Origin of the sequence: Paenibacillus konkukensis (genome assembly GCF_023523925.1) — a bacterium.
GTDB lineage: Bacteria > Bacillota > Bacilli > Paenibacillales > NBRC-103111 > Paenibacillus_S > Paenibacillus_S doosanensis.
Genome location: NZ_CP027059.1, coordinates 7,291,342 through 7,349,012 on the forward strand (window position 1 = coordinate 7,291,342; position 57,671 = coordinate 7,349,012).

53 protein-coding genes and 1 other annotated feature (2 of these 54 only partly in view) are annotated in these 57,671 nt (G+C 54.3%); of the genes, 44 read left to right on the plus strand and 9 right to left on the minus strand.

What is annotated here, in order from left to right; translation table 11 throughout:
- The 32 genes from SK3146_RS31695 to SK3146_RS31850 all read left to right on the plus strand — a co-directional run.
- Window positions 1-1,214: the 3' portion of an adenosylhomocysteinase gene (locus SK3146_RS31695; protein WP_249862540.1), read on the plus strand. The gene continues 49 nt to the left of window position 1, outside the view; 1,214 of the gene's 1,263 nt are visible here — the last part of the coding sequence; its start codon lies off the left edge, out of view; its stop codon occupies window positions 1,212-1,214.
- Window positions 1,215-1,406: 192 nt separating this feature from the next.
- On the plus strand, window positions 1,407-1,877 hold the full coding sequence (tnpA, locus tag SK3146_RS31700) for an IS200/IS605 family transposase (protein WP_249860177.1): 471 nt from the start codon (window positions 1,407-1,409) through the stop codon (window positions 1,875-1,877).
- A 415-nt stretch (window positions 1,878-2,292) separates the two neighbouring features.
- A complete protein-coding gene (locus SK3146_RS31705) occupies window positions 2,293-3,384 on the plus strand; it encodes a DUF4349 domain-containing protein (RefSeq protein WP_249862541.1) in 1,092 nt (363 codons plus the stop codon).
- Between the two features lie 112 nt (window positions 3,385-3,496).
- Entirely contained in the window at window positions 3,497-3,934 is a 438-nt protein-coding gene (mraZ, locus tag SK3146_RS31710) for a division/cell wall cluster transcriptional repressor MraZ (RefSeq protein WP_249866502.1), read from the plus strand.
- A 33-nt stretch (window positions 3,935-3,967) separates the two neighbouring features.
- Window positions 3,968-4,918 carry a 16S rRNA (cytosine(1402)-N(4))-methyltransferase RsmH gene (gene rsmH, locus SK3146_RS31715; RefSeq protein WP_249862542.1) on the plus strand — a complete coding sequence of 317 codons (951 nt, stop codon included), beginning with the start codon at window positions 3,968-3,970 and terminating at the stop codon, window positions 4,916-4,918.
- A gap of 63 nt (window positions 4,919-4,981) precedes the next feature.
- On the plus strand, window positions 4,982-5,404 hold the full coding sequence (gene ftsL / locus SK3146_RS31720) for a cell division protein FtsL (protein ID WP_249862543.1): 423 nt from the start codon (window positions 4,982-4,984) through the stop codon (window positions 5,402-5,404).
- 99 nt (window positions 5,405-5,503) lie between these two features.
- Window positions 5,504-7,726, plus strand: coding sequence for a penicillin-binding transpeptidase domain-containing protein (locus SK3146_RS31725; RefSeq protein ID WP_249862544.1), 2,223 nt, complete (start codon window positions 5,504-5,506; stop codon window positions 7,724-7,726).
- 82 nt (window positions 7,727-7,808) lie between these two features.
- Window positions 7,809-9,749 (plus strand): stage V sporulation protein D, encoded by a 1,941-nt coding sequence (locus tag SK3146_RS31730; RefSeq protein WP_249862545.1) that lies wholly within the window; start codon window positions 7,809-7,811, stop codon window positions 9,747-9,749.
- Between the two features lie 88 nt (window positions 9,750-9,837).
- On the plus strand, window positions 9,838-11,328 hold the full coding sequence (locus tag SK3146_RS31735) for a UDP-N-acetylmuramoyl-L-alanyl-D-glutamate--2,6-diaminopimelate ligase (RefSeq protein WP_249862546.1): 1,491 nt from the start codon (window positions 9,838-9,840) through the stop codon (window positions 11,326-11,328).
- Entirely contained in the window at window positions 11,321-12,718 is a 1,398-nt protein-coding gene (locus SK3146_RS31740; protein WP_249862547.1) for a UDP-N-acetylmuramoyl-tripeptide--D-alanyl-D-alanine ligase, read from the plus strand. The genes SK3146_RS31735 and SK3146_RS31740 overlap by 8 nt, the downstream gene beginning before the upstream one ends.
- A 150-nt stretch (window positions 12,719-12,868) precedes the next feature.
- Window positions 12,869-13,831, plus strand: coding sequence for a phospho-N-acetylmuramoyl-pentapeptide-transferase (mraY, locus tag SK3146_RS31745; RefSeq protein ID WP_249862548.1), 963 nt, complete (start codon window positions 12,869-12,871; stop codon window positions 13,829-13,831).
- 3 nt (window positions 13,832-13,834) lie between these two features.
- The gene (gene murD, locus SK3146_RS31750) at window positions 13,835-15,253 is read left to right on the plus strand and encodes a UDP-N-acetylmuramoyl-L-alanine--D-glutamate ligase (RefSeq protein ID WP_249862549.1); all 1,419 of its coding nucleotides are present in this window, start codon (window positions 13,835-13,837) and stop codon (window positions 15,251-15,253) included.
- A 53-nt stretch (window positions 15,254-15,306) separates the two neighbouring features.
- Window positions 15,307-16,404 (plus strand): stage V sporulation protein E, encoded by a 1,098-nt coding sequence (gene spoVE, locus SK3146_RS31755; protein WP_249862550.1) that lies wholly within the window; start codon window positions 15,307-15,309, stop codon window positions 16,402-16,404.
- Between the two features lie 5 nt (window positions 16,405-16,409).
- A complete protein-coding gene (locus SK3146_RS31760) occupies window positions 16,410-17,477 on the plus strand; it encodes an undecaprenyldiphospho-muramoylpentapeptide beta-N-acetylglucosaminyltransferase (protein ID WP_249866503.1) in 1,068 nt (355 codons plus the stop codon).
- Window positions 17,478-17,695: 218 nt separating this feature from the next.
- A complete protein-coding gene (murB, locus tag SK3146_RS31765; RefSeq protein WP_249862551.1) occupies window positions 17,696-18,601 on the plus strand; it encodes a UDP-N-acetylmuramate dehydrogenase in 906 nt (301 codons plus the stop codon).
- A gap of 15 nt (window positions 18,602-18,616) precedes the next feature.
- Window positions 18,617-19,885: a UDP-N-acetylglucosamine 1-carboxyvinyltransferase gene (gene murA, locus SK3146_RS31770; protein WP_249862552.1), complete on the plus strand. Its 1,269-nt coding sequence runs from the start codon at window positions 18,617-18,619 to the stop codon at window positions 19,883-19,885.
- A 272-nt stretch (window positions 19,886-20,157) separates the two neighbouring features.
- On the plus strand, window positions 20,158-21,111 hold the full coding sequence (locus SK3146_RS31775; RefSeq protein WP_249862553.1) for a cell division protein FtsQ/DivIB: 954 nt from the start codon (window positions 20,158-20,160) through the stop codon (window positions 21,109-21,111).
- Window positions 21,112-21,295: 184 nt separating this feature from the next.
- On the plus strand, window positions 21,296-22,546 hold the full coding sequence (gene ftsA / locus SK3146_RS31780) for a cell division protein FtsA (protein ID WP_249862554.1): 1,251 nt from the start codon (window positions 21,296-21,298) through the stop codon (window positions 22,544-22,546).
- Between the two features lie 46 nt (window positions 22,547-22,592).
- A complete protein-coding gene (ftsZ, locus tag SK3146_RS31785) occupies window positions 22,593-23,726 on the plus strand; it encodes a cell division protein FtsZ (RefSeq protein ID WP_249862555.1) in 1,134 nt (377 codons plus the stop codon).
- Between the two features lie 190 nt (window positions 23,727-23,916).
- Window positions 23,917-24,363 (plus strand): flavodoxin, encoded by a 447-nt coding sequence (locus SK3146_RS31790; protein ID WP_249862556.1) that lies wholly within the window; start codon window positions 23,917-23,919, stop codon window positions 24,361-24,363.
- A gap of 233 nt (window positions 24,364-24,596) precedes the next feature.
- Entirely contained in the window at window positions 24,597-25,517 is a 921-nt protein-coding gene (gene spoIIGA, locus SK3146_RS31795) for a sigma-E processing peptidase SpoIIGA (RefSeq protein ID WP_249862557.1), read from the plus strand.
- A gap of 84 nt (window positions 25,518-25,601) precedes the next feature.
- Window positions 25,602-26,324, plus strand: a complete 723-nt coding sequence (gene sigE / locus SK3146_RS31800) for an RNA polymerase sporulation sigma factor SigE (protein WP_249862558.1) — start codon at window positions 25,602-25,604, stop codon at window positions 26,322-26,324.
- 170 nt (window positions 26,325-26,494) lie between these two features.
- Window positions 26,495-27,277, plus strand: coding sequence for an RNA polymerase sporulation sigma factor SigG (gene sigG / locus SK3146_RS31805; protein ID WP_249862559.1), 783 nt, complete (start codon window positions 26,495-26,497; stop codon window positions 27,275-27,277).
- Window positions 27,278-27,492: 215 nt separating this feature from the next.
- A complete protein-coding gene (locus SK3146_RS31810) occupies window positions 27,493-27,792 on the plus strand; it encodes a YlmC/YmxH family sporulation protein (protein WP_249862560.1) in 300 nt (99 codons plus the stop codon).
- A 228-nt stretch (window positions 27,793-28,020) separates the two neighbouring features.
- The gene (gene pgeF / locus SK3146_RS31815; protein ID WP_249862561.1) at window positions 28,021-28,878 is read left to right on the plus strand and encodes a peptidoglycan editing factor PgeF; all 858 of its coding nucleotides are present in this window, start codon (window positions 28,021-28,023) and stop codon (window positions 28,876-28,878) included.
- A 56-nt stretch (window positions 28,879-28,934) separates the two neighbouring features.
- Entirely contained in the window at window positions 28,935-29,618 is a 684-nt protein-coding gene (locus SK3146_RS31820) for a YggS family pyridoxal phosphate-dependent enzyme (RefSeq protein ID WP_259617014.1), read from the plus strand.
- Window positions 29,619-29,737: 119 nt separating this feature from the next.
- Complete coding sequence (locus SK3146_RS31825) at window positions 29,738-30,172, plus strand: cell division protein SepF (RefSeq protein WP_249862563.1); 435 nt, start codon at window positions 29,738-29,740, stop codon at window positions 30,170-30,172.
- Window positions 30,173-30,246: 74 nt separating this feature from the next.
- Window positions 30,247-30,462, plus strand: a complete 216-nt coding sequence (locus SK3146_RS31830) for a YggT family protein (RefSeq protein WP_434006921.1) — start codon at window positions 30,247-30,249, stop codon at window positions 30,460-30,462.
- Between the two features lie 9 nt (window positions 30,463-30,471).
- Window positions 30,472-31,254: a YlmH family RNA-binding protein gene (locus SK3146_RS31835; RefSeq protein ID WP_249862565.1), complete on the plus strand. Its 783-nt coding sequence runs from the start codon at window positions 30,472-30,474 to the stop codon at window positions 31,252-31,254.
- 117 nt (window positions 31,255-31,371) lie between these two features.
- The gene (locus tag SK3146_RS31840; RefSeq protein ID WP_249862566.1) at window positions 31,372-31,851 is read left to right on the plus strand and encodes a DivIVA domain-containing protein; all 480 of its coding nucleotides are present in this window, start codon (window positions 31,372-31,374) and stop codon (window positions 31,849-31,851) included.
- A 79-nt stretch (window positions 31,852-31,930) separates the two neighbouring features.
- Window positions 31,931-32,190 (plus strand) — a binding site (T-box leader).
- A 101-nt stretch (window positions 32,191-32,291) separates the two neighbouring features.
- On the plus strand, window positions 32,292-35,057 hold the full coding sequence (gene ileS / locus SK3146_RS31845) for an isoleucine--tRNA ligase (RefSeq protein WP_249862567.1): 2,766 nt from the start codon (window positions 32,292-32,294) through the stop codon (window positions 35,055-35,057).
- 178 nt (window positions 35,058-35,235) lie between these two features.
- Window positions 35,236-35,511 carry a DUF5665 domain-containing protein gene (locus tag SK3146_RS31850; RefSeq protein ID WP_249866504.1) on the plus strand — a complete coding sequence of 92 codons (276 nt, stop codon included), beginning with the start codon at window positions 35,236-35,238 and terminating at the stop codon, window positions 35,509-35,511.
- On the opposite strand, the gene SK3146_RS31855 is transcribed toward SK3146_RS31850, so the two are convergent.
- Complete coding sequence (locus SK3146_RS31855; protein WP_249862568.1) at window positions 35,508-36,266, minus strand: TraR/DksA C4-type zinc finger protein; 759 nt, start codon at window positions 36,264-36,266, stop codon at window positions 35,508-35,510. The genes SK3146_RS31850 and SK3146_RS31855 overlap by 4 nt on opposite strands.
- Window positions 36,267-36,375: 109 nt before the next feature.
- On the opposite strand from SK3146_RS31855, the gene lspA reads away from it, so the two are divergent.
- The 4 genes from lspA to SK3146_RS31875 all read left to right on the plus strand — a co-directional run bounded on the left by lspA (window position 36,376) and on the right by SK3146_RS31875 (window position 39,578).
- Entirely contained in the window at window positions 36,376-36,867 is a 492-nt protein-coding gene (lspA, locus tag SK3146_RS31860; RefSeq protein ID WP_249862569.1) for a signal peptidase II, read from the plus strand.
- A 3-nt stretch (window positions 36,868-36,870) separates the two neighbouring features.
- On the plus strand, window positions 36,871-37,821 hold the full coding sequence (locus SK3146_RS31865) for an RluA family pseudouridine synthase (protein WP_249862570.1): 951 nt from the start codon (window positions 36,871-36,873) through the stop codon (window positions 37,819-37,821).
- A 12-nt stretch (window positions 37,822-37,833) separates the two neighbouring features.
- Complete coding sequence (locus SK3146_RS31870; RefSeq protein WP_249862571.1) at window positions 37,834-38,991, plus strand: aminotransferase A; 1,158 nt, start codon at window positions 37,834-37,836, stop codon at window positions 38,989-38,991.
- A 215-nt stretch (window positions 38,992-39,206) separates the two neighbouring features.
- Window positions 39,207-39,578 (plus strand): VOC family protein, encoded by a 372-nt coding sequence (locus SK3146_RS31875; RefSeq protein ID WP_249862572.1) that lies wholly within the window; start codon window positions 39,207-39,209, stop codon window positions 39,576-39,578.
- Window positions 39,579-39,657: 79 nt separating this feature from the next.
- Here the strand turns inward: SK3146_RS31875 and SK3146_RS31880 are convergent, their stop codons facing one another.
- Entirely contained in the window at window positions 39,658-40,818 is a 1,161-nt protein-coding gene (locus SK3146_RS31880) for an N-acetyldiaminopimelate deacetylase (protein WP_249862573.1), read from the minus strand.
- A 95-nt stretch (window positions 40,819-40,913) separates the two neighbouring features.
- Window positions 40,914-41,624, minus strand: a complete 711-nt coding sequence (gene dapD, locus SK3146_RS31885) for a 2,3,4,5-tetrahydropyridine-2,6-dicarboxylate N-acetyltransferase (RefSeq protein WP_249862574.1) — start codon at window positions 41,622-41,624, stop codon at window positions 40,914-40,916.
- Between the two features lie 377 nt (window positions 41,625-42,001).
- On the opposite strand from dapD, the gene pyrR reads away from it, so the two are divergent.
- The 8 genes from pyrR (at window position 42,002) to SK3146_RS31925 (ending at window position 51,869) form a co-directional block, all read left to right on the plus strand.
- Window positions 42,002-42,559: a bifunctional pyr operon transcriptional regulator/uracil phosphoribosyltransferase PyrR gene (gene pyrR / locus SK3146_RS31890; protein WP_259617110.1), complete on the plus strand. Its 558-nt coding sequence runs from the start codon at window positions 42,002-42,004 to the stop codon at window positions 42,557-42,559.
- Window positions 42,556-43,464 carry an aspartate carbamoyltransferase catalytic subunit gene (locus tag SK3146_RS31895; protein ID WP_249862575.1) on the plus strand — a complete coding sequence of 303 codons (909 nt, stop codon included), beginning with the start codon at window positions 42,556-42,558 and terminating at the stop codon, window positions 43,462-43,464. The genes pyrR and SK3146_RS31895 overlap by 4 nt, the downstream gene beginning before the upstream one ends.
- Window positions 43,465-43,558: 94 nt before the next feature.
- On the plus strand, window positions 43,559-44,845 hold the full coding sequence (locus tag SK3146_RS31900; RefSeq protein ID WP_249862576.1) for a dihydroorotase: 1,287 nt from the start codon (window positions 43,559-43,561) through the stop codon (window positions 44,843-44,845).
- Window positions 44,846-44,945: 100 nt separating this feature from the next.
- Entirely contained in the window at window positions 44,946-46,133 is a 1,188-nt protein-coding gene (locus SK3146_RS31905; RefSeq protein WP_249862577.1) for a carbamoyl phosphate synthase small subunit, read from the plus strand.
- Window positions 46,120-49,335, plus strand: a complete 3,216-nt coding sequence (gene carB / locus SK3146_RS31910; protein WP_249862578.1) for a carbamoyl-phosphate synthase large subunit — start codon at window positions 46,120-46,122, stop codon at window positions 49,333-49,335. The genes SK3146_RS31905 and carB overlap by 14 nt, the downstream gene beginning before the upstream one ends.
- 143 nt (window positions 49,336-49,478) lie before the next feature.
- Complete coding sequence (gene pyrF / locus SK3146_RS31915; protein ID WP_249862579.1) at window positions 49,479-50,210, plus strand: orotidine-5'-phosphate decarboxylase; 732 nt, start codon at window positions 49,479-49,481, stop codon at window positions 50,208-50,210.
- 12 nt (window positions 50,211-50,222) lie between these two features.
- Window positions 50,223-50,879 (plus strand): orotate phosphoribosyltransferase, encoded by a 657-nt coding sequence (gene pyrE / locus SK3146_RS31920; RefSeq protein ID WP_249862580.1) that lies wholly within the window; start codon window positions 50,223-50,225, stop codon window positions 50,877-50,879.
- Window positions 50,880-51,071: 192 nt separating this feature from the next.
- Window positions 51,072-51,869 carry a DL-endopeptidase inhibitor IseA family protein gene (locus tag SK3146_RS31925; RefSeq protein ID WP_249862581.1) on the plus strand — a complete coding sequence of 266 codons (798 nt, stop codon included), beginning with the start codon at window positions 51,072-51,074 and terminating at the stop codon, window positions 51,867-51,869.
- A gap of 231 nt (window positions 51,870-52,100) precedes the next feature.
- On the opposite strand, the gene mtnB is transcribed toward SK3146_RS31925, so the two are convergent.
- The 6 genes in view from mtnB to proB are tightly spaced (at most 58 nt apart) and all read right to left on the minus strand, a layout consistent with a single transcriptional unit that may run on beyond the window.
- The gene (gene mtnB, locus SK3146_RS31930) at window positions 52,101-52,739 is read right to left on the minus strand and encodes a methylthioribulose 1-phosphate dehydratase (RefSeq protein WP_249862582.1); all 639 of its coding nucleotides are present in this window, start codon (window positions 52,737-52,739) and stop codon (window positions 52,101-52,103) included.
- Window positions 52,736-53,398 (minus strand): 2-hydroxy-3-keto-5-methylthiopentenyl-1-phosphate phosphatase, encoded by a 663-nt coding sequence (locus SK3146_RS31935; protein ID WP_249862583.1) that lies wholly within the window; start codon window positions 53,396-53,398, stop codon window positions 52,736-52,738. Before SK3146_RS31935 ends, mtnB begins: the two co-directional genes overlap by 4 nt.
- A complete protein-coding gene (locus SK3146_RS31940) occupies window positions 53,395-54,669 on the minus strand; it encodes a 2,3-diketo-5-methylthiopentyl-1-phosphate enolase (protein ID WP_249862584.1) in 1,275 nt (424 codons plus the stop codon). Before SK3146_RS31940 ends, SK3146_RS31935 begins: the two co-directional genes overlap by 4 nt.
- Before the next feature lie 14 nt (window positions 54,670-54,683).
- On the minus strand, window positions 54,684-55,559 hold the full coding sequence (gene proC / locus SK3146_RS31945; protein ID WP_249862585.1) for a pyrroline-5-carboxylate reductase: 876 nt from the start codon (window positions 55,557-55,559) through the stop codon (window positions 54,684-54,686).
- Window positions 55,560-55,617: 58 nt separating this feature from the next.
- Window positions 55,618-56,892: a glutamate-5-semialdehyde dehydrogenase gene (locus tag SK3146_RS31950; RefSeq protein ID WP_249862586.1), complete on the minus strand. Its 1,275-nt coding sequence runs from the start codon at window positions 56,890-56,892 to the stop codon at window positions 55,618-55,620.
- Between the two features lie 51 nt (window positions 56,893-56,943).
- Window positions 56,944-57,671, minus strand: partial view of a glutamate 5-kinase gene (gene proB / locus SK3146_RS31955; protein ID WP_249862587.1) — the 3' portion only. It continues 388 nt past the right edge of the window; the window shows 728 of its 1,116 coding nt (coding positions 389-1,116); the start codon falls outside the window, past its right edge; the stop codon is at window positions 56,944-56,946.

Sequence of the window (57,671 nt, forward strand, 5' to 3'; positions counted from 1 at the left end):
AAGGCCATTTGAAGATCGATTGGGTTAACGCTCACATGCCCGTATTGAACCGCATCCGCGAGCAATTCGAGAAGGAGCAGCCGTTCAAAGGCTTGAAAGTGGCGATCTCGCTCCATTTGGAAGCGAAAACCGCATATCTTGCCAAGGTCGTTAAGGCCGGCGGTGCCGATGTAACGATTTGCGGCAGCAATCCGCTCTCGACCCAGGATGACGTGTGCGCGGCGCTTGTCGAGGACGGCATTACGGTATTCGCCAAGTACAATCCGGAGCCGAAGGAATATAAGGAATTGCTGCTCAAGACGCTGGAAACCGAGCCGGATCTAATTATCGACGACGGCGGCGATTTGGTATCCATCCTTCACTCCGAGCGCAAGGATTTGCTTAAAAACGTGCGCGGCGGCGCGGAAGAGACGACAACCGGGATTTTGCGCCTGAAAGCGATGGAGAAGGACGGGGAGCTGCAGTTCCCGATGGTCGCGGTCAATGACGCGTTCTGCAAATATTTGTTCGATAATCGTTACGGCACGGGCCAATCCGTATGGGACGGCATTAACCGGACGACGAACCTCGTCGTGGCGGGCAAGACAGTCGTCGTCGTCGGCTACGGCTGGTGCGGCAAAGGCGTGGCGATGCGGGCCAAAGGGCTCGGCGCCAACGTCGTCGTCACCGAAATCGACGCGATCAAAGCGGTGGAAGCTTATATGGACGGCTTTGCCGTCATGTCGATGGAAGAAGCGACCAAAATCGGCGATTTCTTCGTCACGGTAACCGGCAACCGCGACGTCATCCGCGGCGAGCACTACAAAGTAATGAAGGACGGAGCGATTTTGTCCAACGCCGGCCACTTCGACGTGGAAGTCAACAAGCCGGAGCTTGACGCGCTGTCCGTGTCCAAGCGCACGGTGCGCCGCAATATCGAAGAGTATACGCTGCAGGACGGCCGCAAGTTCTACCTGATCGCCGAAGGCCGCCTGGTGAATCTCGCCGCAGGCGACGGACACCCTGCGGAAATTATGGATATGACCTTTGCGCTGCAAGCGATGTCGCTTAAATATGTGAACGACAATTACAAGCAAATCGGCAAGAAGGTCGTAAACGTACCTTACGAGCTGGATGAGCAGGTAGCCCGCTTCAAGCTGGCTTCGATGAACATCTCGATCGATTCGCTCACCGAAGAGCAAAAAACGTACCTGGACAGCTGGGCCGAGCATTAATCGCCGGCCGGCGCCGCCGAATAGATGCAGTCTCTCCCGAATGGCGGAGAGGCTGTATTTTTGTCTAAGAAAACCCCCAGTTCGACTGGGGGTTCGGGAAAGCTTATAGCTATGAGTAAAAATCCCTTGACCTTTATGATAAGATGATAGCCGGTCTGCCAACCGCAACATCAAATCAAGGAGGACAAGGGAATGGATAAGAGCAGTCTAGCACATACCCGCTGGAACTGCAAATACCATATTGTATTTGCACCGAAATATAGACGGCAAGTCATCTATGGGAAATTAAAAAGAGAGATCGGAAAGATCATCCGGGAGTTGTGTGAGCGCAAAGGGGTGGAGATTCACGAAGCGGAAGCGTGCCCGGATCACATCCATATGTTGGTGAGTATTCCACCGAAACTGAGTGTATCGGAGTTTATGGGGTACTTAAAGGGAAAAAGTTCGCTGATGATCTTCGATAAATTTGCGAACCTGAAGTATCGATACGGAAATCGGCAATTTTGGTGCAGAGGCTATTTTGTGGATACGGTAGGGCGAAACAGGAAAGCGATAGCCGAATACATTCGAAATCAACTAACAGAGGATAAGAACTACGAACAAATCACGATGAAAGAATTGTTCGACCCGTTTACGGGTGAGTCGGTAGGAAAGGGCAAATAAAAGAGCCCCTTTGAGGGGCAAGCCCGGGACCGCTCGCGGTTGGCAGACTTTCAGTGCGCCTTCTTAGGCGCGTGCTAGTACCATGCCCTTATAGGGCTGATGGAAGCCACCGGCTAAGCCGGTGGTTATGACTTGTTGTTTAGGAAATGATGCGCAGCCATATCCTGTGGAAATCCGTGGTCTCCCTCGAAAGGAAAGTCTACCCATAGAACGATCCCGGAGGAATGATTAGACGCCGATCCAGCTTAGGCTGGATGCGGACGGAATAAGCTTCAGAGCATCACGTCACTTTTGTGGGATTGGTTCTTGCCGGGAACCATGCAACATTTCCAGATTCATCCACGTTATGGAAGATAGCGCCGCGTTCGGAGAAACCGTTCGGCAGCGCAATCGGAAATTTACAGGGGGAATGGGAATGCAATGGAACGGAAGCGGGGCGAAGAGGAGCAGCAAAAAGGGGACGGCATGGCGGCTGCGGCTGCCGTGCTGGGCGGCGGCGCTGGTGCTGGCTGCGGCCGTCAGCGGCTGCGGCGCGGCGGATTCGAACAAAAGCGCCGCGAGCACGGAATCGTTGGCTGTGCGGCAGTCCAGCGCCGCCGACGCCAAAAGCGCCGCGCCCGCAGCGGGAGCGACGTCTATGGCATCAGCCGATCAGGCGGGGGCTGCGCAGACAGAGAGCGGCGCCCGCCCGGCCGACAGCTTTGACGGCAATGCGGCTGCTGCGGATGTCAATGCGCTCGACCGCAAAATTATTTATCAGGCGAGCTTGACCATGCAGGTGGAGCAGTACGAAGAAGCGAGCGGCAAAATCGAAGAGGCGGTCAAGCAAGCGGGGGGCTATGTGCTGCAGTTCGATCAGAATGAAACGGCTTACGAGAAATACGGCAATTTCGTCATCAAGGTTCCGGCAGGAGGATTCACTTCCCTGTTGACCCAGTTAGAGAAAATCCATTCCACTTCGCAGAAAAACGTCCGCGGCCAAGACGTCTCCGAGGAGTATGTGGACCTTGCCGCGAGACTAAAGGCGAAGCAGGTCGTGGAGAGCCGGCTGATCGCCTTTATGGAAAAGGCCACGAAAACCGACGAGCTGCTGGCGTTTTCCAATGAGCTGGGCAAAGTCCAGGAAGAAATCGAACGGATCAAGGGCAGAATGAGGTATTTGGACCAGAATGTGTCCTATTCGACCGTGGAACTTCGGCTGTCGCAGAAAATCGGCTCCCCCGCGGTCATAGGGGCGCAGGATGGAGGGCCCTTAACGAAGAGAGCCGCAGAGGCTCTTCACGGCAGCGCCGCCATTTTGTCGGTAATCTTTCAGTGGATCGTCGTTGCCGCCGCCGCGCTGCTCCCGGTTCTGCTCGTTTTGGCGGTCATTGCCGTGCCCGTGTTTGCGGTCAGGCGCCGAAGACGCAAGAAACTGCTCGAAATCCGCGGCAAACTGTCGGAGGATAACGGGAAACTGGCGCGAACCAAGTCGGAACTGGAAGAACCGGATGAAAACCGAGAATGAAAATATTTTGAGAAATCCTGCGCTGTTGCAGGATTTTTTGTTTTGGTGGAGAAATGTAACTATACAAGTGGTGGAAAGTGGGGTAAAGTGGTGGAAAGGGGTGAGGGTAGGCATGTTCATGGGAGAATACCAGCACACCGTCGACGATAAGGGTCGCATGATCGTGCCGGCGAAATTTCGTGAATCCCTCGGGCCTTCCTTCATCATAACCCGCGGCTTGGACCAATGCTTGTTCGTTTACCCTAAGGAAGAGTGGAGCGTGCTGGAGCAGAAGCTGAAGGCGCTGCCCCTAATGAAATCGGATGCCCGCGCCTTTACCCGGTTTTTCTTTTCTGGGGCGACGGAATGCGAGCTGGACAAGCAGGGCAGAGTCAACTTGCCGAACAACCTCATCGAGCACGCCAAATTGGAAAAGGACTGCGTCGTCATCGGAGTTTCCAATCGGGTCGAGATTTGGAGCAAGCAAATGTGGGAATCCTATTCCCAACAATCGGAAGAGTCGTTTAACGAAATCGCCGAGAAGCTTGTTGACTTTAACTTTGATTTGTAAACCCCGAATGAACAACACAGGAGGCTATGCAGCATGTTTCATCACATCACCGTATTGAAAGAAGAGGCCGTAGAAGGCTTGCAAATAAAGCCGGATGGCGTTTACGTCGACTGTACGCTCGGAGGAGCAGGACATAGCTCTGAGATCGCTTCCCGTTTAGGTCCGAACGGCTTGCTCATCGCGTTCGACCAGGACGACGCGGCGCTTGCCAACGCCAAGATCAGGCTGGAACCATATCAAGACAAGGTGCGGCTGATCCGCAGCAATTTCCGCGAGATCGAGGCGCAGCTGGGGGCGGTCGAGCGGGCTGTCCGGGACGGGAAGCCGCAGGTAGACGGCATTTTATTCGACCTTGGCGTGTCGTCGCCGCAGCTGGATGAAGCCGATCGCGGCTTCAGCTACAATCATGACGCCGAGCTGGACATGCGGATGGATCGAACGGCCGACCTCACCGCCAAGGAGATTGTGAACGAATGGCCGGAGCAGGAGATCGCCCGCATTTTGTTCGAGTACGGCGAAGAGAAGTTCGCCCGCCGCATTGCGGCGAATATCGCAGCGGCACGCGCCAAAGGGCCGATCGAGACGACCGGCCAGCTTGTGGAGCTGATCAAGGAAGGCATCCCTGCGGCGGCGCGCCGCACCGGGCCGCATCCGGCGAAGCGAAGCTTTCAGGCGCTGCGCATCGCAGTCAACGATGAGCTGGGCGCGTTTGAGGAAGCGCTGGAACAGTCGATCCGCAGTCTTGCTCCGGGAGGGCGGGTAGCGGTCATTACGTTCCACTCGCTGGAGGATCGCATCTGTAAGCAGACGTTCGCCAAATATGTTGAGCGCTGCACGTGCCCGCCGGATTTTCCGCTGTGCGTCTGCGGCAACAAAGGCATCGTGAAGCTGGTCAACCGCAAGCCTCTCGAAGCGGGCGCCGAGGAGCTCGAAGCGAACCCTCGCGCGCGTTCGGCGAAGCTGAGGATAGCCGAAAAGCTGTAATGTTACCGTTCGTTAGAAGTGCAACCATTTAGCTGCGTGCTGCAAAGGAGGAGAATCATACATATGCCTGCATACATTCATGGGAATTTGGCCGTCGAGCAAAAATCGGGTCAAAAGGTTAGCGTCAAGGAGACGAAAAAGGTCGTCTACCGCAATAAAACGCTTCCGGTTCAAGAGAAGCTGCTGTACCTGTTTACCGTTGTCGTCTGCGTTGTCGTTGCCAGCCTGATCATTTGGCGTTACGCCCAAATCTATGAAATGAATACGAAAATATTAAAGCTCGAGACGGAGATTCAAAAGCTGCAGGCCGAAAATAGCATTTTAAAGCATAAGATGGACGGATTGTCCAGTCCTGACCGGCTGAGACAGGAAGCGACCAAGATGGGTATGGTTCCGGCGAAGGACAATCAAATCAGCAAGGTAGCCAGACCGAATTCCGCAAGCCCGTCCGGCGCGACGGCCGCCAACCAGAGTAAACCGGAGTAATTCCGTAATATCTGACTGGGAGAGTGAACTATGAACAAAAGGGCGAAGCTGAGATCACTGCTTATCGGGGGGGTATTTACCCTCCTTTTTGTTGCTTTAGTGGGGAGATTGTATTGGGTTCAAATTATAGAGGGCAAGTGGCTGTTGGCCGAGGCCCAGAAAAAATGGGAGACGGAGGAAGTGCTCCGCCCGGTTCGCGGTACGATAACCGACCGTAACGACAAGGTGCTGGCGGAAGATGCCCCGGCTTATACCATCGCTTTAAATCCGGATATGATCCGCAAATACCATCTGGACTCGGCGGTAACTACAGGGCTTGCGTCCGTGCTGAACACATCCGACGATCCTGCGGATTTGGCGGCGCTGCAGGAGAAAATTCGTTCCAAAATTGTGAAAACCTATTCCGTACCTAATCCGCAGGTCGAAATTCGCAACGAAGGCTGGAAGATCGACGCCGAGGTTGCCGAGCAGATCAAGCAGATGGTGGAGGAATGGAAAAAACAGGCAGACGCGAGCAATATCGGCGTCTACCTGCTCAAGGATACGAAGCGCTTTTATCCCGGCGGCAAGATGGCGGCGCAGCTGCTGGGCTATAGCGATAAAGAAAACAAAGCGGTCATGGGGCTGGAGGCGATGCTGGACAGCGATCTGAAAGGCGTCCCCGGTTCATTGACCTACGAGAAGGATTTGAACGGTGTCGAACTGCCGGATTCCAAAGTATCCTTTGTCCCGGCCATCGACGGGAACAACGTTAGGCTGACGATCGATAAGAACATTCAATATTACATAGAAAGCGCGCTGGAGAAGGCGTACAACCAATGGCATCCGAAAAGCATGACGGCCATCGCCGCCGATCCGAATACGATGGAAATTCTCGGCATGGCAAGCTATCCCAACTTCAACCCGAACCAGTATTGGAATTCGAAGCCGCAGGACTTCCAGAACAATGCCGTGGCCTCGCAATACGAGCCGGGATCGACTTTCAAGCTGGTCACTTTGGCGGGAGCCGTGGAGGAAGGTATTTTTAATCCCAACGACTCGTACATGTCGGGCAGCATTAAAGTGCCGGGGAACATTTTGCACGACTATAATACGAGCTGGGGGCCGATTACTTACCTGGAGGGCTTGAAGCGTTCCAGTAACGTAGCCTTCGTTAAGCTCGGCTATGAGAAGCTCGGTAAAGACAAGCTTAAATCATATATCGACAAGTTCGGCTTCGGCGCGAAAACCGGCATCGACGTTCCGGGAGAAGTCGCCGGCATGGTCGCTATGAAAAATCCCGTCGAGTTTGCGACGGCGACCTACGGTCAAGGCTTGACGGCGACATCGATCCAGCAGACGGCGGCCTATGCGGCGATCGCCAACGGAGGCAAGCTGATGCAGCCCCATGTTGTAAAAGAAGTGTACAATCCGAAAACCAAGGAAGTGGTCCGCACGATCGAGCCGAAGGTCATCCGTCAAGTGGTGTCGGAAGCGACGGCCAAGCAGGTCAGCGAGTACTTGGAGACGGTCGTCAGCGACCAGAAAATCGGAACGGGGAAAAAAGCGGCGATCGAAGGCTACCGCGTCGCAGGAAAGACGGGAACGGCGAATAAAGTCGAGCCCGGTAAAAAAGGTTATGCCCCGGATAAATGGGTTATGTCTTTTATCGGCTACGCGCCGGTTGAAGCTCCGAAAATTCTCGTCACCATTATTGCCGACGAGCCTGACGTAGGCGGGGACTTCCATCTAGGCAGCGACGTCACGCTCCCAGCCTTCAAGGAAATCGTTTCGCAAACGCTGCGGTATATGGGAATTCCGTCTTCGGCGCAGCAGATGAAATCGGCGGAGAAGGAAATCAAGGTAATGATGCCCGATTTGGCGGGCATGACGATGGAGCAGGCCAAAATCGCGATGAACAAGTACGGCGTCTCGATTGAAGCGATCGGCAAAGGGACGAAGATTGTCGAGCAATCTCCCGCGCCAGGTACTGAAATCGGAGCGGCCGAACGAATCTATGTAACGATGCAGGGAAGCGATGACCTTACGATTCCCAATTTAACGGGCAAATCGCTCCGGGATGCGCTGGAAGTGTGTTCGTTCCTGAATGCGAAATGTCAGTCGACGGGTGAAGGTTATGTCGCTTCGCAGACCGTAGAGAGCGAAGGCGACGTCAAAATCGTCACGCTTCAGCTCAAGCCGTACAACGAGCTCTTGCAGACGCCGCCTCCGGCGGATTCGTCCGACGGCAAGAAGGATAAAGCGTCCGGCACCGCCAAATCGGGCGACTCGTCCAAGGCTCAGGATACGCCCGACAAAAAAGTTGTCCAACAAAACCGATAAGCTTGTTCTATCCCCCGGTTGTCCCGAATAGTCTGGATATGAAACAGTCTAGACTTACCTTCCGGGAGGGGATAGAACGGTCATGAGGGCATCGAACGTAACCGTACGTCGACGGCTATTCGCCGCTTTAATTGTAGGAACTATACTTTTTGTCGCTTTGATCGTGAGGCTCGGATATGTGCAAATTTGGCTCGGTCCCGAGCTGTCCGAAATGGCGGAAGATTCATGGCGCCGCAATATTCCTTTTGAGGCCAAAAGGGGAGAAATTTGGGACCGCAACGGCGTGCAGCTCGCCTACAATATCAGCTCCCCTACCATCTACGCGATTCCGGCGCAGATCAAGGATGCCAAGGCGACCGCAGCGCAGCTTGCTTCGGCGCTGCAAATTACGGAAGAATCCGTGCTGAAGCAAATTACGACGCGTCAATCCAGCGTCCGCATTCAGCCGGGAGGCCGCAAAATTACGCTGGAAAAAGCCCAAGAAATTCAGTCGCTCAACCTTCCGGGAATTGTCGTGGCCGAGGACAATAAACGATATTACCCGTTCGGAGGGCTGGCGGCTCATATTCTTGGGTTTACTGATATTTATAATAAGGGATTGACGGGCATAGAATTGATGTATAACAAATTGCTGACCGGCATGAGAGGCAGTATCTCTTATCTTGCAGACGCGGCCGGCCGGCAGATGCCGAACTCTTCGGACGAATACGTCAAGCCGAAAGACGGCATGAACTTGCAGCTGACGATCGACAATCATCTGCAGTCCGTGCTTGAGCGGGAGCTGGACCAGGCGATGGTCAAGTATCAAGCCAACGACGCCATTGCGATCATGATGGACCCGAACAACGGCGAGATCTTGGCGATGGGCTCTAGACCGGGGTTCGATCCCGGCAATTTCCGCCAGTATCCGAAGGAAAGCTACGACAGGAATTTGCCGATCTGGATGACCTACGAGCCCGGTTCCACCTTCAAAATCATTACGTTGGCCGCTGCGCTGGAGGAGAAGAAGGTATCGCTCACCGAACCGTTCTTCGATCCGGGTGCGATCGAAGTTGCGGGAGCCCGGCTGCGCTGCTGGAAGCGGGGCGGGCACGGCAGCGAGACATTCCTGCAAGTCGTCGAAAATTCCTGCAACCCGGGCTTCGTCGTGATGGGACAGCGGCTCGGCAAGGATACATTGTTCAACTATATTAACAATTTCGGCTTCGGCAAAAAAACGGGCATTGATCTGAACGGGGAGGAAAACGGGATTTTATTCAAACCGTCCAAGGTCGGTCCGGTGGAGCTGGCGACGACCTCCTTCGGTCAAGGCGTGTCGGTGACGCCGATTCAGCAAATTACCGCCGTATCGGCGGCGATCAACGGCGGCAAGCTGTTCAAGCCGCATGTCGCCAAAGCGTGGTACAGCCCGGAAACCGGGCAGCTTGTCGAGACCGAGAAGCCGGAGATGGTCCGCCAAGTCATTTCGGAGGCGACCTCCAAGCAGGTCAGAGAAACGCTGGAGAGCGTCGTGGCGAACGGCACGGGGCGCAACGCCTTCATCGAGGGCTACCGCGTAGGCGGCAAAACCGGTACGGCGCAGAAGGTCATTAACGGCAGATACTCGGCGAGCGAGCATATCGTTTCCTTCATCGGCTTCGCACCGGCGGATGACCCGAAAATCGTCGTTTACGCCGCTGTCGATAACCCGCAAGGCATTCAATTCGGGGGAGTGATCGCAGCTCCTTTGGTCAAGAACATCATGGCGGATGCGCTGCAGTATATGAACGTGCCTCAGCGCAAAGACCAGCTTGAGCGCAAGTACGTCTACGGCGATACGAAGACGGTCGTCGTGCCGAGCTTGGTCGGTATGAGCGTAACCGACATTTACGAGGATTTGAATTCCGATTTCCTTTTGGCGAAGTCGGGAGCAGGCAATTACGTCGTCAATCAGGTGCCCAAAGCGGGCGCGAAAGTGGAGCAAGGATCGACGATCCGGATCTATTTGTCCGACACCGCTCCGAATCCGGATTCTCAGAAATAACAATTTGCTGAAAATGAAAATTTGGGCTTTTCATCGGCGCTTTTTTTGTCCATAATAGATACCATGTGTAAAAAACGGAGGGGGACTCATGCAGCTTAAGGAACTGGCTTCTCAGCTAGCGGTCAGCCATATTTTGGGTGACGGGGAAACGGTGGTTACCGGTATTCAAACCGACTCGCGCAAAGTTCGGCCCGGCGATCTGTTCCTGTGCATTTCCGGCCTTGTCACGGACGGTCATCAATATGCGGCCAAAGCGGTGCAGGCGGGGGCCGCAGCATTGGTGGTCGAGCATGATGTCGATGTGGAAGTTCCGAAACTTGTAGTGAAGGATAGCCGGTATGCGATGGCGGTCATCGCCTGTCACTTCTACGGTTATCCGAGTCGAGAGATGAAAATGATCGGTGTGACCGGGACTAACGGCAAAACGACCAGCACGTACTTGATCGACGCTATTTTATCGGGTCAAGGCTTTCGCACCGGCTTGATGGGCACGATTCAGATGAAAATCGGTTCGCAAGTGACCGATATGGAACGAACGACGCTTGAAGCGGTCGACCTGCAGCGCCATCTTAGACAGATGGCGGATGTCGGAACGGATTATTGCATTATGGAAGTGTCGAGCCATGCGCTGGATTTGGGAAGAGTGAAGGGCTGCCGCTTCCGGACGGGGGTTTTTACCAATTTAACCCAGGATCATCTGGATTATCACGGAACGATGGAACGGTACCAGGCGGCCAAAGGCTTGCTGTTTTCGCGGCTCGGCAACGAATTCACCGGCCGCTCCGACGAGCGCCAGTTCGCGCTGCTGAACGCGGACGATCCGGCTTCGGCCGAATATGCCAAACAGACGGCGGCGCAGGTCGTTACCTATGGGATCGACTCGGAAGCGGATGTGAGGGCGGAGCGGATTGAAATTTCGTCCAAAGGAACGCGGTTTCGCTGCGTGACGTTCAAAGGAACCGCCGATTTTCAGACGAAGCTGGTCGGCAAGTTTAATGTGTACAATTCGCTTGCTGCGATTGCGGCAGCATTGCTGGAAGGAATCGAGCTGGACGCCGTTAAGTCGAGCCTGGAGGCCGTTCATGCGGTAGACGGACGGCTGGAGGTCGTCGATGCGGGTCAGCCGTTCCTCGTTCTTGTCGATTACGCCCATACGCCGGACGGCTTGGACAACGCTCTGTCTACCGTCAAGCAATTTACCAAGGGACGCGTCTTATGCGTGTTCGGCTGCGGCGGAGACCGCGACCGCACGAAGCGTCCGCTCATGGGCAAGGTGACGGCGAAATACAGCGATTATTTGTACGTCACATCGGATAATCCGCGGACGGAAGATCCCGGACAAATTTTGCTCGATATCGTGCCGGGGATCGAGCAGTCCGGAATGCCGGCCGAGCGCTACGAGCTGATTGCCGACCGCAGGGAAGCGATCGAAAAAGCCATTGCTCGGGCAACCCCTGACGATGTAGTATTGATTGCGGGGAAAGGGCATGAAGCGTATCAGGAGATCATGGGTGTGAAGCATGATTTTGACGATCGTCAGGTTGCCAAAGAAGCGATAAGGGGACGATTCCGTGATTAAACGAACTTTAGAACAAATAGCGGCTATGGCTGGAGGCGCCTTGACGGCCGGAGCGGAGAGCCTTACGGTCCACGGGGTTTCCAAAGATACGCGGACGCTGCAGGAAGGCAATCTGTACGTGCCGCTCATCGGCGAATCGTTCGACGGGCATCAGTTTGTGAAGGACGCCGCAGCCAAAGGAGCGGTCGCTTCCCTGTGGCAGAAGGATCGTCATCCGCGACCAGCGGACATTCCGCTCATTGTGGTCGACGACACGCTTGAGGCGCTGCAGCGGCTTGCCAAAGCGTACCGCTTGGAGCTGCCCGTGCGAATTGTAGGTATTACGGGCAGCAACGGGAAGACGACGACGAAGGATATGACGGCCTCGGTACTAGGCTCTTCCTTTCAAGTGCACAAAACGTTAGGCAACTACAATAATCATATCGGCCTTCCGCTGACGCTGCTGCAGCTTGACGAGAATACGGAAATCGCCGTTTTGGAGATGGGCATGAGCGGGCGCGGCGAAATCCGTTTTCTATCCGAGCTTGCCGAGCCTGAGCTGGTGATCATTACCAATATCGGCGAAGCCCATCTCTTGCAGCTCGGCAGCCGGGAAGAAATCGCCCGGGCGAAGACGGAAATACTGGCCGGGCTGCAAGAGGACGGCACCTTGATCTACAACGGCGACGAGCCGCTGATCGAGCAGGTGCTCCCGGAGCTTGCGCAGGGCGGCATGAAGGCGAGCCGCTACCATCGCGTGCGATTCGGAGCAAAGGAAGATAATGATTTGTACCCGATCGACGTTCGTATGGATCAGTCGGGAACTCATTTCGGCATCCGGCGGTTTGACGGTGTTTCCTTTTATATTCCGCTGCTTGGCTTTCACAATGTCGTTAACGCTTTGGCGGCGGTTGCAGCCGGCATTCATTTCGGCATACCGGCGGTAGTTATCGCCGAAGGGCTGAAGCAAAGCGTGATGACGGGCATGCGCATCGAAATGCTGAAGGCTCCCTCGGGCCTGACGATTCTTAACGATGCGTACAACGCAAGCCCTACGTCGATGAATGCGGCCTTATCGCTGCTGCAGGAGCTGCAGGGCTATAAGCGGAAAGCCGTCGTTCTGGGCGATATGCTGGAGCTTGGGGAGCAGGAAGCGGAGTTTCACCGTGAGATCGGACGATTGCTGGACCCTAAACGGATTGATCGCGTGTACGTGTTCGGGACGCTGGCGCGGCATATTGCCGAGGAAGCGGCGCGGACATATTCGCCCGGACATGTGGTCGTCTTCAACGACAAAAGCAGGCTTGCCCAGGCGGTCGCTTCCTTCGTCGGACCCGAGGACGTCGTTCTGGTCAAAGGCTCAAGAGGCATGAAGCTGGAGCAGGTCGTCTCGCTGCTGCAGCAGTTATAGCGGCAATACAATCAAATAGGCTTATGAAGTAACTTTCCTTCGGAAAGTTTTAAAGCGGATGCTTACGAAGTCAACTTTCCTTCGGAAAGTTCTAAAGCGGATGCTTACGAAGTCAACTTTCCTTCGGAAAGTTCTTAGGGGGACTTAATCGTGGATTTTAAAGTGGTCATGATCACATTGGGGGCGGCGTTTCTGCTCGCCGTCATAATGGGGCCATTATGCATACCTATACTTAGAAGACTTAAATTCGGCCAACAAATCCGCACGGACGGACCGCAAGGGCATCTCAAGAAGGCGGGCACGCCGACGATGGGCGGAACGATCATTCTTCTGGCGCTGGCGCTGGCGGTGCTGCGCTTTGCCGATAAGAGCATGGAGATGGTCATCCTGCTGATCGCGTCTTTAGGTTACGGTCTGGTAGGCTTCCTGGACGATTATATCAAAATTTTCCTGAAACGCTCGCTCGGTCTGACAGCCAAACAAAAGCTGCTCGGTCAGCTGATCGTTTCGGTCATCGTCTGTATTTTGCTGGCCAAAATCGGGCACAGCACCGACGTGCGCATTCCTTTTATCGATTATACGATTCCCATGGGATGGCTTTATTATCCATTTGTTATCGTCATGATGCTCGGCACGTCCAATGCGGTTAATTTCACCGACGGCCTCGACGGTTTGCTGGCCGGAACGAGCGCGGTCGCGTTCGGCGCCTACGCCATCATCGCGTTGAACAACACGCAGCCGGATGTGGCCGTATTCTCGGCTGCGATGGTCGGAGCCGTGCTGGGATTTCTCGTCTTTAACGCACACCCGGCCAAAGTGTTTATGGGGGATACCGGTTCGCTCGGCATTGGCGGCGGGCTGGCGGTCGTGGCGATACTGACCAAGGCCGAAATTTTGCTGGTGCTGATCGGAGGCGTTTTCGTAGTGGAAGTGCTGTCCGTCATCATTCAAGTCGTTTCATTTAAAACAAGAGGCAAACGGGTATTTAAAATGAGCCCGATCCATCACCATTTTGAGCTGGTCGGCTGGTCCGAATGGCGCGTCGTCATTACGTTCTGGGCGACAGGCATCGTGCTTGCGGGAATCGGACTTTATCTGAATGAGGTGTTGTAGCATATGAACCATCCGCGATCGTATCGAAACGAACAAGTAGTCATTCTCGGCTTGGCCCGCAGCGGAGTCGCTGTAGCCAAGCTCTTTCACGAACTGGGCGCTATTGTCACGGTAAATGATAAAAAAGAACGGAACCTATGCCCCGAGGCCGATGAACTTACGGCTCTGGGTATTTCTGTTATTTGCGGCAGTCATCCGTCCGGGCTCATTCACGAAGGCGTGAAGCTGGTTGTCAAAAATCCCGGCATCCCTTATACTATTGAACCTATCGTTCGTGCGCTCGAGCTTGGCATCGAGATCGTTACGGAGGTGGAGGTAGCTTATCACGTATGTCAGGCGCCGATGATTTGCATTACCGGCTCCAACGGCAAAACGACGACGACGACATGGATCGGCCTAATGCTGGAAGAAGCGGGAATGAAGCCGATCGTAGCCGGCAATATCGGGCGCGCGCTGACCGAGGCCGCTCTGGAGGCGGGAGAGGACAACACCATGGTCGTTGAATTAAGCAGCTTCCAGCTAAAAGGTACATGCGATTTCAAACCGCAGATCGCCTGCCTGCTCAATGTATACGAAACGCATTTGGACTACCATGGCACGATGGACGATTATATCGCCTCCAAGGCCAAGCTGTTAGCTAATCAGGGCCCGGAAGACACCGCTGTGTTGAACTGGGACAAACCTGTCTGCCGCCAAATCGCCGAGACCGCGAAGGCGCAGGTGCTGCCCTTCTCGATTATGGAGGAGCTCGATTACGGCGTTTTCGTGCGGCCGTCTTTTGCCGCCGACGTTCCCTCTGAGCAGAGACAGATCGTGTACCGCGACAAATCCGGGGAAGATCATCTGATCGTTCCGGTGAAGGAGCTCGGCATCCCGGCTTCGTTCAATGTGGAGAACGCGCTGGCCGCCGTATGCGCCGCCTTGACGGCGGGAGCGCCGATCGAAGCGATCGTCCGCGCGCTCAAGCAATTTCACGGGGTGGAGCATCGGCTCGAACATGTCGCCACCAAAGACGGTGTCATATTCTATAACAATTCCAAGGCGACCAATGCGGCCGCTACCATCAAAACGATAGAGTCGTTCGAGCAGAACGTTGTGCTGATCGCCGGCGGTCTGGACCGCGGTTCGGATTACATGGAGCTGCTGCCCGTATTTAAAGACAGAGTCAAGGGGCTCGTCGCCATCGGTCAAACGAAAGAGAAAATAACTAATGTTGCCAAGCTCGCAGGCATGAGTCTCGTGAAAACGGTCGATACTGCTAACAATGTGCAGGATACGGTAAGCGAGGCGGTTCGCGAAGCCTTCCGCATGGCCGAGGCGGGAGACGTCGTTCTTCTGTCGCCGGCGTGCGCCAGCTGGGACATGTTTCCTTCCTATGAGGAAAGGGGAAGCATGTTTAGGCAGTCCGTGCATAACCTTTAAGAGGGGGGCATACAAGCCTACCCTACCATTTTGCGAGGTAAGAGGTGGCGCGTATGGCAAAAGCACGTTCTGCTCCAGATGTGACAATGTTGGTTTGTACCTTGATGCTGCTAGTCATCGGCGTAGTGATGGTTTACAGTGCCAGCGCCGTACTGGCGTTTCATGAATTTGGGGACTGGTACTATTATTTGAAGCGGCAGTTCCTGTTCGCCGTACTCGGCGTCGTGGCGATGGTTTTTACGATGAACGTAGATTATTGGGTTTGGAAAAAATACGCCAAGATCGGCCTCATCGTCTGCTTTGTCCTGCTATTGATCGTGCTGATTCCCGGCATCGGCGTCGTGCGGGGCGGGGCCCGGAGCTGGCTCGGCATCGGATCGTTCGGCATTCAGCCGTCGGAGTTCATGAAGATGGGAATGATCTTGTTCCTCTCCAAGCTGCTGTCCGAACGGCAAAAGCAAATTACGCTGTTTACCCAAGGGCTGATGCCGCCTCTGGGGCTTGTGGGCCTTGCCTTCGGCCTCATCATGCTGCAGCCCGATCTGGGAACCGGGGCTGTGCTGGTCGGGGCGTCGCTGTTGATCATTTATACGGCGGGGGCGCGCCTCATGCACTTGTCGTATCTTGGCATGGTTGGAGTCGCCGGCTTCGTCGGGCTCATCATTGCGGCGCCTTACCGGTTGAAGCGGATCACCGCTTTCCTGGACCCGTGGCAGGACCCGCTTGGAGCGGGCTACCAGTCGATCCAGTCGCTCTACGCGATCGGGCCGGGCGGCCTGGTCGGTCTCGGCCTCGGCATGAGCCGGCAAAAGTACAGCTATTTGCCGGAGCCGCAAACGGATTTTATTTTTTCCATTATCGCCGAGGAGCTCGGGTTTATCGGGGGCTCTTTCGTTCTTATTTTATTTATGCTGCTGGTATGGCGCGGAATGCGCACGGCGATTACGGCGCCGGATACGTTCGGGAGCCTGCTTGCGACCGGCATCGTCGGCATGATCGCCGTACAGGTCGTCATTAACATCGGCGTCGTCATAGGCATGTTTCCCGTCACCGGCATTACGCTGCCGCTCATTAGCGCGGGCGGGTCCTCGCTTACGTTAATGCTGACATCGATAGGAATTTTATTAAATATTTCCCGTTACGCGAGGTGAACGGCTTGAAAACCATCGTCTTTACAGGAGGCGGTTCGGCAGGGCACGTGACTCCTAACCTGGCTATCATAGCGAAATTGAAACAGCTCGGTTGGGATATTCAATATATCGGCTCCAAAGAAGGCATCGAAAAAGAAATTATCCAGCATGCAGGCATTCCTTTCCATCATATTTCCTCCGGCAAGCTGCGCAGATATTTTGATCTGAAAAACATCAAGGACCCGTTTAAGGTCGTTAAAGGAATCGGCGAAGCTTACTTGCTGCTTAGACGGCTGAAACCTTCCATCGTATTCTCCAAAGGCGGCTTCGTCTCGGTGCCCGTCATCATCGCCAGCTGGCTGAACCGGATTCCCGTCATCAGCCATGAATCCGACATGACGCCGGGGCTGGCCAATAAAATATCGATACCGTTCGTTCAGCGCATTTGCGTCAATTTTCCGGAATCGCTGCAGCATATCAAAGGCGGCAAAGGCATCTGCACGGGCCTGCCGATACGCGAGCAAATTCTCCGGGGAAAAGCTTCCAAAGGGCTTGAACTGTGCGATTTTCACAAGCAAAAGCCGGTTCTGCTCGTGATGGGCGGAAGTTTGGGCGCGCAGAAAATCAACGCCGCCGTCCGCGAATCGCTGGGTACGCTGCTCGAACGTTATCAAATCGTTCATATTTGCGGCAAAGGCCAATTGGACGAGTCGCTGACGAAGCGGAGAGGGTACCGTCAGTTCGAATATGTCAATGAAGAGCTGGCCGATTTGCTCGCCATGTCGGATCTTGTGGTGTCTCGCGCAGGAGCGACCTCGATTTTCGAGTTTTTGGCTCTGGGCAAGCCGATGCTGCTCATCCCGCTGACCCGGCAGGCAAGCCGAGGGGATCAGCTGCTCAATGCGGCTTCGTTCGAGAAAAAGGGCTACGCCCGCGTGCTGTTTGAAGAACAGCTCTCCGTCGATACGCTCGTTAGCGGCGTGAACGCCGTGTATGACGGGCGCAGCGAGATGGCGGCGAACATCCGCGCCAATGAGCAGGCCGGCGCCACAGCGGCGATTATCGAGCTGATCCAAGCTAGCAGCTTGAAGTGACGAGTCTCCTTTTGAAGAAACTGTCTGGGCTATTGTCACACTATTTCCGATCTTACATAAACTACACTATAACCGTGACAGACACCCGAGCTTATGAAGGTACACCGACAGCGCCTTAAGCTGTCCGCTTGAAAAGAAACGCATCGCGCGCATTCAGGCGAAAAGCAGCTGGCGTAACGGTACCGGAAGCCGGTCGTTCTGTGAAGGAGGTTTTCCCATTGCAACAGGTCATTGCGCAATTGCTTGGCGGGGCATACGGAACATGTCGTCCGGATGTGCCGCTCGCGCCTTATACCACTTGGAAGATCGGCGGTCCGGCCGATGCGCTGCTGATCCCGCAAAGCAAAGAGCAGCTTGTCGAAGCCGTCAAGCTACTGTATCGGCATCAGACGCCTTGGACCGTCATCGGGCGCGGCTCCAATATGCTGGTCACCGATAAAGGGATACGAGGCATCGTACTCAAGCTTGGCCCCGCGCTGGAAACGCTGAGGATAGAGGGCGAGGAGGTTCATGCCGGAGGCGCTTATTCATTTATGAAGCTGTCCCGCATGGCCAGCAAGGAAGGATTGACCGGATTGGAGTTCGCCGGAGGCATTCCGGGAACGGTGGGAGGCGCCGTCTACATGAACGCCGGAGCTCACGGGTCCGATGTGTCACGCATACTGTTAAGAGCTGAGGTGCTGCTCCCGACAGGAGAATTGGTGACGATGCAGCAGGCTGATTTGGAGTACGCCTACAGGCATTCCGTATTGCAGAAGCGGCCGGGAATCGTAACGGAGGCCGTATTCAAGCTGCAATTCGGCGACAGAAACGAGATAGCCGGAGCGATGGCCGCTTATCAGGACCGCCGCCAAAAGACCCAGCCGCTCCAACTGCCCTGCGCAGGAAGCGTCTTTCGCAATCCGGAAGGAGGCTTTGCCGCGAAGCTGGTGGAGGAAGCGGGCTTGAAAGGTTTCAAAGTCGGAGGAGCCGAGGTTTCAACTCTGCACGCCAATTTCATTGTCAACACCGGGCAAGCGACAGCTCAAGATGTGCTCACCCTCATTGAACAAGTACAGCGGATCATTTGGGAGAAAAAAGGGATCCGTCTTGTTCCCGAAGTATTGGTGGTGGGGGAGCGGTAAATCGGAGGTGGGACTTTGGAAAAGTTGGTTATCGAAGGTGGGAGACCTCTATCGGGAGCCATCAAAATTCACGGAGCGAAAAATGCCGCGCTGCCGATCATGGCGGCTTGTATGATGGCGGAAGGAACCGCCATGATTCGCAATGTGCCCGATCTATCGGATATCGAAGTCATGCTGGACATTCTGAAGGCTCTTGGCTGCCGGACCGATTATCATCAGGATACGGTAACGATCAATACGTCCACGGCTCATTCGCACCATATTCCGGAAAGCTTGATGAGCCAGATGAGATCCTCCATCTTCTTGATGGGGCCGTTATTGGCGCGCTTCGGCAAGGTTCAAGTCTACCAGCCGGGCGGATGCGCCATAGGAGAGAGAAAAATAGATTTACATCTCAGCGGACTTACCGCGCTCGGGGCGCAAATCGAAGAGGCCGGCAACACGATCGTTTGTACGGCTAAGGAACTGCGGGGCGCAGAGATTGTGCTTGATTTTCCAAGCGTGGGCGCAACGGAAAATATCATGATGGCCGCAACGATGGCCAAAGGTCTTACTACGATATCGAACGCCGCCAGAGAGCCGGAAATACAAGATTTGCAAAACTTCCTGAATGCGATGGGGGCTAACATTATTGGAGCGGGCACCGATACGATCACGATCGAGGGCGTAACGGAATTGACTCCATGTACTTATCGCATCATTCCGGACCGTATCGTCGCAGGAACGATGATGATCGCAGCGGCGGTCACAAGGGGCAACATCACGCTTGAAAACGTATGTCCCGCGCATTTGACATCGGCCATTCACGTGCTCAAGCGCGCAGGTGTTCAAATTGCGATTAACGGTGATATAATGAATGTGAGCTGTCTGACGAGGCCGAGGGCCGTCGAACGCATCGTCACCTCGCCGCATCCGTCGTTTCCTACCGATCTGCAATCGCAAATTATGGTACTGCTCTCTCTGGCCGACGGGCTCAGCATTTTGAAAGAAACGGTGTTTGAAGGCAGATTCAAGCACGTCGACGAGCTGTCCCGCATGGGAGCCGATATCCGCCTCGATTTGAATTCGGCCTTCGTCAAAGGGGTGCCGAGGCTGTACGGAGCGACCGTAGAAGCTACCGATCTGCGCGCCGGAGCTGCGCTGGTCATCGCGGGCCTGGCTGCCCAAGGAACGACCGTGATCGAGCAAATCCACCATATCGACCGGGGCTACGACCGAATAGAGCAGATGCTGTCGCGGCTCGGCGCAAGCATCCATCGCGTCACACCGGTTCCCAGCGAATAAGCACTTTTGAAATATTATACGAATTCCTTTTGACCATTGCCGCTGAATGATCCCCTCTTTTTTAGACGGGGATGTCGGCGGTTTACATAGTTTTCGCTTACGAAGTAGGCTTTCCTTCAGAAAGCCCTTAGCTCATGCTTACGAAGTAAGTTTTTGCTAATGCAAAAACTCAAAGCGGATGCTTACGAAGTAGGCTTTCCTTCGGAAAGCCCTTAGCTCAATGCTTACGAAGTAAGTTTTTGCTAACGCAAAAACTCTCAGGAGGGACAACCTTGCATACAGAAGAAAGATTGCCCGTCATCAAGAAGCCCAAAAAACGATCCCGAGGCAGCAAAAGGCTGCTGTTCCTGCTATTTCTTTTTTTCATCACGCTGCTGTGCATTCTATTCTTCCAATCGTCCTTAAGTAAAATATCCGAGATTCAGGTCGATGGGCAGGAATTGCTGACGGCCGAAGCGATACAGGGGGCTTCAGGCGTCAATGCGGGCGACCACTTTTTTTCCGTATCTTCCTCCGCCATCGAGCAGAAGGTTAAGTCGTTGAAAATGGTAGAATCGGTGGAAGCGACGAAGCATTTTCCGGGCGTCATTCACATTCAGGTCAAGGAATATCCGAGAGTGGCCTATCAATTCGGAGACGCCAACCAGCCCGAGGCGATCCTTGCGGACGGCAGCGTCGTTCCTGTCGGCGGCGACATCAATTTCGTGATGGACAAGCCCATTTTGACCGGCTGGGGGGCCAGTCCCGAGCTGAAGAACAAGCTGTGCCAGGCGCTCGCCTCGACCTCGCCGTCGGCGCTTACGGATATATCCGAGATCAAGCCCGATCCTTCGGAATCGTATCCCGACAAGATCAAAATGTATACGAGATCGCAGTTCGAAGTCATTACGACGATCGGATATTTGCCCGAAAAGCTCAAATACTTGGATACGTATATCGCCGATCTGAAGGAAAACAAGATCAGCACGGGCGTGCTGAAGCTGCTGGAGGCGGACACGCACGCTCCGTTCGACACGGATGCGGGCAAAACGGCCGGAAAAGACGGCAAAGATGCCAAAAGCAGCGCGGGCCAAGACGGCAAGACGGACAAAAAGACAACAACAACACCGACGCCAACGCCAACGCCGCCGGCTTCGGGCAATAACGCCGATTCGAAAAAAGAGTCCGACAATGCGCCGGCAGGCAAAGACACGAAAACATCTGATAAAGAAACGGGGCGAAATTGATACAAACACACTACTCAATCTTTGGAAATAATGATAGAATTGAGTTTATGGTATATTTGGCTACAAGTTTATTGAAAAAAGTTTGTGAAAAAAGAGGGAAAACCCTAACCGTGTGGAATAAGTACAGAAGCTTTCTTTTTCATCGAAGCTTATATCTAATACAAGACATAGGAGGTGCCACAGGTTGAGCAGCAATGACATCATTGTTAGTTTGGACATCGGTACATCCAAAGTTCGTGCTATTATTGGGGAAGTCGTTAACGGCGCCATTAATATAATAGGGGTTGGATCTGCCGACTCGGAAGGTATTCGCAAGGGAGCCATTGTCGATATCGATCAAACCGTACAGTCGATTCGCAACGCGATAGATCATGCGGAACGAATGGTCGGTATTCAAATAGCAGAGGTTTACGTTGGAATTTCCGGGAATCATATTGCTTTGCAATCTAGCCATGGCGTAGTAGCCGTTTCCAATGAGGATCGCGAAATCGGGGATGAAGATATCGAGCGGGTTATTCAAGCCGCTAAAGTGATACCTTTGGCTCCGGAGAGAGAAATCATTGGCGTGGTACCGAATCAATATTTAGTGGACGGTTTGGATGAAATTCACGATCCGCGCAGCATGATCGGCGTTCGGCTGGAAGTCGAAGCTACGATTATTACAGGAGCAAAAACGGCAATACATAACCTGCTGAGGGTAGTGGAGAAGGCGGGAGTGAAGGTGGGCGGCTTGATCTTGATGTCGCTTGCGGCCGGCCATTTATGTCTGTCCAAAGACGAGAAACAGGTCGGTACCGTACTGGTCGATATCGGGGCCGGGCAAACGACGATCGCCGTATTCGAGCAAAATAATCTGGTCGCCACTTCGACGATTCCGATCGGCGGAGAATACGTGACGAACGATATTTCCATCGGCCTTCGTACTCAGGTGGACATTGCCGAGAAGATCAAGCTGAAATTTGGATGTGCTGTTATCGAACATGCGGCTGAAGATCAAGTATTCAAGGTGAATCGGATCGGAAGCAATGTAGATAAGGAATTTTCGCAAGTGGATCTGGCCAATATCGTAGAACCCCGCGTGCAGGAAATTTTTCATTTGATTCATCTTGAGGTGCAGCGCCTAGGTTATTCGGGACTTCCGGGAGGATACGTCCTCACGGGTGGAACCGTTTCAATGCCTGGCATGCTGGCTGTCGCTCAAGCTGAGTTAGCTACATCTGTCAGAATTGCCGTGCCTGATTTCATCGGGGTACGTGACCCGTCTTATACTAGTGGGGTTGGGATTATTCAATACGCTTCTAAGTACTTGAAATCTGCGAAGCCAATGGGTGCCGTAAGAAAATCCGTTTCCAATCCCAAAAAATCAACCGTTGCCAGCGAGCAGAAGCCCTCGGCTATGGAACGATTCAAAAATTGGTTGAGCGAGTTTATTTAAAGGTGCGCCTGACTTATGAAGCTTAATGAGGGGGAAAATGAAGGCTATGTTTGAATTTGATATGGACATGGATAGTTTAGCTAAAATAAAAGTAATCGGTGCCGGCGGCGGCGGCAGCAATGCGGTCAACCGAATGATCGACAATGGAGTGAAGGGCGTAGAGTTTATTACCGTCAATACGGACGCCCAGGCGCTTCACTTGTCCAAATCGGACCAAAAAATGCAAATCGGCGATAAGCTGACCCGCGGATTAGGGGCGGGCGCGAATCCAGAGGTAGGCAAGAAAGCCGCCGAAGAATCCAGAGAACTGATTTTCAATACGCTTAAGGGCGCGGATATGGTGTTCGTCACTGCGGGCATGGGCGGCGGCACCGGTACCGGTGCCGCGCCGGTCATTGCAGAGATCGCCAAGGAATGCGGAGCGCTGACGGTCGGCGTCGTAACGAGACCCTTTACGTTCGAAGGACGGAAGCGCGCGATGCAGGCGGAGCAAGGGATTGCAGCGCTCAAGGAGAAGGTCGATACGCTGATCGTCATTCCGAACGACCGCTTGCTGGAAATCGTAGATAAGAAAACTCCGATGCTCGAAGCGTTCCGCGTAGCGGATAACGTGCTTCGCCAAGGCGTTCAAGGGATTTCCGACTTGATCGCCGTTCCCGGTCTCATTAACTTGGACTTCGCTGACGTGAAAACGATCATGACCGAGCGCGGCTCCGCATTGATGGGCATCGGTGTAGCGACAGGCGAGAACAGAGCGGCGGAAGCCGCCAAGAAGGCGATTCAAAGCCCCCTTCTCGAAACTTCCATCGACGGCGCGCGCGGCGTACTGATGAACATTACGGGAGGAGCGAATCTTTCCTTGTATGAGGTGAATGAAGCTGCAGATATCGTGGCGTCCGCTTCGGATTTGGAAGTGAACATGATCTTCGGCGCCGTCATCGACGAGAGATTTAAAGACGAAATTCAAGTAACGGTTATTGCGACCGGGTTTGAGAACAAGCCGGAAGCGCCGCCTCAATCGCGCAGACCGATGGGCGGAACGACGAGCTCCTCGGAAACGGCGTCGAGCGAAAGCCGCGTCAATAATCTGCGTCCGTTCGGAGGAGGCCAAACCTCCAACGATCAACTGGACATTCCGACCTTCCTGCGTAACCGCGGAAGAAGCAATTTCGATAAATAAGCCGTACGGCCTATAAACTCCTTGATCCTGAACCAGCGGATTCAAGGGGTTTTTTCGTTATGGGCGATAATGAAAATTTTTCATAGTAATGTATTGACATTTATCATGAGAATGATTATCATTTACATGTATTTGATACTGATAATCATTATCATAAAAAGATGAGCTTATATTTTCGGGAGGAATGGACATGTCGAAGATTATTATGGTTTTTGCCAGCATGACGGGAAATACGGAGGATATGGCCGACGCGATCGCCGAGGGCGTGCAAGAAGCCGGTGCAGAGCTTGACCAGAAAAATGTGATCGATGTCAATGCCGGCGTGCTTGAAGAATATGAAGGCATTTTGCTGGGTGCATATACATGGGGGGACGGGGATCTGCCGGACGAGTTTCTCGACTTCTACGAAGAGATGGACGATCTGGATCTGAGCGGCAAGAAGGCCGCCGTATTCGGTTCCTGCGATTCCTCTTATTCCGAGTACGGAGCTGCGGTCGATACGCTGATCGCCAAGCTGCAGGAACGCGGAGCCGAAGTCGTGCTGGACGGGCTGAAGGTCGAGCTGTCGCCGTCGCAGGACGAGAAGGAAACTTGCAAACAGTTCGGAGTCCAATTCGTTGGACATTTGGGATCATAATAAACATTCCGCATGGGGGGCTGAGGCCTCCCTTTTTTTCGTTACAGCCTCGCGCGTTGTCGGGCCATTTTCGTCTGCTGCAAAATTCCCGCCGCCGGCGCGCGCATGATATGACAAAAATAGTGACGTCTAATCGGCAAGTTTAGACAGACTTTGGAATAAGCTTACTATATACTTGTCTCATTCGCTGGAAACTGGCGGCGGGCAACGGCTGCATGCGGGAGGTCGGGAAGATGATTGTGTATATCGATATCATTTTCCTCGTGAACCTGCTTATCGACGCGGCGCTGCTGCTTGTCACGGCCAAATCCAGGCGGCTTTCCTTTCGGTGGTGGAGACTGCTCTTATCCGCTTGCATCGGAGCCGCATACGTTGTATTCCTGTTTTTTCCGCCGCTATCGTTTCTGTATACGTTCGCCGTTAAATTCATCTTATCTCTGATCATGCTTCTGACAGCGTTCGGATACGGAGGAGTGCAGCACTTTTGGCGGAATGTGGGCGCTTTTTACATTATTAATTTTGTGGCCGCCGGAGCGGTCGTAGGAGTGCATTATTTCTGGATGTCGTCCGGCGAGGTGATAAACGGCATTTTATTTACGCAATCGGGCGGAGTGGAGCACAGGCTGCAAATCGGGTTGTTGTTTCTCGCAGCCGTCCTGTGCTTCGCTTTCTGGCTGTACCGTCATGTGCAGCAAACTGCGAAAAAGAAAGAGGAAATGACCGCTTTCTTTGCCCAAGTAGACGTGCATATCGATCAGTTCGAGTCGAGCTGCACCGGACTTATCGATACGGGCAACCAGCTGTACGACCCTTTGACGAAAACTCCGGTTATGGTTATGGAGCTATCGCAATGGGGCGAGAAAATACCCGAGGCTTGGAGGAAGCGGATTGAACGGGCGGAGGTCGATCAGATCGTGACGGCGATCGGCACCGATGAGTTCGAGTGGCAGGACCGGCTGCGGCTCGTCCCTTACCGCGGAGTGAACCGCAGCACGCAATTTATGCTGGCGATTAAACCGGACCGCGTCGTCATCACGCATAATAACCGCCGGATTGAAGCGATGAAGGTGCTGATCGGGTTGGACGGAGGCAAGCTAAGCGCCGATAATGCTTATCAGGCTATCATACATCCTCATCTGCTGGAAAGCTCTTAGGGCCCGGTCCTGCGACATCTGACAAGCCGATAAAAGGAAATCCGAAGGAAACCAACCGCAATATGCTAAGGAGGAAAAACGAACATGCTCTTGAAACTGAAGCTCATTCTGCAAATCTATTATTTCCGTCTTTTGCTGTTTCTCGGGATTAAAGGGGAGGAAATCTATTATATAGGCGGGAGCGAAGCCCTTCCTCCACCGCTTACACGCGAAGAGGAAGAATACTTGCTGGAGAAGCTTCCTTCAGGAGATGCCGCGATCCGCGCCATGCTCATTGAGCGCAATTTGCGTCTGGTCGTCTATATCGCGCGCAAGTTCGAAAATACCGGCATTAACATCGAGGATCTCGTATCGATCGGGGCGATCGGATTGATCAAGGCGGTCAATACGTTCGACCCCGAAAAAAAGATCAAGCTCGCGACCTATGCCTCGCGCTGTATCGAAAACGAGATTTTGATGTATTTGCGCCGCAACAGCAAAATTCGTACGGAGGTTTCCTTCGACGAACCGCTCAATATCGATTGGGACGGCAACGAGCTGCTGCTGTCCGACGTGCTCGGGACGGAGAACGATACGATCTACCGCAATATCGAGGAGCAGGTAGATCGCAAGCTGCTGCATAAAGCGCTCGACAAGCTGTCCGAGAGAGAGAGGACGATTATGGAGCTGCGTTTCGGGCTGCAGGACGGGGAAGAGAAGACGCAGAAGGATGTGGCCGACATGCTGGGCATTTCCCAATCGTACATATCCCGGCTGGAGAAGCGCATTATTAAACGGCTGCGCAAGGAATTCAATAAAATGGTTTAAACTGGAAAAAATATTTTTTATGTTTCTTGAAAGCGAATCCGTGCTTGTTCTGATTGGTTTCGCTCTTCTTTACGACCCTTCCGGCGACGGAGCAGAGGGAAGGGGGACGCATAAAAACGATGCCTGAGGAGATAATTAACAGTAATGTTTCTCCTTGGGAGGTAATCACGGTGACCCGAAACAAAGTCGAGATTTGCGGTGTAGATACTGCAAAGCTACCTGTTCTTACCAACGCGGAAATGCGTGAATTATTCGTTCAGCTGCAATCCAATAATGAACGAACGGCAAGAGAGAAATTGGTCAACGGCAATTTGCGCTTAGTGCTCAGCGTCATACAGCGCTTCAACAATCGCGGCGAATATGTAGACGATTTGTTTCAAGTTGGATGTATCGGACTGATGAAGGCGATCGATAACTTTGACTTAAGCCAAAATGTAAAATTTTCTACCTATGCTGTGCCGATGATCATCGGAGAAATTCGCCGTTACTTGCGCGACAACAATCCGATACGGGTATCCCGCTCGCTGCGCGACATCGCCTACAAGGCGCTGCAGGTTCGCGACAGTCTGACGAATCAAAATTCCCGCGAACCGACGATCTATGAAATCTCGGAGGCGCTGAACGTGCCTAAAGAAGACGTCGTATTCGCGCTGGATGCGATTCAGGACCCGGTTTCTTTGTTCGAGCCGATTTACCACGACGGCGGCGATCCGATCTATGTCATGGATCAAATCAGCGACGACCGGAACAAAGACGTTTCCTGGATCGAAGGCATTGCGCTCAGAGAGGCGATGCGGAAGCTGAACGACCGGGAAAAAATGATTTTATCGATGCGCTTTTTCGACGGCAAGACGCAGATGGAAGTGGCGGACGAAATCGGCATTTCGCAGGCCCAAGTATCGCGGCTGGAGAAATCGGCCATTTCGCAAATGCAGAAGCATGTGAAAAACTGACCGCGGCATATTAAGCTACAGGCTATTTATAACATGCGGACCTGACTCCGTTATCCGGAGCGCAGGTCTTTTTTTTGTCGCAGTCGAAAAGAGGAGGCGTTCGGTCAGGCGTTATTTTTGCAGCGAAATGGACATTTTGCCGGGCGCCCACATATAGTATGTATAGAGGCTGGTATCCCGGTCCATAATCCATGAGAATACGTGGTGGTTGCAGCGTGAAAATATCAGATTTTCAAACCAAGGACGTAATCAATATAGTGGACGGCAAAAAACTCGGGCAAATTAGCGATTTGGAGCTCGACCTCCGCCAAGGGCGCATCGAATCGATCGTAGTGCCGAACAACAGCCGGTTCTTCGGTTTGTTCGGCGGGACAACCGATGTGGTGATTCCATGGAAGAACATCGTTAAGATCGGAATGGATGTCGTTTTGGTGAAGCTCGATGATGTCCGCAGCTTCCGGCAGCAGGAGGAAGTGGATACGACGTACGAATACAATCGGCAGTATCGTGGATAGCAGCTCCGCTCTTCCTGCAGCTCGGGCAGAGCGGTTCTTGCGAGCAGGCACACAAGCGGTTTGGCGTCCGCCATCACGTACGGCGCGCTAACGCATGTGTGCTGTTTGTCGTCTCGGCGGACCGCCCCGGCAAAAGATGCGAAGAAACTGAGGATTGCGGCCTCCTTCATGGTATACTGGATAAGAGAGTGAGAATAAGGAAACCCGGACGAGGGGAGACAATGAAGCATGGAACCGTTTGTGCTGCAAAAATTGGAGAACGGATGCGAGCTTTTTTTTGTAAAAGGGTGGATGGACCGGTATGCAGGATTGACGGCCGGGTTTACGTCCCGTCACGGCGGCGTGAGCAGGAGGCAGTTCGGAAGTCTGAATTGCGGACTGCATGTGGCGGACGCTCCCGAAGATGTCATTCATAACAGAAGGCGGGTAGCCGAAGCGCTGAATATCCGGCTTGAGGATTGCACCTATGCCGAGCAGGTTCACGGCAATGAAGTGCAAGCGGTGACTCGGGAGCATGCCGGGGCGGGCATCGAATCCAGGGAGCAGGCGATTCAGGCTAAAGACGCTTTTATTACGAATGAAACGGGATTGTTTCTTCATGCGCTGTTTGCGGACTGCGTGCCTCTGCTGTTTTTTGACCCGGTTCGCAGGGCCGTAGGGCTCGCTCACGCGGGCTGGAAAGGGACGGTGCTGCAGATTGCCCGGATGACCGTAGAGGCGATGCGGGAGCGTTACGGGACGCAGCCGGAGGATCTCCTCGCCGCGATCGGTCCGTCGATTCATTCCTGCTGCTACGAGGTAGACGATACCGTCATGGACCGCATTCGCGCGGCGATGAACGAGCTTGGCGTCGGGAATGAGCCTGCGGACGGAGGCGAAGCGATTTACCGAGAGAGAGAAAACCGCAAGTACAGCTTGAGCTTGCAACAAATGAACCGACAAATTATGATAAAAGCAGGAATTTTGCCGTCTCATATCGAAATGAGTAGTTTATGCACAAGCTGCCGTACCGATCTGTTCTTCTCTCATAGGAAAGAAGCGGGAATTACGGGCCGGATGGCCGCATGGATAGGCTTCAACGAATAGCTTCGGGAATCGATGACGGGATAAATAGGTTTTTTAATGAAGAGGTGACTTACGTTTTGCAATTGTCGCAGTCCATATCTTATGTAGAAGACAGAGTAGCTCAAGCATGCGCGCGTGCCGGACGTGAGCGCAAGGATGTGCAGATTATCGCGGTAACCAAATACGTTTCTATGGAAACGACGGGCGAAGTGTTCCGGCACGGCCTGGAGCATGTCGGCGAAAACCGCTGGCAGGATGCCGAGGCCAAATGGAAGGCGTTCGGCGATCGGGGAACATGGCATTTTATCGGCCATTTGCAGACAAACAAGGTGAAGGATGTTATAGGGAAGTTCGCCTATATTCATTCGTTGGACAGGCTGTCGCTGGCGAAGGAAGTGGAGAAGAAGGCGGCTGCGCTCGGCATTACGGCGCAATGCTTCATTCAGCTGAACGTATCCGGGGAAGACACGAAGTTCGGGCTGGCTCCCGCGGAGCTGCCGGCGTTCGTCGAAGCGATCCGGCCTCTCAAGCACATTCGTGTCGTAGGATTGATGACGATGGCGCCATACGAGGCGGAGCCGGAGGCGACGCGGCCTGTATTCCGCGGCCTAAGGGAGCTTCGCGACCAAATGAATCGGGAGCTTGCGCTCGGCTATGAAGTGCCCCATTTGTCGATGGGGATGTCCAACGATTTCGAAGTGGCGATCGAAGAGGGAGCTACCTGGATTCGTCTTGGATCTATCCTGGTGGGCAAAGAATAAGTTCGCCTGCGGCGAAACTCAAAGCATCGCTTACGAAGTAAGTTTCGCCTGCGGCGAAACTCAAAGTATCGCTTACGAAGTAAGTTTCGCCTGCGGCGAAACTCTTAGGAGGAGAGAATATGGGCGTAATGAACAAATTCATGAACTTCTTGGGCTTGCAGGATGAAGAAGAGGTCGTTGAAAGGGAGCGGGTCGTCGAGCAATCGGTCGAGGAGCCTGAAACCAATCCTGCGGAGCAACGTAGAAATAAGGGAAATATCGTAAGCATCCACTCGCAAAAAAACGTCAGAGTGATACTTAACGAGCCGAAGTCTTACGAAGATACCCAGGAGATCGCCGACCATCTCCGTTCCCGCCGGCCTGTCGTCGTCAATCTGCACCTGGTACGTCCCGATCAGGCTACCCGGATCGTCGACTTTATTAGCGGAACGGTGTATGCGCTGAACGGGTCCATCTCCAAAATCGGGCCGAACATTTTTTTATGCACCCCGGATACCGTTGAAATTCACGGCTCGATCTCGGAAATAATAAATCATGACGGGTACTCACATTAATTGAAATCGAGGTGAACAGCTTGTACAACTCTATTGACGGTTACATCTACACACTCATTGAAATCTATACATATATGCTGATCGCCTACGTGCTGCTGTCGTGGCTGCCAAGCGCGCGGGACAGCTTTGTCGGCGAAATACTCGGCAAGCTGTGCGAGCCGTATTTGTCGATCTTCCGCCGCTTCATTCCGCCTATCGGAGGAATGATCGACATCTCCCCGATCGTCGCCTTGATCGCACTGCGTTTTGTCGGCGAAGGCATCCGGGCCGTCGTCAATTTTTTTATCTAGGTGATGCAGGTGAGCACAGACCAACTTTATTCGCATTTTCATCCGGATGAACACCGTTTCGTCGATAAAGCGGCCGAATGGGTCGAGCGGGCCGGCCAGCATCAGGTGAAGCTGACGGATTTTCTGGACCCTCGGCAGGCGTTTATTTTAACCACTCTGGTCAATCGAAGCCAGGACGTCCAGGTACGTTTCGACGGAGGCCACGAGCAGTCCGAGCGCAGAAGAGCCTTGATCGCTCCGGATTACCGGGCGCTGGAGGAAGAGGATATGGGAATCGTTCTGATCTCGGTTACTTCCTTGGATGACAAGCTGAAGGATTTGGACCACAGCGATTATATGGGTTCTATTCTGGCGCTGGGTATGAAGAGAGACAAGATCGGAGACATTCACGTATCGGATCACGGCTGTCATTTCCTTGTCGCCGCCGAGGTCGCCGATTATATGCGGTTGAATCTGCAGCAGGTGCACCGGGTCCACGTGCAAACCGAGGTTCTGCCTCTGGAGAAGCTGAACGCGACGGGCACGAAGCTGGAGGAAATCGGCTTATCGGTAGCCTCCATGCGTTTGGACGGGATCGTAAGCGATGTGTACCATTTGAGCCGGGCCAAAATTTTGACGCCGATCAAAGCGGGCCGCTGCAAAGTCAATTGGAAGCAGGAAGAAGACCCCAGCAAACCGCTCAAAACGGGTGATGTCGTATCCTTGCAAGGGTTCGGACGGTTTAAGGTGCTGGAGGTTGAAGGCGTGACCAAGAAGGGCAGGTTTCGAGTGAAAATCGGCAAATATGTTTAGTTTGCCGATTTTTTTGTGCAGGAATGCAGGAAAATGCGGCCTACTGTCGAATATAGCAGTACGCGTCTGACAGGAATTCATTTTACGGATGTTGCAAAATATTCAGGAGGTGCAGCAATGGCTTTAACACCGTTGGATATACATAATAAAGAATTTGGCCGTTCGTTCCGCGGTTACGATGAAGATGAAGTCAATGAATTTCTGGATTTGGTGATTAAAGATTACGAAGCGCTTATTCGGGAAAATAAAGATTTGCAAAATCAGCTGGCAGGGATTCAGGAGCGGCTCGATCATTTCTCCAATATTGAAGAAACGCTCAGCAAGACGATCATTATCGCTCAGGAGGCGGCTGATGAAGTCAAGTCCAATTCCAAGAAGGAAGCGCAGCTGATCATAAAGGAAGCGGAAAAAAACGCCGATCGCATCATCAACGAATCGCTTGCAAAATCCAGAAAAATTGCCGTGGAAATCGAAGAGTTGAAAAAGCAGGCTTCCATATACCGTACCCGGTTCCGCACGTTGCTTGAAGCTCAGCTGGAACTGCTCGGCAAAGAAGATTGGAGCTCCCTGGAGCGCATGGAGATCGAGCATTCTTAGGACTTCCGCGTTCTGCGGAGCCTTATGTTGACTCTGTCTTGTATTTTCGTTATACTCCGTAATAGTAAAAGTAAATGACGATAAAGCGTAGACTGGGACAAGTACTTCATGTTGCGCAAGGGTCAGCGAGCCGGGATGTTGGTGGGAGCCCGGTCCCGGGCGGTGAAGGAATATCACCCACGAGCGTCTCTTGAAAAGAAGAGTAAAGAGAATCGGCTGATCCCGTTACAGATCATGGAGTGAAGGCTGACCGGCTGGCGGCGTACGCATAATCGATGCGGACGTCCTGCGGGAGAATGCCTTAATCAGGGTGGTACCGCGAGACTTCTCGTCCCTATTGGGATGAGGAGTCTTTTTTGCTGCTTGGGAAAACTGCTTTCGATAATAATCGGGGGATTTGTTGCTTATTTTATCGGCCACAGAAAGGATGAATTGTAAAAATGGATTATGGAAAAACATTGAATTTATTGCAGACGGAATTTCCGATGCGCGGCAATTTGCCGCAAGCGGAGCCGAAAATGCAGCAGCATTGGAACGAATTGGACATTTACCGGATGGTGCAGGAGAGCCGCAAAGGCAAGCCGAAATTTATTTTGCACGACGGGCCTCCGTACGCCAACGGAGACATTCATATCGGACACGCGATGAATAAAATTTTGAAGGACATCATCGTCCGCTTCAAAACGATGCAGGGCTTCGACGCCCCTTATGTGCCCGGCTGGGATACTCACGGTCTGCCGATCGAGCAGGCAATCGCCAACGGCGGCAAGGTGGACCGCAAAAAAATGAGCGTGCACGAATTCCGCGAATATTGCAAAGAATATGCGCTGCAATGGGTGGAGAAGCAGAAGGCGCAATTCAAACGCCTTGCGATCCGCGGCGATTGGGATAATCCGTACATTACGCTGCAGCCGAAATATGAAGCCCAACAAATCCGCGTATTCGGCGAAATGGTGAACAAGGGATACATTTATAAAGGCTTGAAGCCGGTTTACTGGTCTCCATCCTCGGAGAGCGCGCTGGCGGAAGCCGAAATCGAATATAAAGACAAACAATCCACATCGGTATATGTGGCTTTCCAGGTTAAGGACGGCAAGGGCAAGCTGCCGGAAGACGCGTCGATCGTCATTTGGACGACGACGCCTTGGACGCTGCCTGCGAACCTCGGGATCAGCCTGCATCCCGACTTTGATTATTCGCTCGTTCAGGTGAACGGCAAAAAATACGTTGTAGCCGCAGGGCTGCTGGACGCCGTATCCAAAGAAATCGGCTGGACGGATGTGCAGGTGCTGTCGCAAATCAAGGGCAGCGAGCTGGAGCATGTGCTGTGCCAGCATCCGTTCTACGATCGCACTTCGCTCGTCATGGTCGGAGAGCACGTGACGCTGGACGCCGGTACGGGAGCCGTACATACCGCTCCGGGACACGGCGAGGACGACTTTGCCATCGGGCAGCGCTATAATCTGGGCGTATTGTGTCCGGTGGACGATCAAGGGCATTTTACGGCGGAAGCGCCGGGCTTTGAAGGGATGTTTTATGAAAAGGGCGGCAAGCTGGTAACGGAAAAATTGACCGAGTCCGGCCATCTGCTTCATATGAGCACGATTCAGCATCAATATCCGCATGACTGGCGCACGAAGAAACCGGTCATTTTCCGCGCAACGGAGCAATGGTTCGCTTCCGTGGACAAATTCCGCCAGGAGATGCTGGAGGAAATTAAACGCATTAACTGGACGCCGAACTGGGGCGAGGTTCGCCTGCATAATATGATTGCCGACCGCGGAGACTGGTGCATTTCCCGTCAGCGGGTATGGGGCGTGCCGATCCCGATTTTCTACTGCCGCAGCTGCAGCGAGCCGCTCGTCAACCAAGACACGATTGAGCATGTTGCGCAAGTTTTCGAACGGGAAGGTTCCAATGCCTGGTTCCAGAAAGACGAGAAGGAGCTGCTTCCGCAAGGGGCCGTTTGTCCGAAATGCGGTCACGATCATTTCCGCAAAGAAACGGATATTATGGATGTATGGTTTGATTCCGGTTCCAGCCACGTCGGCGTGCTGGAGTCCCGCGAAGAGCTGCAGTGGCCTGCCGATCTGTATTTGGAAGGCTCCGACCAGTACCGCGGCTGGTATAACTCTTCTCTGATCACCGGGGTAGCCGTTAAAGGCCAGGCTCCGTACAAAGGAATTTTGAGCCACGGCTTTACGCTGGACGGGGAAGGACGCAAAATGTCCAAATCGCTCGGCAACACGGTCGATCCGAATCAAGTATGCGAGAAGCTCGGCGCCGACATTTTGCGCTTGTGGGTATCCTCGGTCGATTATCAATCCGACGTTCGGATTTCCGACAATATTTTGACTCAAATTACGGAAGTATACCGGAAAATCCGCAATACGCTCCGCTTCCTCCTGGGCAATTTGTACGATTACAACCCGTCGACAGACCGCGTCGCTCCGGCCGCGATGAACGAGCTCGACCGTTTTGCCGAAGCGCGTTTGAACCGGTTGATCGAAAAAGTGACCCAGGCTTACGAGGCATACGAGTTCCACGTCGTATACCAAGCAGTACATCATTTCTGCGCCGTAGAGATGAGCGCGTTTTACCTGGATATCTGCAAAGACCGGTTGTATGCGAGCGCGCCTGAGGATGCGGGACGCAAAGCGGCGCAAACGGTATTATATGATGTGCTGACGGCAATAACTAAACTGATTGCGCCTATTTTGCCGCATACGTCCGATGAAGTATGGAAGTACATCCCTGGAGCGGAATTGGCGAGCGTGCAATTGTCCGAGCTGCCTACGCCGCAGGCGTCGCTCTTTGACGAGGCGCTGGAAACCAAGTGGGAGCAGTTCATCGAAGTGCGCGACAACGTGTTGAAGGCGCTCGAGGAAGCGCGTAAAGCGAAGACGATCGGCAACTCGCTGGGCGCGGCCGTACACTTGTATCCGGATGCCGAGACCTATGCGCTGCTGCAAGGCTTCGAGCAGTTGGATCAGCTGTTCATTGTTTCCGCGGCCTTCGTACACGAGCCGGGAACCGGCGCGCCTGAAGGGGCTCATTCGTTCAAAGGAGCGTCCGTAAAAGTCGAAGTGGCTGAAGGAGACAAATGCGAACGCTGCTGGATCGTCACCCCGGAAGTAGGTCACGACCACGAGCATCCGACGCTGTGCAAACGCTGCGCAGGAGTAATTCAGCTGACCAAAGCCTGATCAAATAATGAGCCGCCGCGGCATAAGCGAATTTGCCTTATGCCGGGCAGCTTGTTATGAGAGTTCGGACGTACGGCTGATTAACGGTGTTTCGGCAAGCGAGCTAACGTTTCATGAGTCGGGAGGGATTGGGATGATCGATCAGGAAAAATGGAATAATCATAAGCTTCTTGAAAGTATGAACAAGAAGGTAACCCATATGTCGAACCAGATGGAACGAATCCAGATTGCCGATTACGTGCAGCTTCTGAACAATCCGAGGAGGCTTATTCTAACCAACTTATTGGCGGGCATTTCCCGCGGCGTCGGGATCGCCATCGGGTTTACGGTTTTTGCCACGACGATTTTGTATTTTCTGAAGCTGCTGGGAGCGCTCAATATACCGATCGTCGGCGACTATATCGCCGATATCGTCAAGCACGTGCAGTATCAGCTTGGAGAACGCAGCTATTAGTACAGCCCGTCGTCGTCTTCCAGTTCATGCTCCGGTTCGAGCAGGCCTTCGCCTTCGCCGCTGTTCATATAGTTATGATAAGCTTTGTTGCGGACGACGGTGACGTGCTGGCCGTACATATCGGTAGCTATGAAGCTTTCGTAAGATTCGACATATCCGTCATGCTCGTCCGGCTCGATCTCCATGTCGTTGTAATTATCCGAGACGTTGGGGTTCTCGGCCATGGCAGGAGTATTGGACGTTCCCCAGCTCTCTACGATTTGCCAGGCGTCTTCGCCGTCGAACTGGTTCTGCTCGTCCAGCTCGTCCAAGCTGGTCCGGCCGAACGGAGGCGCGAGCAGCCGCTCTTCGACGGACCGGCGCTGCGATAAATGCGGGTCGGGAACGTGCGCCGTGCAATAAGCTGCAGTCGGAATCGCCTGCAGCCGTTCGAACGGAATAGGAGCGCCGCAGACCGAGCAGGAGCCGTAGGTGCCGTTTTCCATCCGGGCCAAAGCTTCCTTGACGTCCGTCAAATGCCGCTCGCTGTTTTCGAGCAGCGCGATGTCTTTGCCCCGCTCGAACAGTTCCGAGCCCAGGTCCGCCGGATGATTGTCGTTGGTCGACAGCTCCCCGGTCTGGTTGCGCAGCGATTCACTAAGGCCGAAATGCTCGTTGTCCTGCAGCTTCGTTTCGAGCCATTGCCGCTCCTTAACCAGGGTGTCTTTCAGTTCCTGAAGCTGCTTCGAGTTCAATGAGTTCGGGTGATTCGTCATGGAAGACGCCTCCTTGTAGAAATCACGATGCTCCTATTTTTTACGAACGCTGCGCTTTTTACATAGGAAAATCCTTGTATCACAGGAAGAACAATAAGGAGATGTAGCCTTGATCTATTACATTTATGCATTAATTGTGCTGCTGCTGGACCAGGCGACCAAATGGGTTATCGTCAACAGGCTGATGCTTGGGGAATCCAGATCGGTGATCGGGGAGTTTTTTCAAATTACGTCCCACCGAAACCGGGGAGCCGCCTTCGGCATTTTGCAAAACCAGCGGTGGTTTTTCATCGTTATTACCTTGGCCGTAGCCGCGGGAGTGATCTGGTATTTGCAGAAAACGCGCAAGGAAGGCCGCAAACTGCTGCCGTTCGCGCTCAGCTTGCTGCTGGGCGGGGCGCTCGGCAATTTCATCGACCGTGCTCTGTTCGGCGAAGTGGTGGACTTTTTGCAATTCCGCTTTCAGTTCAATTGGTTCGGAACGGCTGTAGATTACACCTACCCTATTTTTAACGTGGCGGATTCGGCGATTGTCGTAGGGGTTATTTTAATCTTTGTCGATTCGATCATCGGCTGGAGCAAAGAAAAGAGAGGCGCGTAAACGATGACGTCAGTTTCGGATCAGGAACAATCGGATAACATCATGGAATGGATCGCGGGATCTGAGGACCGGGGAGAGCGTATCGACAAATTCATTACGGAATCGCTGGAGGAAGAAACCTCGCGCACGCAAGTGCAGCAGTGGATTAAAGAGGGGCATCTGAAGGTGAACGGAGGCCCCGTCAAAGCGAACTACAAGCTGGCGGAAGGAGACCGGCTGGCGCTTGTCATTCCCGAGCCGGAGGAGCTGAATTTGACGCCGGAGAACATCCCTCTCGACGTCGTGTACGAGGATTCCGATGTGATCGTCGTCAACAAGCCGCGGGGACTCGTCGTTCATCCGGCTCCGGGGCATTACAGCGGGACGCTGGTCAACGCGCTGCTGCACCACTGCCGGGATTTATCCGGCATTAACGGAGTGATGCGCCCGGGCATCGTTCACCGGATCGATAAAGATACGTCCGGCCTGCTGATGGCGGCCAAAAACGATTTGGCCCATGTTTCGCTCGCGGAGCAGCTGAAGGAGCATTCCGTGAACCGCAAATATATCGCCGTCGTGCACGGCAATGTCGCGCATGATCACGGGACGATCGACGCTCCGATCGGCCGAGATCCCCATGACCGCAAGCTGTATACGGTAACGGAGAAAAACAGCAAGCATGCCGTCACGCATTTCGTCGTGCTGGAGAGATTCGGCGACTATACGCTGGTCGAGCTGAAGCTGGAAACCGGACGCACCCATCAAATCCGGGTGCATATGAAGTTTATCGGCCATCCGCTGGCCGGCGATCCGGCTTACGGGCCTTCGCGCAGCAAAGGGGTCGCGATGGAAGGGCAGGCGCTGCACGCCGCGGTGCTTGGATTCGTCCATCCGCGCACGGGGCAAGAGCTGCAGTTCGAGGCCGGGCTGCCGGAGGATATGCAGCATCTGCTGCATGCGTTAAAAAATCGATAAGGACGGTCCAGTATGGAACATTTGATCAATGCCAAAGTAAAGGATATTCAAATTTCGGGCATCCGCAAAATATCGAACCTCGTCAGCACGTACAAGGATGCGCTCACGCTGACGATCGGCCAGCCCGACTTTCCTACGCCGGATCATATTATGACGGCGGCCAAGGCGGCTATCGACGCTCATAAAACGACATATACGCCGAACCCCGGCATGCCGGAGCTCAGGCAAGCGGCGTCGGCTTTCGCGAACGGCAAATACGGTCTTCACTACAAGCCGGAGACGGAAGTGATCGTAACGACCGGAGCGAGCCAAGCGCTCGATATTACGCTGCGCACAATTTTGGAGCCGGGCTGCGAAGTGATTTTGCCGGGGCCGATTTATCCCGGCTACGAACCGCTCGTCCGGTTATGCGGCGGAGAGCCGGTATATGTCGATACCCGGTCGAACGGCTTCAAGCTGACCGCCGAGCTGCTGGAGCCGCATATTACGGAGAAGACGCGCTGCATTATTCTGTGCTATCCGTCCAACCCGACGGGACGCGTGCTGAACGCGCGGGAGCTGGCGGACATGGCGCGGCTGCTGGAGGAGAAGCAAATTTTCGTCATCTCCGATGAAATCTACAGCGAGCTGATCTACGACGGGCCGCATACGTCGCTGGCTACCATCGGCAATATGCGCGACAAAACGATCGTCATTAACGGCTTGTCCAAGTCGCATTCGATGACCGGCTGGCGCATCGGATTCACGTTCGCGCCCGAGTACTTGTCGCAGCATATGGTCAAGGTGCATCAATATAACGTAACCTGCGCCAGCTCGATCAGCCAATATGCGGCGCTGGAAGCGTTGACGAACGGGGTAGACGATGCGCTTCCGATGAAGCAGGCGTATATCGAGCGGCGGGATTTTGTGTACGACCGTTTGACGGAGCTGGGTTTCGAGCTGGATAAGCCGGAGGGGGCGTTCTATATGTTCCCGTCGATCGAGCGGTTCGGCTTAAGCTCCATGGAATTTACGATGAAGCTGCTTGACGAGCAGCGGGTCGCCGTCGTTCCCGGAGATGCCTTCTCGGTGTACGGCGAAGGTTATATCCGTATTTCTTACGCATACAGCATGGAAGTGCTGGAGAAAGCAATGGAACGGTTCGGAACGTTCGTCCGCGGGTTATCATAGATTATGTTTTAAGACAGACACCGGAAGCTTTGGGCTCCGGTGTTTTTTTCGTTTGTACAAACAAGTGTTGACATGAAACCATAAGGTTTCGTATAATACGAAATGTGCAGATGTGAAACCTTTTGGTTTCGTAATTAGCGCGAAGAATGAGAAGACTGCATCGAATGCATAATAATTCGAGCCGATAAACTACTATTCCGCGGGAGGAAAAGAACATGAAAAGCGCAAGTCCGTTTGTTTTTGTGGAAAATGTACGGGAGTCCGTCGATTACTATCAGTCGGTATTCGGCGGAGACGTCAAAATCTTGAACGAGCACGCCGGCAAGCTGCTTCACGCCGAGCTGCATCTGGGCGGCAGTCTGATCCATTTCTCCGATCCGTTCGGACGGGAAATTCCGGCTGGCCGCGATGTGAACATTATTTTGCAGCTGGACAGCGAAGAGGAGCTGCGTAATATTTACGAAGCTTTGCAAAAGGACGGCGAAGTGACGGTCGAGCTTCAAGATACGTTTTTCGGCGCTTTGCACGGACAGGTCCGCGATCATAAAAATCATATTAACTGGGTCATGAACTATTTCAAGAAGTGATAAGCAAGCTTCAGAAGAACGAGCAGCTAGCAAAAAATCTCCTTACGCCGCTTACGGCATAAGGAGATTTTTTGCTGCACTATTGTCCGGACTCGGACTTCCAGGTGAAATAGTCGCTGATCGTCGCTATAGCGAGATCGACGGCGCGTTCGTCGGGCTCGATTTTGGCATGATGCAGACCGTACGGCGTGTCGACGCCGAGCCAGAACATGAACCCGGGGATCGCTTCGAGGAAATAGCCGAAATCTTCGCCCGTCATCGCCTCGGTGCATTCGATCAGGTTCATCGCATTCGAAGCTTGAACCCAGTTCATAAATTCTCTAGTCGTCTCTTCGTGATTGAATACTTGGCGGTAGTTAGCCCCGTAGTCGATATCGATCTTGCAGTTATAGGAAGTTTCCATACCCGCCGTAAGCGATTCGATGCGGGATTTCACCAGCGCCATCGTTTCCGCGGACAAGGTACGGATCGTTCCTTCCAGCCGCGCTGTCTCGGCGATAATATTTTGCTTGGTTCCTCCGTCGATTTTTCCGATCGTAATGACCGCGGAATCGAGCGGATTGACGTTGCGGGAGATGATCGTCTGCAATTGGCCGACGAGCTGGCAGGCGGTAATGACCATGTCGTTGGCCAAATGCGGGAATGCCGCATGACCGCCCTTGCCGGTCAAATCGATGAACAGCTCGGATGTGTTGGCGAACAAAATGCCCGGCTTGGTGGCGATCGTGCCGACAGGGTATTCCGGGGCGACATGAAGCGCCACGATTTGATCCGGCATCCAGTCCTTCAGCTCTTCGCTTTCCAGCATAGGCTTGGCTCCGCCGGGACCTTCCTCGGCCGGCTGGAAAATAAACGTGATATCGTCGCGGATCGGGTGCTGGACGAAATGCGTCAGAACGCCGAGTCCGATCGCCATATGCATATCATGTCCGCACGCGTGCATGAAGCCATCATGGGTCGAGCGGAACGCATAGCCGGTATCCTCTTTAATCGGCAGGCCGTCCATATCGGCGCGATAGCCGAATCGGCGAACGGGATTCGTTCCTTTGACCGAAACGAGAATTCCCGTCCTCCAGGTGCGGATTTCATAGCGATCCGCAGGGAGGCTGCGAATATAATGAAGCAAATATTGCTGCGTCTTGAATTCGGCGAAGCCGGGCTCGGGAATTTGATGCAGCTCTCGGCGAATGGACACGAACGGGCTTGGATCGGCAACGATGCTTGTCTTGGTTGTTGTCATTGGCGAATCGCCTCCATCTATAATCTACAATAGGCTATGCAATAAACAAAAAGCCCGGCGATATACGCCGAGCTTCGATTGCCGGGCACCGATAATTACAGAGTGCGCAGGTCTTGCAAAATTTCGGTTTTGGATTTTGTTTTGGCGTCTACGGTTTTGATGACGCGCGCAGGAGCGCCGGCGACTACCGTATTCTCGGGAACGTCGACCGTTACGACGGCGCCCGCTGCAACGACGGAGCCTTTGCCGATGCGCACGCCTTCGAGAATAACCGCATTGGCGCCTACCAGCACGTCGTCTTCGATCACGACCGGCTGAGCGGAAGGAGGCTCGATGACGCCTGCGACGACGGAACCGGCTCCGATATGGCACATCGCGCCGATTTTGGCGCGGCCGCCGACGACGACGTTCATGTCGATCATCGTGCCTGCGCCGATGGAAGCGCCGATGTTGATGGAAGCGCCCATCATAATAATCGCGTTATCGCCGATAGCCACTTTATCGCGAATGATTGCGCCGGGCTCAATGCGGGCATTGATGGTTTTCAAGTCGAGCGTCGGAATAGCCGAGTTGCGGCGGTCGTTTTCTACGACGAAGTCTTCGATTTTTCCTTCGTTTTGATCAAGCGCTTGTTTCACGTCGGTCCATTCGCCGAACAGCACGCCGCTTTTGCCGGAAATAAACGATTTGATCGCCGATCCGAAATCGATCGATTCCAAATCGCCCTTTACATATACTTTCACCGGGGTTTTCTTCGTGCTTGTTTTAATAAAGTTAATAACTTCTTCCGTGTTCATTTCCAACATATTCTTTATTCCAACTCCTTATGTAAAATAACGCGCGCCCGCACAAGGCGGGATGCTTCGAACGAAATCATTCCTTTCCTTTATAGCATAAATGACGTGTTCTAGCAATGTGCCCGCTCGACAATCATCGACAGTTGCTATTGACAGCCGATGTCGAACGTGGGATAATACTCGTAACTGAATAGCACCTTTAAACTCAGTCCAGAGAGGCTGGCAAGGTGAACGATTGGAAGAACGGGGAACCCGCATCAACCGCGGTCTGCTGCATGCAGGCTTCGTGTGCTTACTGCCCGCTCTATCCTTGTGTCTACAACCTTGCCTCCGTGCAAGGTTTTTTGTTTTGGCAAACTACTTTTGGCAGGAGGTCGAAGACCTTGGTGCAGGAAACAGAACATGTATTGATGGATGAGACGGGCATGCGCCGCGCGCTGACCCGGATCGCTCACGAAATTCTGGAGAGAAACAAAGGTTTTGAAAATTGCATGCTGATTGGAGTGCGGACCCGGGGCATTTACCTCGCGCGGCGAATCGCCGAAAAAATCCGGGAAATCGAGAACGTGCCGGTTCCGGTAGAGGAAATCGACGTGACTCGCTACCGCGACGACCGTTCCGCAAAAACGGAGCAAACGGCCGCCGGAGCCGGAGCGGCCTCGGAGATGGACATTCACAATAAAAAAATTATTTTGTTCGACGATGTGCTCTTTACGGGCAGAACGGTCAGAGCGGCGATGGACGCTTTGATGGATTTGGGAAGGCCGCAGATGATTCAGCTTGCGGTGCTGGTGGACCGGGGACACCGGGAGCTTCCGATCCGGCCCGACTACGTAGGGAAAAATATACCGACCTCCCGTCTGGAGAAGATCGAGGTATTGCTGAGCGAAGTGGACGGTTCCGATCAAGTCGTCATAACTGGACAGAGGAGGCAAAACGGATGACACAATTGAATGTTGCGGCGGAGAGGCATCTGCTTGGCACCAAAGGAATGAGCGCGGAGGACATTACTTCGATCTTGGACCGCGCCGCTTATTGGGAACAATATCCGGTGAAGCTGGCGAATCATTTGCAAGGCCGGTTTGTGGCCAACATGTTTTTCGAGAACAGCACGAGAACGCGGTTTTCGTTCGAAGTCGCCGAGAAGCGTCTCGGCGCCGAGGTTTTGAACTTCGCTGCGGCCGTCTCCAGCGTCCAGAAGGGAGAATCGATTTACGATACCGTCAAGACGCTGGAATCGATGGGGATCGACGCAGGGGTCATTCGCATGAAGCCGAACGGGCTGCTGGCCGAGCTGGCCGAGAAAGTCAAGGTGCCGCTCATTAACGCAGGCGACGGCAGCAACGAGCATCCGACGCAAGCTTTACTCGATCTGTACACGATGCGCAAGCATTTCGGCCATCTAAGAGGGCTGAGCGTATCGATTGTCGGCGATATTCAGCACAGCCGCGTCGCGCGCTCGAATTTGTGGGCTTTGCAGACGATGGGAGCCAAGGTAAGCTTCTGCGCCCCTCCTAGCATGCAGGCTCCCGAGCTGGCGGCATACGCGCCGTATATTACGATGGACGAGGCTATCAAAGCCGACGTCGTCATGATGCTGAGAGTGCAGCTGGAGCGGCATGAAGAGAATGTGTTCAAATCGACGGCGGACTACCGCGAAGCTTACGGATTGACGGCAGCCAGAGAATCGGCTATGGCGCCTCACGCGATCATCATGCACCCGGCTCCGGTAAACCGCGACGTGGAAATTGACGATGCGCTGGTCGAATGCGAACGGTCCAAAATTTTTGCGCAGATGAGTCATGGCGTGCCGATCCGCATGGCCGTGCTCGAACGGGCGCTTAGCTAACGGTCATCCCGCCGGATAACGAGCCAGTTAACAACGATTGGGCACAATAGTAGCAAAATATATAGTATGAAATAAACAAGTCAGGGAGGGTATTATGGGAATCTGGATCTTAAACGCACAAGTTGTCGCTTCAGGCAATGAGCTGGAGACGCGGCATATTCTGGTGGAAGGCAATACGATTGAGAGCATTATCGACGCGGCAAGCGGTCAGCCGGATACGGCGGGCCACACGGTCGTGGATGCGGCGGGCAAGCTGCTTGCGCCGGGGCTGATCGATATGCACGTACACCTTCGTGATCCCGGCTTCGAGCATAAGGAAACGATCGCAACGGGGACGCGCTCCGCGGCTCGCGGCGGTTTTACGACGATCGCCTGCATGCCGAATACGCGCCCGGTTATCGATACGGTGGAGACGGTTCAATATGTGCTGGACAAGGCCAAGACGGAAGGCGTCGTACGCGTGCTTCCTTACGGATGCATCACGAAGAACGAGCTGGGTCGCGAGCTGACCGACTTCGACGCGCTGAAAGCGGCCGGCGTCATCGGCTACACGGACGACGGAGTAGGCGTGCAGAGTGCGCAAATGATGAAGGACGCGATGGCCAAAGCGGCGTCGATCGGACTGCCCGTCATTGCCCACTGCGAAGACAACACCCTGGTCGAGGGCGCTTGGGTAAGCGAAGGCGCTTTTTCCAAAAAGCACGGCTTGAAAGGCATTCCGAACGAGTCGGAAGCGATCCATGTCGGCCGTGATATTTTGCTGGCTGAAGCGACGGGCGTACATTATCATGTCTGCCACGTCAGCACGGAGCAATCGGTGCGCCTGATCCGCCATGCGAAGCAGTTCGGCATCAAGGTTACTGCGGAGGTATGCCCGCATCATCTGCTGCTCTCGGACGAAGATATTCCGGGCATGGACGCTAACTGGAAAATGAATCCGCCGCTTCGCACGCCGCGCGACGTACAGGCTTGTATCGAAGGGCTGCTGGACGGCACGATCGACATCGTCGTCACGGACCATGCTCCGCACAGCGAGGAAGAGAAGGCGCGCGGCGTCGACCTGGCTCCGTTCGGCATCGTCGGATTCGAAACGGCGTTCCCGCTCTTGTACACCAAATTCGTCGCTACGGGACAATGGACGCTGCAGTTCCTGGTCGATAAAATGACCAAGCTGCCGGCCCAAGTATTCGGTCTGAAGCAGGGCACTCTTGAAGTAGGCAAAACGGCAGATCTGACGATCATCGATCTGGAACAGGAGAAGGAAGTCAATCCGGCGGAGTTCGCTTCCAAAGGACGCAATACGCCGTTTACCGGCTGGAAGCTGAAAGGCTGGCCCGCTTGGACGATGGTGGACGGCAAAGTCGTCTGGTCCGAACAATAATCGGAATACACATAAGCGTTACAAATCAAACGGTTATTCCCCTCCGCGGTTAACGCGGTTTACACATAGGATTGTACACAAAGATAAGGAGTTGAAGACGATGCAGGCAAGGTTGTTGTTGGAAGACGGCACGTTATTTACCGGAACGGCATTCGGCAGCGAAGGCGAATCGACGGGTGAGGTCGTTTTTAATACAGGGATTACAGGGTATCAAGAGGTGTTGTCGGACCCTTCGTATTGCGGTCAAATCGTGACGATGACGTACCCTTTGATCGGGAACTACGGGATTACGAGAGACGATTTCGAATCGATCCGTCCGTTCGTTCACGGCTTTGTCGTACGCGAGCATGAGACGGTGCCGAGCAACTGGAGAGCGGAATATTCGGTAGACAGCCTGCTTAAAGAGTACGGCATTATCGGCATCAGCGGCATCGATACCCGCATGCTGACCCGCCGTATTCGTCATCACGGGGTAATGAAAGGGCTCTTGACGACATCGAACAAATCGGTCGCCGAGCTGATGGAGCAGCTGCAGGCGAATCCGCTGATGATCGATCAAGTTTCCCGCGTGTCCACCAAGAGCGTATTCAGCTGCCCGGGCTCCAAAGAGCGCGTCGTCGTCGTCGATTTCGGCGCGAAGACAGGCATTATCCGCGACTTGTCGAGCCGCGGCTGCGATGTGGTTGTCGTGCCGCAAGATACGACGGCCGAGCAAATCCGCCGCTTGGCTCCGGACGGCATCATGCTGTCGAACGGCCCTGGGGATCCGAAGGACGTGCCTCACGCGGCCAAAATGATTTCCGAAATTCTCGGCGAATACCCGATCTTCGGTATTTGTCTTGGTCATCAGCTGCTGGCTCTGGCTTGCGGAGCCGATACGGAGAAGCTGAAATTCGGTCATCGCGGCGGCAACCATCCGGTGAAAGACTTGAAGACGAACCGCTGCTACATTACTTCGCAAAACCACGGTTATACGGTTAACGATGCTTCCATCGCCGGAACGGAGCTGGAAGTGACGCATATCAACAACAACGACGGCACTATCGAAGGATTGAAACATAAGAAGCATGCTGCATTCTCGGTCCAATACCATCCTGAGGCGGCTCCGGGGCCTTACGACTCCAGCTATCTGTTCGATGATTTCATTGCCATGATCCGCGAATTCAAACAAGCGAAGCCGGCGCTTCCGAGACAAGCGCAAATTTCCGCCGCTTCCAAGCAAGGTCTGGAGCCTGCGGGCGCTGCTGCCCCTGCATCGAAAGGAGAACTGCACTATGCCAAAAAATAATAGCTTGAAAAAAATATTAGTTATCGGTTCCGGTCCGATCGTCATCGGACAAGCGGCTGAGTTCGACTATGCCGGTACTCAGGCTTGCCAAGCCTTGAAAGAAGAAGGAATGGAAGTCGTGCTGATCAACAGCAACCCGGCTACGATCATGACGGATACGAACATGGCGGACAAAGTATATATCGAGCCGATCACGCTCGATTTCGTAACCCAAATTATCCGTCAGGAGCGTCCCGACGGCTTGCTGCCGACGCTCGGCGGGCAAACGGGCCTCAACATGGCCGTAGAACTGGCGCGCGCCGGCGTGCTGGAGCGCGAGAACGTGAAGCTGCTCGGTACGCAGCTTACCGCGATCGAGAAAGCGGAGGACCGCGACTTGTTCCGCGATCTGATGCGCGAGCTGGAGCAGCCGGTTCCGGACAGCACCATCGTCACGACCGTGAAGGAAGCCGTAGATTTCGCCAATGAGATCGGTTATCCGATCATCGTGCGTCCGGCTTATACGCTCGGCGGCACCGGCGGCGGCATTTGCGCGAACGAAGAAGAGCTGCTGGAGACGGTAGCCTCCGGTATCCGCTACAGCCCGATCGGCCAATGTCTGATCGAGAAGAGCATCGCCGGCATGAAGGAAGTCGAATACGAAGTGATGCGCGACGCCAACGACAACTGTATCGTCGTATGTAACATGGAAAACTTCGATCCGGTGGGCGTGCATACCGGCGACAGTATCGTCGTAGCGCCTAGCCAGACGCTGTCCGACCGCGAATATCAAATGCTGCGTTCCGCATCGCTGAAAATTATCCGCGCTTTGAATATCGAAGGCGGATGTAACGTGCAATTCGCGCTGGACCCGTTCAGCTATCAATACTATGTCATCGAGGTAAACCCGCGCGTCAGCCGTTCCTCGGCGCTTGCTTCCAAAGCAACCGGTTATCCGATTGCCAAAATGGCGGCGAAAATCGCGATCGGTTATACGCTCGATGAAATCATCAACCCGGTTACGGGACAAACCTATGCATGCTTTGAGCCGACGCTCGACTACATCGTATCGAAAATTCCTCGCTGGCCGTTCGACAAATTTACGGCGGCGAACCGCAAGCTCGGCACGCAAATGAAGGCGACTGGCGAAGTGATGGCCATCGGCCGCACGTTCGAGGAATCGATTCATAAAGCGATCCGTTCGCTCGAAATCGGCGTTCACCGCCTCTATCTGAAAGAAACCGACCTGCTCGACCAAGAGACGCTGGAAACGCGTCTGGCGAAGCCGGATGACGAGCGGATGTTCCTGATCGCCGAAGCGTTCCGCCGCGGCTACACGCTCCAGCAAATCCAGGATTTGACCAAGATCGACTGGTGGTTCTTGAGCAAGCTCGAAGGGCTGATTCAATTCGAGGAGCAGCTGCTGCAGCCCGAATTGACGGAAGAGCTGCTGTATCAAGCGAAGCGCAAAGGGTTCACGGACCGCGCGATCGCCGAAATCCGCAGCAATGCGGGTAACGGGCTCAACTTTACGCAAGAAGCCGACATCCGCGCATACCGTCTCAGCTTGAACTTGAAGCCGGTTTACAAAATGGTCGATACTTGCGCGGCCGAGTTCGAAGCGACGACGCCTTACTACTACTCGACATACGAGACCGAAGACGAAGTGAAGGAAACGACCAAGCAAAAAGTCGTCGTCTTAGGCTCCGGCCCGATCCGGATCGGCCAAGGGATCGAGTTCGACTATTCTACCGTGCACGCGGTATGGGCGATCCAGGCGGCAGGCTATGAAGCGGTTATTATCAACAACAATCCGGAAACCGTATCGACGGACTTTAACACATCGGACCGTCTGTATTTCGAGCCGCTGTTCTTCGAAGACGTCATGAACGTGATCGAGCATGAGAAGCCGATCGGCGTTATCGTTCAATTCGGCGGTCAAACGGCGATTAACCTGGCGGCTCCGCTGGCCAAGGCAGGCGTGAAAATTCTCGGTACCGATCTGGAAAACATCGATGCGGCCGAAGACCGCAAAAAGTTCGAAGCGCTGCTGCGCGGCTTGAACATTGCGCAGCCTCCGGGCGGCACGGTCACATCCGTCGATCAAGCGGTCGGCATGGCTTCGAGATTCGGCTACCCTGTGCTCGTTCGTCCATCGTACGTATTGGGCGGCCGGGCGATGGAAATCGTTTATTCCGACGAAGAGCTGCTGAGCTACATGGAATATGCGGTCAAAATCAATCCGGAGCATCCGGTACTGATCGACCGTTATATGCTCGGCAAAGAGGTCGAGGTTGACGCGATTTGCGATAAAGACACCGTATTGATCCCGGGCATCATGGAGCATGTCGAAAGAGCGGGCGTTCACTCCGGAGACTCCATCGCCGTCTATCCGCCGCAAACGATCTCGGAGGACATCAAGCAGCAAATTATCGACATTACGACGAAGATCGCCAGAGGGCTGCAAGTCGTAGGTCTGGTGAACATCCAGTTCGTTATTTATCAAGACCAGGCATATGTTATCGAAGTGAATCCGCGCTCCTCCAGAACGGTGCCGTTCTTGAGCAAAGTAACGAAGATTCCGATGGCGAACGTAGCGACAAGACTCATTATGGGCGAGAAATTGGCCGATATGGGCTATCAGACGGGCTTGTGGCCGGAAGACGAGTACGTATCGGTCAAAGTTCCGGTATTCTCCTTCGCCAAGCTGCGCCGCGTAGATACGACGCTCGGACCGGAAATGAAATCGACGGGCGAAGTTATGGGCCGCGACCATACGTTTGCCAAAGCGTTGTACAAAGGGCTGATCGGCTCCGGAATGAAAATTCCGCCGACAGGCGCCATTATTGCCACGGTAGCGGATAAAGATAAAGCGGAAGCGATCGAAATATTGACCGGCTTCTACAACCTCGGATATAAAATCGTAGCGACAGGCGGTACGGCCAAGGCGCTGGAAGAAGCCGGATTGCATGTTACTCATGTGAACAAGCTGAGCGAAGGATCGCCGAACATTCTCGACCTGATCCGCAACGGCGAAGCCCACTTCGTCGTCAATACGCTGACCAAAGGCAAGACGCCGGAGCGCGACGGATTCCGCATCCGCCGTGAAGCGGTAGAGAACGGCGTCGTGTGCATGACCTCGCTGGATACGGTAAGAGCGCTGTGGCATATGCTGGAAGCGATCAATTTCCAATCGAGACCGATGCCTGCGCATCACGCATAATAAATAACCTATCGATTAGCACAGTAACCCGGGACTGCAAACGGAGGGATGCTGTGCTAATCCCTTGATTAGGCTCGCGAAGAGTTGGCGAAAAGAGTGGTACGCTTTTTGACCAAACCGAACTTTTTTATGGGAGGTACACGATGTCAACACAAACCAACGTCGCCGAACGGATCATGGTGGCTCTGGACTATCCGGATGCCGCATCGGCCGAGCAGCTGCTGCAGGCTTTGCAAGGGATTCCGTGTTATATGAAAGTCGGCATGCAGCTGTTCTACAGCGCGGGCCCGCAGTTTGTGGCCGGGTTGAAAGAGAAAGGCTACAAAGTGTTCCTCGATGTGAAAATGCACGATATTCCGAATACGGTAAAAGGCGGCTCGGAAAGCGTAACCCGGCTCGGTGTGGATATGTTCAACGTGCATGCGGCCGGGGGCAAGCAGATGCTGGAAGCGGCGCTGGAGGGCGTTGACAAAGCGCTCGGCGGGATGAACGGAGCGAGCCGCCCTATCGTCATCGCGGTGACGCAGCTGACGAGCACCAGCCAGACGGTAATGAACGAAGAAATAGGGGTTGCCGGAAGCGTGGAAGAAGCGGTGCTGCGCTACGCACGGCTCGCGCAAAGCGCGGGGCTGCAAGGCGTTGTGGCTTCGCCGCTCGAAGTGACGCGGATTAAGGCGGCCTGCGGAAGCGGCTTCTTCACAGTAACCCCGGGCATTCGTCCGGCAGGCGCGGACATCGGCGATCAGTCGCGCGTAATGACGCCTCAGGAAGCTTTCGCCCAAGGAACCGATTATGTAGTCATCGGCCGTCCGATAACGGCTGCCAAGGACCCTAGAAGCGCGCTGGAAGCGATTATTGAGACTATTTTAATATAAAGGAGATTTGCCATGAGTACCCAATCGATTACGACCAATCCGGAGCTAGCCGAGCAAATCGCAGCATCGCTGCTGCAGATTCAAGCGGTAGCTCTTCGCCCGAACCAGCCGTTCACCTGGACTTCGGGGCTGAAATCGCCGATTTATTGCGACAATCGCTTGACGATCTCGTACCCGGACATCCGCGAGCGGATTGCCGACGGCTTCGTATCTTTAATCCGCGCCAATTTCCCGGATGTCGAGGTGATCGCTGGAGCCGCCACAGGGGGAATTCCTCATGCGGCTTGGGTCGCGCAAAAGCTTAATCTGCCAATGGTTTACGTGCGCGATAAAGCGAAAGGCCACGGCAAGGAAAATTTAATCGAAGGCGTAATCAAGCCGGGACAAAAAACGGTGGTTATCGAAGACTTGATCTCCACCGGAGGCAGCTCGCTGAAAGTCGCTTTGGCCGTCAATGAAGCGGGGGCGAATGCGCTCGGAGTGCTCGGGATTTTCTCCTATCAGTTCGAGAAAGCGGCGGAGGCGTTCCGCGGCGCAGCCGTTCCTTTTGAAACGTTGACCAACTATACGACGCTGGTCGACGTCGCTCTGAAGCAGGGAAGCATTCGTCAGGAAGATATCGAAGTGTTGAAAGCATGGCGGCTGAACCCAAGCGAATACGGTAAATAAGCAGCACAGCAGGTTAGGCTGGACGGTAATGCCCTCGCGCCCCTTAAGATTGGAGCCGAGGGTTTTTTTTGCAGAAGCCGGGCCGAGGCTATATACGATCCGGCGTTTGGAATTTATAATAGAATTACTATTTTGATAGAGAGCCGTATTTTACACGGCAATGGAATGAACTACGATGGTGGAGGTTGTCGCATGAGCTTCAAAGACAAATGGAAAGGATTCGTGCTTGGAGCCGCTTCAGCAACGGTTTTGATGTCGGCTTCTGCCGTGTTTGCCGACAATCCGATGGTCAAGCCGATAACGGCCACGTATAACCAAATCAAGCTGTTCGTGAACGGCCAGCCTGTCGTGCCCAAAGATTCGGACGGCCAAATCGTGGAGCCTTTTATTTACGAAGGGACTACATACCTTCCTATCCGGGCGATAGCGCAGGCGCTGAGCCAGCAGGTCAAATGGGACGGGGAGAAGAACAGCATCTATATCGATTCGCTTGAAGACGAAGTGATTCCGACGCTGGCGCTAACCGATCAACAGGTAATGGAGCTGATCGCCCAATCGGCGAGAGTGTATGAGGTGGCGAGCGGCGGACCCGTGAAGGGCAATTCCGTCTGCAATTATGAATCGGTGCATATTCCCGGAGACGAGCTGAGCCGCAGCTATTCTTGCGGCTTCAATACGATCGCCGAGGTGAAAAAGTATTTGGGGGAAGTGTTTACCCCGGATTACGTGGATACGTTCATCAAGGAGCACGGTTTGACCGAGGTCAACGGCAAGCTGGCGCTGCAGGCGGCCGACGGCGGGACGATCTATGATTGGGATAAAGCACGCATCAAGGAAAAGGCGGTTATCGGCAGCACTGCGGAGGTCGATTTCGAGGTGCCGGTTCGCGAAGGGATTGAAATGCCTTCGGGCGAGAGCAAGACGTCAACGCAGAAGGTCGCTTTCGAATACGTCAAAGGCCAAGGCTGGCGGATGCCCAAAATGCGCTAAGCTGACCGCCAAGCGGCATACCTGCCGGGCGACGGATTGTCCCCGCTTTAGCGGTTCAAAAGTTAGGAGTAGTCTGTCCGATGAACGACGTGGAAGGTATATATATGAAATATACAGTCATTATTCATTCGCTATGCACAAAAGGCACTCCGTCGGACAGACTCTTAGGATTGCATCAAAAAAGGCGCGAGCTCTCTCAACAGAGCCGCGCCTTTTCGTTTTAATAACTCGCTATTTTTTCAGCAATTCCCAGCGGTACACGTATTCGAATAAATATTCGAATGCTTCCAGGTTGCGCTTCGCTTCGAAGGCGTTCGCGCCCCAAGCGTAAATGCCGTGCTTGCGCAGCATAATCCCCGGCACACGAGGAACGATAGCGCCTTGAACCAGCTCGGCGATCCGCGGAATATCCGCATAGTTCGGAAGAATCGGCACCTCGATCTGCGCGTCCTCTTCCCAAATATTGAATGCCTTGATCAACTCGACGCCTTCGACGGGGATCGATCCGCGTTCCCAGAACAGCTCGGAGGCGAGGTTATTGAACACGGTATGCACGTGAAAAATCGCTCCGCAGCCGGTAGCCTTATAGATCTCGCAATGGATCAGCGTTTCGGCGGAAGGCTTGAGGCTTGTCGCATCGGTAGGCTTCCCGTCTTGATCCACCAGCAAAAAGTCCGACGGCGTGTTGACCGACTTGTCTTTACCGCTGGCCGTAATGGCGAAGGTGAACTGTTCCGGCGCGAAATCGCCGACCCGGATGGACAGGTTGCCGCTGGTTGCGGGAAACCAGCCTTTGGCGGCCAAAATCGTTTTAATCTCTTTTAGCTCGGCGAATGCCTGCTGCTTTTCTTCCAGACGAAGGTTGCTCACTGTACTTTCAACTCCTCAAGCTGCTTGACGATATCGTGGAAATCGTCAAAGGCATAATAATTCAACCCCAAATCTTTGCACAGATCGACGAGAATGGAGCGGGCGAATACAGTCTCTACCAGCTTCGCGCCTTCGAAATCGGTGACGCTGTCGCCGATCATGATGCGGTCGTATTGCTCCGGCGAATAGCGGCGGATGATCGCGGTTTTGCACATGCCGCAATCGTTATGGCAATGCTCGTCGCAAGCGTGAGGCCATAATATTCGGATATGGTTATCGCTAAAATCGCTGCCGTTGCAGTAAATATGATCTTTCGGAATCGGAAATTGCGATAGGACGGGATAGACGAAGAAATCGATCCCGCCGCTCGTCACGTAAAATTCGATGCCGTTATGGCGGCAGTAATCGAGCAGCTGCTGGAAGCCCGGCCGTATCCGCACATTGCCTATCGCAAAATCGACGACTTCCTGCTTGCGCGATGTTGGGAGCAGCGCGAACATCCGGCCGACGCCTTCGCGAATCGAGATCGTCTTGGCGAGCACCTGCTCGACCAGTTGATCCCATCCCGGCGGCTGAAAATGCTTCATGATGGCGACGATATTGTCGTTGACGGTAATCGTGCCGTCGAAGTCGCAAAAGATGATCTGCTTCTTGGTCATTCGCGAATTCCCCAAGCGTCGATAGCCGCTTTTAGCTCAGGATGGTTTTCCGCGTACGCTCTAAGCGATTGCCCGGCTTGGCAGGCTGCTATCGCTTGACGGAATGCTTGTCCGCCGGCAATGGTGCCCATCGGATGGCCGTGAATGCCGCCGCCTGCGTTCACAATGACCTGCTCGCCGAAGTCCTTAAGGATGAGCGGTACAAGACCCGGATGAATACCCGCGGACGGTACGGGGAAGCTCGTTTTGAGCGGCAGCGCGCCTTGCGGACGGCCGTCCCGGGAATAAATGTAATCGGATGCGCGCTCGGTCAGCAGCACTTCCTTGATCGCCATATTTTCTTCGCGCGGCATGACGACGGAGCCGTATGGCGACGGGAACAGCACGAGATCGGCGCCGGAGAGCCTCATCAGCTTGCCGAGCAGCACATTGGCCGCAATGCCGTAATGCGGCGACGGATAATATGCGCCGGCCATCGCCGGATGAGCCATGATCGGAACGTTGATTTCCGGATGGCGGCTCAGCTCGCTTAGCACGTCGAAGCCGTAAGCCAACACGTTGAACAGCAGCGCGTTGGCACCGGTCGCAACCGCTTTGCGGGCTTGATCGAGCAGGCCGAACGTAGGTCCGGTCAAGTTCGTCGCGTAGAGCAGCTTTTGGCCGGTTTTCTGTTCGGCCTGAGCCGCCGCCTGCAGGCATGCCTCCACGCGCTTTTCAATCGGCGTCAGCGGGTTTTCGAACAAGATTTCATCGTCTTTGATCAAATCGACGCCGCCCGCGGCTTGCAAGTAAAACTGCTCGCGCAGCGTATCCAGATCATGGCCGATCACCGATTTGAAAATGCTCATAAGCAGCGGGCGGTCATGGACGCCGAGCAGCTCGCGAACGCCTTGCATACCGAATTTCGGACCGGGGAAGGCCGATAGGAAATCTTCGGAGAACGACAAATCAATGAGCTTAACCTTGCCGTCCATCGACAGCTTGCCGAAGACGGTGACGAGCAGCGCAGGAATATCGCGGCTGAAATTGGCGTCGGGATAAGCGATGGAAATATCGGCATAGCGCTCCGATGCGGGAGCGCCGGGAGCCGGCTCATGCACCTTGACGTCGACAACTTGGCCCAGATGGCGCTGCATCTCGGCTTTCTTCGTTTCCGGCAGATCGGTCCAGCTGCCGACGGTCAAACCGACGGCGATGCCTTGCGCTTTTTTCGCGAAGTCGGCTTTTTCATCATGGCAGCGATATGTGGCAACGCAATAAGAATTGGACAAAACGTACACCTACTTTATTTGGATTGAACTGTAGCGGCTTGGGACGTGATCGCGTCTCCAAGCTCCGCCGCGCGCTCCGCGCAGCGGAGAACGGCTTGGGTTACGCCCACGGCGAAATCATGGTGGTCGAGCGTCTCAATCGCCGCTTGGGTCGTCCCGTTCGGCGAGGTTACCTTGCGGCGCAGCTCGGCAGGCTCTTCGCCGGTCAGCTCGACCATTTTGGCGGCGCCCAGCACGGTCTGCACCGTCAGCTCTCTGGCCGCTTCCGGCGAGAGACCGCCGCGGATGCCGCCTTCGATCATCGCTTCCATCATATAATAGATGTAAGCGGGGCCGCTGCCCGATACGCCGGTGACGATATCAAGCTTCGACTCTTCTACGACGGAAACGATGCCGGTGGAGGCGAAGATGTCGATGGCAAGCTGCCGCTGTTCGGCGCTGACGGCGGCCGAGAAGCTGAGGCCCGTCGCGCCCAGTCCGATAGAGCTGGACGTATTGGGCATCGTGCGGACGATAGGCTGTCCGCTCACGCCGATGACCGCCTCGATTGTCGAGATCGACAATCCGGCGATCACGGATACAAGCAGCTGCCCGCTAGTCAGCTGCGGGGCGAGCGCCTTCAAGCCTTCGATGGCATCCTTCGGCTTGAAGGCTGCGACGATCACATCGGCTTGCGCGATGGCGGCGGCTTTGGCGGCGTCGTCTGCCGCGCAGCTGACGCCGTAGCGCTCGTGAAGCTCCATCAGCCGCTCCTGGTTGGAGCGGTTGATCATAGTAATGCGGGACGGGTTCCCGTCCTGCTGCGAAGTCAGCCCGCGGACGATCGCTTCCGCCATCGAGCCGGCTCCGACGAAGGTGATGCTTGCGCTGGATAAGCTGGATTTGGTCATGATAAGTAGCTCCTCGTAAAGAAATTGCAGGCGCGCGCTCGACGAGCCTGCTTCTATGTTAACCGCGGATTTGACCGCTGCCGCTGATCAAATATTTGCTCGAAGTCAGCTCGGGCAGTCCCATAGGACCGCGCGCATGCAGCTTCTGCGTGCTGATGCCGATCTCCGCCCCGAAGCCGAATTCAAAGCCGTCGGTGAATCGGGTGGAGGCGTTGTGATAGACGGCAGCCGCATCGATCGTTTCCAGGAAGCGCGCAGCATTCTCCTGATTTTCCGTGACGATGCACTCGGAGTGCTTCGTTCCATGAGCCCCGATATGAGCCATCGCTTCGTCCAGTGAAGACACGACGCGGATATTGAGAATATAGTCGTTATATTCCGTATCCCAATCTTCGTCCGCCGCTTCTTTCATTGAAGGAACAAGCAGCCGGGCCGAAGCGCTGCCGCGCAGCTCCACGCCGCTGGCGCCGAATGCTTCCGCAAGCTGTGCCAAATGCCGCTCGGCGAAGGCTTCATGCACCAGCAGCGTCTCCATCGAGTTGCACACGGAAGGCCGCTGCACCTTGGCGTTCAGCGCGATGTTCAGCGCCATCTCATATTGTGCGGTTTCGTCAATATAAGTATGACAAATGCCTGCGCCCGTTTCAATCACGGGAACCGTCGCATTGCGTACGACATTCTGGATTAGAGAATGTCCGCCGCGCGGGATAAGCACGTCGAGCAGGCCGTTAAGCTTCAGCATCTCGTCGACGGAGGCGCGGCTTGGATCTATAACGAGCTGCAAAGCATCCGCCGGAAGCTCGGTATCGCGGAGCGCTTCGTGCAGCACTTCGACGATGCGTTTATTGGAATGAAGAGCCGCGGACCCGCCCCGCAGTACGACCGCGTTGCCGGTTTTCAGGCACAGGGCGGCGGCGTCTACCGTGACGTTAGGGCGGGCTTCGTAGATGATTCCGATGACGCCGATAGGGACGCGGACTTTGCGGATATGCAGCCCGTTCGGACGGGTAAACTCCGCCAATTGGTCGCCGATCGGATCGGGAAGCAAGGCTACCTCGCGCAGCCCTTGCGCGATGCCGGCGATCCGCTGCTCATTGAGCGCGATCCGGTCGAGCAGGGAAGAGCTGGTGCCGTTTTCCTTGCCCTGTCGCAAATCCTCCGCATTGGCGGCTATAATGGAAGCCGTCTCCTTGATCAAGGCGTCGGCCATCGCGTGGAGCGCGCTGTTCTTTTGCTCGGTTGTAGCCAGCGCCAACGGAGGCGCCGCATGTTTGGCCAGCGTCGCTTTCTGAACGACTTCGCTCGCCGTAGTTGCTGTGTGTTGAGTTGACATCTTTAAATTCCTCCTCGCGTGATGGTATGGACGGGATATTCCCGGAGTTCGTTACATCTGTTTATGAACGGATAACGTGATCCATTCATCCCGGTGAATGACTTCAATCCGGTTAACCTCAATGCGCTTCTGCACTTCTTCCGTGCTGAGGCCGGCAACCGCCTGCAGCTGCCAATTGGCGTAATTGACGACGCCGCGGCCGATCGTCTGATTGTCGACATTTACGACCTCGACGACGTCGCCCGGGTGAAAATCGCCGGTAACGGCTACGACCCCGGCCGGCAGGAGGCTTCTTCCGCCGACGGCAAGGGCGTGCTCCGCTCCCGCGTCGACGGTGATGCGGCCTTGGGGAGAAGAGTGGAAGCCGAGCCACTGCTTTTTCATCGGGAGATTATGCTCGCTTGTGACGAAGTAGGTGCCCTTGCCGTCACCTTCGATGGCCGCCCGGAGGTCGCCTTCTTCGGCGACCCGGCCGATAAATACCGGAACGCCTCCGCGCGTCGCGATCCGGGCCGCTTCAATCTTGGAGCGCATGCCGCCGGTGCCTACGGACGATCCGGAGCCCCCGGCGATCCGGTATATTTCCTCGCCGATTTCGTCGACGCGGCCGAGACGCTTGGCATCCGGATTGCTGCGCGGATTGTCCGTATACAATCCGTCGACATCCGTCAATATCGCGAGCTGACGAGCGCGTACCAGGTTGGCGACGAGCGCCGAGAGCATGTCGTTGTCGCCGAACTTGAGCTCATCGACGACGACGGTGTCGTTTTCATTGATGA

Coding starts and splice junctions, on each gene's coding strand:
- pyrE (WP_249862580.1), top strand. CDS start 50,223: ATGAGTACCCAATCGATTACGACCAATCCGGAGCTAGCCGAGCAAATC.
- SK3146_RS31790 (WP_249862556.1), top strand. CDS start 23,917: ATGTCGAAGATTATTATGGTTTTTGCCAGCATGACGGGAAATACGGAG.
- SK3146_RS31705 (WP_249862541.1), top strand. CDS start 2,293: ATGCAATGGAACGGAAGCGGGGCGAAGAGGAGCAGCAAAAAGGGGACG.
- SK3146_RS31900 (WP_249862576.1), top strand. CDS start 43,559: ATGGGAATCTGGATCTTAAACGCACAAGTTGTCGCTTCAGGCAATGAG.
- SK3146_RS31880 (WP_249862573.1), bottom strand. CDS start 40,818: ATGACAACAACCAAGACAAGCATCGTTGCCGATCCAAGCCCGTTCGTG.
- SK3146_RS31735 (WP_249862546.1), top strand. CDS start 9,838: ATGCAGCTTAAGGAACTGGCTTCTCAGCTAGCGGTCAGCCATATTTTG.
- pyrF (WP_249862579.1), top strand. CDS start 49,479: ATGTCAACACAAACCAACGTCGCCGAACGGATCATGGTGGCTCTGGAC.
- ftsL (WP_249862543.1), top strand. CDS start 4,982: ATGCCTGCATACATTCATGGGAATTTGGCCGTCGAGCAAAAATCGGGT.
- ftsZ (WP_249862555.1), top strand. CDS start 22,593: ATGTTTGAATTTGATATGGACATGGATAGTTTAGCTAAAATAAAAGTA.
- SK3146_RS31865 (WP_249862570.1), top strand. CDS start 36,871: ATGACGTCAGTTTCGGATCAGGAACAATCGGATAACATCATGGAATGG.
- SK3146_RS31840 (WP_249862566.1), top strand. CDS start 31,372: ATGGCTTTAACACCGTTGGATATACATAATAAAGAATTTGGCCGTTCG.
- spoIIGA (WP_249862557.1), top strand. CDS start 24,597: ATGATTGTGTATATCGATATCATTTTCCTCGTGAACCTGCTTATCGAC.
- SK3146_RS31935 (WP_249862583.1), bottom strand. CDS start 53,398: ATGACCAAGAAGCAGATCATCTTTTGCGACTTCGACGGCACGATTACC.
- SK3146_RS31870 (WP_249862571.1), top strand. CDS start 37,834: ATGGAACATTTGATCAATGCCAAAGTAAAGGATATTCAAATTTCGGGC.
- SK3146_RS31855 (WP_249862568.1), bottom strand. CDS start 36,266: ATGACGAATCACCCGAACTCATTGAACTCGAAGCAGCTTCAGGAACTG.
- SK3146_RS31830 (WP_434006921.1), top strand. CDS start 30,247: ATGCTGATCGCCTACGTGCTGCTGTCGTGGCTGCCAAGCGCGCGGGAC.
- tnpA (WP_249860177.1), top strand. CDS start 1,407: ATGGATAAGAGCAGTCTAGCACATACCCGCTGGAACTGCAAATACCAT.
- SK3146_RS31825 (WP_249862563.1), top strand. CDS start 29,738: ATGGGCGTAATGAACAAATTCATGAACTTCTTGGGCTTGCAGGATGAA.
- SK3146_RS31950 (WP_249862586.1), bottom strand. CDS start 56,892: ATGTCAACTCAACACACAGCAACTACGGCGAGCGAAGTCGTTCAGAAA.
- SK3146_RS31875 (WP_249862572.1), top strand. CDS start 39,207: ATGAAAAGCGCAAGTCCGTTTGTTTTTGTGGAAAATGTACGGGAGTCC.
- proC (WP_249862585.1), bottom strand. CDS start 55,559: ATGACCAAATCCAGCTTATCCAGCGCAAGCATCACCTTCGTCGGAGCC.
- mraZ (WP_249866502.1), top strand. CDS start 3,497: ATGTTCATGGGAGAATACCAGCACACCGTCGACGATAAGGGTCGCATG.
- sigE (WP_249862558.1), top strand. CDS start 25,602: ATGCTCTTGAAACTGAAGCTCATTCTGCAAATCTATTATTTCCGTCTT.
- carB (WP_249862578.1), top strand. CDS start 46,120: ATGCCAAAAAATAATAGCTTGAAAAAAATATTAGTTATCGGTTCCGGT.
- SK3146_RS31850 (WP_249866504.1), top strand. CDS start 35,236: ATGAACAAGAAGGTAACCCATATGTCGAACCAGATGGAACGAATCCAG.
- SK3146_RS31925 (WP_249862581.1), top strand. CDS start 51,072: ATGAGCTTCAAAGACAAATGGAAAGGATTCGTGCTTGGAGCCGCTTCA.
- dapD (WP_249862574.1), bottom strand. CDS start 41,624: ATGTTGGAAATGAACACGGAAGAAGTTATTAACTTTATTAAAACAAGC.
- pgeF (WP_249862561.1), top strand. CDS start 28,021: ATGGAACCGTTTGTGCTGCAAAAATTGGAGAACGGATGCGAGCTTTTT.
- spoVE (WP_249862550.1), top strand. CDS start 15,307: ATGGCAAAAGCACGTTCTGCTCCAGATGTGACAATGTTGGTTTGTACC.
- murD (WP_249862549.1), top strand. CDS start 13,835: ATGAACCATCCGCGATCGTATCGAAACGAACAAGTAGTCATTCTCGGC.
- rsmH (WP_249862542.1), top strand. CDS start 3,968: ATGTTTCATCACATCACCGTATTGAAAGAAGAGGCCGTAGAAGGCTTG.
- SK3146_RS31895 (WP_249862575.1), top strand. CDS start 42,556: ATGACACAATTGAATGTTGCGGCGGAGAGGCATCTGCTTGGCACCAAA.
- SK3146_RS31730 (WP_249862545.1), top strand. CDS start 7,809: ATGAGGGCATCGAACGTAACCGTACGTCGACGGCTATTCGCCGCTTTA.
- ileS (WP_249862567.1), top strand. CDS start 32,292: ATGGATTATGGAAAAACATTGAATTTATTGCAGACGGAATTTCCGATG.
- SK3146_RS31905 (WP_249862577.1), top strand. CDS start 44,946: ATGCAGGCAAGGTTGTTGTTGGAAGACGGCACGTTATTTACCGGAACG.